Below are 57,671 nucleotides of genomic sequence, written 5' to 3'. Positions count from 1 at the left end.
TGCTGCTGTCGATGGGCGTGCTGGCGATTCTGATGCTGCTGATTGTTCAGGTAATCGGCCAGACTAGCGATGTTTGGCGTAATACCACCGCCAAAGCAGACCAGTTCAGGGAGGCGCGCGATGCTTTTGAGGCGATTTCCAGAAATTTGTCGCAGGCGACGCTCAACACTTACTATGACTACTTCGACGCTTCGGGGAATCGGCGCACGGCAGCGAATGCATCGACCTTTGTTCCGAGCCGATATGGGCGGCATTCAGAGCTTCGGTTTCAAACGGGACCTGCCAGCACTCTGATTGGAGGAGCGGCCTCGACTCGCCCCACCCACGCCATCTTCTTTCAAGCTCCCTTGGGATTTAATAGTGAACCTGAAAATGCAGGGCTGGACAATCTATTGAACACGTGGGGGTATTTTTTGGAGTTCCGTCCAGACACCGATCGACCTGCGTTCGTTCCCGGTGTTACGCGAAGCCGCTTTCGGTTGATGGAATACAGGCAGCCCAGCGAAGAATTGAACATTTACGAGAGTCCAGCCGAATGGATCGATTCAGTCGAAGGCAGCGAATGGGCGCGTGTGGTGGCGAGCAACATCGTTGCGATGGTGATTTTGCCAAAACTGCCGAGCAAAGGTGCCGTCGGCGATCCAACGGTGGATCCGGACGGAAACAAACTCGCTCCTTTGTATGCCTATGATTCGACGCTAGTCGGCCAGGGCGCTTCCAACCCCGAGCTCAACAGCCTGCACCAGTTGCCGCCGGTCGTCGAGTTCACCATGGTGGCGATTGATGAAGCATCCGCCTCTCAGCTTGATCTGGAAAATGGAAGTTCGCCTCCCAATTTTGGGTTGAGCGCCATGTTCCAAAATGCTTCCCCCGAAGCGCGTCGCGCTGATTTGGAATCGCTTGTCGGCAACCTGACGGCCAGCGGGGTGAGTTATCGAGTATTTAGCACGGAGATAAGCATACGCGGCGCGAAATGGAGTCGCGAACAGACGGTTGTAGCGTCTTCCCCATAAGACCTGCGTCACGCCATCAATTAACCAATTTAGAAAGTTAAAATATGAAAAAATCGAATCGTCGTGCCCAGATGGGTAAGCGCGAGAAGGGAGTGGCGCTCGTCATTGTGTTGAGCTGTCTGCTGCTGGTTTCAGGCTTGGTGCTCTCCTTCTTTCTGAGCATCTCCACTGAGACCAAGGCTTCGAAACTGGCTGACAGTGGTGGTCGGAGCCAGAGTTTGGTCGACACCGCCGTCAACATTGTGATGGCCCAGATCCGGGAGGCCACCTCGCAGGGAAGCCAGATAGCCTGGGCATCCCAACCTGGCATGATCAGGACATGGGGAGACTCCGCTTCCAATGTCGCATCTTCAACCCCACGCACCAATTACAAACTTTATTCTGCAGAGAGAATGACATGGACCAATACAGGAACGGCTTTTGACCCTGATGTTGATGTGCCACCTGCCTGGAGTTCAACGCCGTCTCTTTTTGCCGATATCAATCAACCGGTCTTGAACCTGCAGGGCACCAAGCAATATCCGATCGTCGATCCATCGAGTCTCGACCTGGCAGAAACGGAGCGGCCCAAGGGGTTCAGAATTGATGCCCCGCCGCTTGCCACCGTAGGACCATCGGGCGCGGAAGTGAATGAGGCTCCGATGCCGGTTCGCTGGTTGTATATGTTGCGAGATGGATCACTCACCTCTCCAACGGGTGGGGGAACTGCCGGAAACGACGGAACCGGCGGCACTGCGACCTGGGTAGGAAGTGCAAATCCTCCGACGCGAGAAAATCCTATCGTTGGAAGGCTGGCTTTCTGGACGGACGATGAAACGTCGAAAGTGAACATCAACACGGCTGCCGGTGACCGCTGGGAGCCAGAGGGAACTGGCATTTATGGACCCGAGGCGGGCTCTTATTGGGCTCCTCCCCATACCGGCACCGCGTTTGATCGCGAAGGTCTGGCAAACCGTTCGCCGGCACAGTTTGAATATCAGCGCTATTCCGGACATCCTGCCACGACTTATCTCAGTGCCGTCATTCCCAATCTAACTCGTGAGCAAATTGGACAAATCGCCCCCCGCATGCAGATGGGCGGATCAAACGGAGGCAGAGTTATCCCTACGGAAGTGGTTACTCTGGATGACGACCGTCTCTATGCCTCCGTCGATGAATTGATCTTTACCCCCGAATCGGGCGGCACGACCCGAACGATGCAGACCGGAATAACCCAGGCCCAACTCGATCGCAGCCGTTTCTTCCTGACCGCCACCAGCCGGGCCCCGGAGGTTTCGCTTTTCAACAAGCCGCGCGTATCGATGTGGCCGGTGCATCGCAATAATGATGCAACCTGGCGCACCGCTTTTGACCGGTTGATTGCATTTTGCTCTGAGACAGCCAATGGCGGAAAGTATTATTTTGCCAGGGAGCTGTCGACCAGTCCAACGAATGATTACGACAATATCCCGCGCAACGGAGAGGTTTATAACTACCTCCGGGATCTGATGGAACAGAACGTCCCGGGTTATGGAGGCAACTTTCTCAACAAATATCCGGTTCCTCCCGGTGGCAACGCATCAGACAGGGACCAGATACTTACGTCAATCATGGACTACGTGAGGTCAACCAACCTTTATGATGACAATCTGCATCCTGGGCAGTATCCAGCGACCGGACAGAACAAACAGTTTGCTGGTCGCCGCGGATCAGCTGGGGGTGTTGGAGACCCCGGATTTGGACAGGTAGCTCCCATTCACGCAGCCAACACCAACACAGCGGGATTTGGTCGGTATTACAGTTTGTCTGAAGCAGGATTGGTGTTGATTGCGACGGCGGATGGGAGTGGCGACCCTGCGGAAGACGACAACTTAAACAAGGCGAAAATTGCCAGCAATGTTACTGCGAATCGCTCACTTGGCGGCAGCCTATTGACCTCCGGCCAGAAACGGATTGAAGCCATGTTCATGATGGAATTGTTCTGTCCAAGTCGGGGGGCGAATTACATCCGCCCGTCCATGCAGATACGGGTGACAGGGTTGGAAAATCTACGGATCAACAGCACCATCCCGCTGGGTTTCCCAGCTGATGGGATCGTTTCATTGAACACCGCCGCCAGCAGCATGTTTCATGGACGCGCCTGGGGCGGAACGGCGGGGTATCGTCTGCCTTTGGTGGTTGGTGGAAGCCAGAGAAGGATACCTGCCAGAGGACCAATGGCGGCAGATACTGGGTTGAATGATCAGAACGTTTATCCTTTCATTAGCGCACCCGTTACGGTTCCCGCAACAGGCAATCTAAGGTTGACCAGTGTTGGTCCGGTAACCGTGCGTATCTACGCCGGACACACGCCAACGGTGACGGATAGTTCCATTCCTTTGCAGACGATCCAGCTTCAGTTTCCGCCAATTCTGAGCATGCCTTCGCCGGAACTGATCGCGACGGGAACGGATACGGCACCAAACAGCAGTGCGGGAACGCCCAGTGCCGAGGCAACAACCAGGGAGAACTGGTGGTCATTCTCGAATGACGGAGCTTTCTCCGGGAAACCTGGCCGCTTGCATCAGGCAAGCAGGAACCCGGGCACCAGCACGACCAATCCCTACGCGGGGTCAATTTTCCGGCAGGGTGACATCGTCAAAACCTTGATGCCTCTGCATGGAGACTACCGCCTGATTGCCGGGCGAAAAGAAGTCCCCGTGGAGGTTTTTGAACGTCACCCAAACTATGCCACTCCTGGCATTCGTATGGCGCATACCTTCACGGAGACGATTGGGTCAAATTTCGTTCAAGGTGGATTTACAACGGGCAAGTTGCTGTCTTTGCCTGGAGTCGTCTATAGCAGTAACACGGCACCTGATGTGCCAACAGAGGCGGGGTCCGAAGCGGCGACAGCCACCGGGGATTGGGATACGGGCATAGCGACTTATACCGACGGACCTTACATCAACAAACCGGATGAGGGGAACGGATCACGTAATCTGGTCAACGGCACTCCTGAAGTTCCTTATTATGACCGGACCGAACAATTTGCTGAACCCGGACCAACGTTCTTCTCGCCCAACCGCCAGGTAAGCTCGCCGGTGATGTTCGGATCGCTTCCAACCGGTATTCAGGCAAATGTGCCATGGCAGACTCTTTTGTTCAGACCGCACACGGGAACTGGTGCGACTCATAAAGGTGTGGGGACGGCAACAGATCCCCCAGACCACCTCCTGCTTGATCTGTTCTGGATGCCGGTGGTGGAGCCCTATGCGGTTAGTGAACCGTTCTCCACGGCGGGTAAGATCAACATGAACTATCAGATGATGCCCTTTACCTACATCCATCGCAGCACCGGGCTGCATGCATTGTTCAGAAGCGAGCGGGTGGTGGCCATTCCGAACGCCAATTCCACCAACTACAAGGGTTCGGCGGCAAACCTCCCAGAAACGTTCAGACAGAGGATCAATGCGGAGGAAACCCTGAGACAGTTTGAGCTGCGTTTCAACAATGGAGCGGATGTGTTTAAGTCAGCGAGTGAAATCTGTGAACTGTTTCTGGTTCCTGAAGGCCAGACGTTTAGCGCGGCAGCGATGCGGGACTTTTGGAACAACCATGCTCTTACGGGTGACAACCTTAAAGAGCGTCCTTACAGCGCCCTGTATCCTCGACTGACGACCAAGTCCAACACTTACACGGTGCATTATCGGGTCCAGACCCTGGCTCAAGCGGTGCGCAGTCGCGGCACTGATGCCACGGCGTGGGCAACTTGGAATGAGAACACCGATGTGGTCGCTTCAGAGATCCGCGGCTCGACCACTTTGGAACGTTATATCGATCCATTGGATCCAAGCCTTGTGGACTTTGCTTCGCCTAGTGTGGGTGAAGCCAGTCTCGATGACTACTACCGCTTCCGAATCATTTCGACAAAGCGCTTCACTCCATAATTTTTGCCGCAAATCCTACCCGCTTTTCCTTTTTATGATTCCCCTCCAAATCAATAGATTCACCCGCTTCATTCCCATCTTCCTGGGGGCTTGTTTGATGATGGCCACCAGTATGAGATCGTATGCATTTGAATGGATTGGACCGAGTGGCGTGCAAGCGTGGAACGTCGACGAAAATTGGAGCTTTGGCGTGCCTGGCGCGATTGGTGGCACTACGGGTGATGTTGCCATATTCTTTGAAGACAACGGTCCCACGTCAGTCACGATTGACGAAGACCGGTGGATAGGTGGAATTGGATTTTTCACCGGAGCAGGCGCATATACATTGGGCAGTGAGGGAGCCAATGGAGGTTTCGCCTTGCACATGGTGGATCAGTCACAGATCATCATGGATGCCGGGGTGACGCAAAACCTGACTATTGATGCGCCGCTGATCATTGAGCCTACCAGCGCGACGGATGCCGGGGCGTTGTCGTTGATCAACATCGCGGCCAATGGGGCGGTGGGTCCTCGCATGATTGTGAATGGCAACATCTCTTCTGGCGTCACCTCTCAAGGTGCGACCCTGGCACTTGATTCATCGGTTGGGACAAGGAATGCGGTTGGCGGAGCGAATTTGGTTTCAGGAGTGATTTCCGATGGCGGTGCAGCTCAGGGGTTGACGGTAACCCTCAGGAGCATTTCGACAAATGCTTCCGGCGGTGCAACCCCATCAGCCGAGCGTGGGGCCTGGAATCTCACCGGGCTCAGCACTTACACGGGAGATACGGTGTTGGAGAGCGGGGCGCTTTTTTTCAATACCATCGGATTGGCTGGCCAAGCCAGCGCCATTGGGGCGGGCGATACTTTCAGACTCGGAGGTGGTTCCATCGCCTTATACACTGGGGCATCGGCTACGACCGATCGGGCCATCATTAGCAACGGGGGCACGTGGTTTAACAACACCGGCAACTCCACCGTCACCATCACTGACGCAGGGAGTGTGACCCTCACCGGCTCACTTACGTTCCGGGGTAGCGGCAGCTTTAGTATTGATGCTCTCATCACCGGGTCAGGGTCACTGAGCCGAACGGATGGTGGGACGGTGTTTCTGAACAACGTTAACAACAGGTTTACTGGAGGGATTAGCATTTCGACCGGGACCTTTGAAGCTGCATCGATTGCCACGATAGCTCAGGCCGCCATTGATGGATCTGCCATTGGGGCAGGAACAACGATTGCCCTAGGACAAAATCAGGCCAATGTGCCTGTGGGACGCCTTCGAGTTAGCAGTGCAACAGGAGGAACGACCGATCGTGCGATTACTTTAAACAACGGGGCCAATTCCCCTGCCACCGGAAGTGGCGGCATTCTTGAAAGCGGTGTCGCCGGCCAAACAGTGACTTTCTCGGGAACCGTCAAAACTGCGTCCGCAACGGTAACCCATGCGAGTTATCTTGGTTTAACGGGAGTTGGAAACGGAGTGATGTCCAACATCATTGGCGGCACCAATGCGGATGCTGCGGCCAACGTGAATCTTCGGCTTGAGAAAAGCGGAGCGGGCACTTGGGAATTGCAGAGGGCGAATCAATATTATCGCGGCACCTTGGTGAGTGCGGGGACATTGTTGGCAACGAACACGACGGGTTCTGCGACAGGATCGGGGGAGATTACCGTCAATGGAACAGGCATCCTCGGCGGCACTGGAATTGTCGGAGGCGCTGCGGGGTCGACGATCACCGTTGGCAACACGGGCACGGTGATGGTGGGGAATACTCACAACATCGCCACGGGAATGATGAGCGCGGCAGGTTACACGGCTGCTGAGTCAACCTTCACCTTGGGAAGTGGCGCTGATGTGGACATGAATCTTCAGGGAACCTTCCAATTTGACCTGTTCGGTTATGGAGATGCAGGAACGACATTTGGTGATGCGGACTTATTGTCGTTCGATACCACGGGGATGATTACCATTGGCTCTGCGGCGGTGATTTCCATGGCCGATGTCAGTGGTGGCAGCAACTGGACCACCGGGACCTGGCAGTTGGTCGACTGGTCGGGAGTGGACCCGAGCATGGTGACGGGCAGTTTTACGTTTGATCTTGACACGGATTCCCTGGCATTCGGTTACGGTTGGGATGTAAGCCAATTCATGACGAACGGGACGATCTCGATCATCGATATTCCGACTCAGACCTGGATCGGTTCTGGTGTGGACCAGCCAACTCAATCTTGGGCGAACGCGGCCAACTGGGAAAACAACAACGTGCCGGGTCCAACTGATGATGTGTTCTTCGACTCAGCGGGGACAGTTTTGGGCGGGCAAACGAGGGTCATTACCGCGATCGATGAAAACAAAAGCTTCCGAAACTTGTATTTCTCCGGGGCGCAAAACTATCTGATCAACACCGGCTCCGGAGGAGTGATGTATGGCTATGGGACGGTCCTTGAGGTGCAAGGTGGCAACCAAAGTTTTGGTGCCCAGTTCCGAGTTGCCAATGGCGTGGACAATGAGTTTAACATCATCAACAACGGCACCCTAAATTTCAGCCAGCCGATCATGTATCATCGCTTGTCCGGATCGGTTGCCAACAAAACGTTGATTTTCAGCGGTAGCGGTGACACGACCGTGAATCATTTCCAACGGCGGATGAACAACTACGATTTGAGCATCGTGAAAAATGGCACAGGAACTTTGACGCTCACTGGATCGACTGCCATTGCCGCTGAGGCCAATTTGGCGGGGGCGATTACTGGCACCATGACGGTGAACGATGGGATACTGAGGATCAATCAGGAGGGGAATCTCGGAGCCAATCCCGCCGCCTTTAATCCCGGCCATCTGACGATCAATGGCGGCACCGTTTCGGCTTATGCCGACGTCACCATCGACGATGAAAATCGCGGGGTCACGTTTGGAGAAGAAGGTGCGACATTGAGGGTGGAAAATGCGGCGCAAACGTTTGCGGTGAACACGCCGGTGACGGGGGCTGGTGGATTGGTAAAGACAGGCCCGGGAACCTTGAGTCTAGGCGGAGCTAACACGTATCTAGGAGATACGGTGGTATCCAGCGGGGTGCTGCTTGCAGTCAACGAGTTGGGTTCTGCAACCGGGATCGGCAACGTTTCGGTAGCATCGGGCGCGACGCTTGGTGGCTCCGGGGCAATTTCGGGCGGCAACAGTATCTCGGTGGTCAGTGGGAGTTTCCTGCGTGTGGGGACTTCTCATGGTAGCCCGGGAGCGGCGGCGGAAGTCTTGCAGCTCGGCTTGGGAGGTGCGGCCAATGTGGCGATTCAGGGCACGATGCAGTTCGATATCCGGGGCGCAGGAAGTTTGCTGCCTTTGGATGACAATTATTATGATTCGGCCAACACCAGCAATGACTTCTTGGAAATTGAAACCTTGGGGTCGTTGAGTTTGTCTGGTGGGGTGGTGGAGGTCTCGGTGGAGAGCACGATGGACTGGGTGGATGGGCACATTTGGAAGTTGATTGACTGGTCGAACATGATGCCGTCTTCGGTGGATACGACCGGGCTCACCCTGGCAACGACGGTGTTTGATGGGTTCATGCTGGAGCAGATCATTCGGAATGATGGTTATTATGTGATGGCGATCGTGCCTGAGCCAGGACGTGCAGTTCTGTTGATGGTCGGGGCAATGGTTTTGGTCTTGCGTCGGAAACGCGATTGAAGCAAAAATGGAACCGGGAACTTTAGATGATTAAGGTCCATGGTAAGAATGTTGGACCCCCTCTGAGGGTTGTCGACCGCGTGCAGATTGGTTTTTTGTTATGAACGTGACTTCCCTTTTCTTCCAATCCCCTGTGAATCGTTGCAGGCGGGGATCTTTTCATGTTTGGCTGGCATTGGTGTGCAGCCTGCTGCCAGTGACGCTGCTTCAGGCTCAACTGACGCGTGTGTGGGTTGGCGACGGTGCGACCGCGGCGTGGGAGGATGTGCTGAATTGGGATGGGGCGGTGCCGGGGTCGACGGATGGCACGTTGAGTCTCGACACGGCCACGTTTAACAGCGACGAGGGCCCGACAGCGGTGGTGGTGGATCAGAATCGGAGCATTCAATCGATGGTGTTTGCTGCTGGAGCGGGGGCCTATACCGTTGGCGGCGAAGGTGCTGGTCTGGGCAATGGATTGAACCTCACGTCCGGTGGATCCATCACGGTGAATTCGGGGGTGACCAGCGTGACGACCTTTCATGCGCCGCTGGTGATTCAACCGCTGACCAGTGATGCTGCGGGGACTTATACGTTTACCAACAATGCGACCAATGTTGGGAGCGATGCCAACCCGTATAAATTGAATTTTGAGGGTGCCATTTCCGGTGGTGTGACGAGCTCCTCGGTGACGTTGAATCTGACCGGCACCGCTGGCAGTCGTCAGAACAATGCCTCTGGAAACAACATCAGCGGATTGATTTCCAATGGCGGAGCCGCAGGGGGATTGTCCGTGGTGGTGACGGGTGCCGGCGGGGGAAACAACGGTGCGTGGGCCTTGACCAACAATGCCAACAGCTACACCGGCAACACAACGGTGGGGGCCGGGACCCTGTTGTTTTCGAGTTTTGGGAATGTCGGCGAAAACAGCGCGATTGGAGCCGGTGACGCTTTGATCATCAATTCTGGTGCGCATGCCAAATACACGGGCGGCACGGCGACGACCAACCGGGCCATCACGGGCAACGGCGGGTTGCTTTACAACAATGGAGCAGGGGTGTTGACGCTGGATGGAAACATTTCCATGACAGGCTCGATCATTTTTCGCGGGACATCGACCTCCAACATTGTAGTGAACGGTTCAATCTCTGGTGCGAATGTTGGGGTTGGTCGCACTGACGGTGGCACCAACGGAACGCTGTTCCTCAACAACAATGCGAATAGTTTCGCAGGAAATGCGTTTGCCCAAGACGGGATCATCAGTGTGGCGACGATCGGGATGAAGAACCAGGCGTCGGCGCTCGGTGCGGGAACGATATTCACCTTTGGACAAAACAGCGCCACGGTTGGCCGGCTTTTTTACACAGGCGCGACGACAACGACCGATCGTGACATCCGGCTGCAAAACGGCAACGCGGTGAGCAGCGGCAATGGGCGGTTGGAAAACCATGGCACGGGCATTCTCACCTGGACGGGTTCCGTGCTTGCCACCAGTTCCACGGCTGAGCATGCATCGAGTTTCGAGTTGGGCGGAAGTGCCAATGGGGTGATGAGCGGGGTCATCGGCGGCACGGTGGCGGCTCCAGGCAATACAACGGCAACTCGGTTCAGCAAGTTTGGTGCAGGCCTCTGGGAGCTGCAGGCGGCGAACAACTACTCTGGCAATACGGCGATCAATGAGGGCACCTTGCTTGTGACCAATGTCACCGGTTCGGGAACGGGGACGAGCAATGTCGCGACGAGCGGTTCGGCCACGCTGGGCGGGACCGGGTTTGTCACCGGGGCGGCGGGAAAGAGCCTGGTGATCGCGGCGGGGTCTGGCTTGATGGTGGGCAATACGCATGGAACGGCGGTGGGCGAGGTGGGTGCAGGAGGTTACGTTGGTGCGGTGTCGGAGTTCACCTTGGGCTCGGCGGTGGATGTGGGCATCACGCTTGCGGGTGAGCTGCGCTTTGATTTGTTTGGTGCCTCCGATGGCGTGACGGCGGGTGCGTCAGATCGTTTGAGATTGTTGACGACGGCGACTGAGTTGACTTTGGGTGGCAGTGTTGCAGTGGCCAATGCAACGGGGGAGGCGAACTGGCGTGCAGTGGGGGGAACTGGCTGGACGACTGGGTTGTGGCAGTTGGTCGATTGGAGCGGAGTGGGTGCGGCGGCGAAGAATGGGACCTTCAGTTATGGGATCGACAGTTCCGCATTGGCGATTGGTTATGAGTGGGACACCAGCAATTTTCTTACGGACGGCACCATCTCGGTGCAGCAGATCGATGCAGCCGATATTCATATCTGGAGCGGTGCGGAGAGCAACGCATGGAATGAGGCGCTGAACTGGACGGCGGGCACCACGCCGACAGCCTCCAACGATGTGATCTTTGATGCGGCGGGACCGACGGCGACGGTTACCAACGGGGATGCCAATGTGCGAAATGTGGTGTTTACCGGGGCTGCGGATTATTCGATCTCGCCTGGCTCAGGCGGGGTGCTTTATGTGCGCGGAAACGCGGTTGATGGTGCCACCATTGAGGTCAGGGGCGGCATCCAGACAATCAATTCGAACCTGCGTTTTGGAGATAACAGCTCCGAGTTGTTTATCATCAACAACGGTGTGGCGGCTAATGATGGCAACTCGCTGTTGTTCACCGACGGCATCACGGCGAATGATTTTGATCAAGGCGCGGCTGCTACGGACAAGTTGCTGACCATCAGCGGATCGGGCAACACGCTCATTTCTCGATTTGAACGGCGTCACAACACCTATGACCTGACGATCGTCAAGGAGGGCAGTGGAACGGTCACCATCAGCGGCTTCAACGGGAGTGATGCTGGTGTCAATGCAACTGGCACGATCACGGGCAGCATGACCATCAATGAAGGGAAGGTGCGCATCAACAATGAGCGCAATCTTGGAGGCAATCCGGAGGTTTACGATGCGGGGCATCTGACCTTGAACGGCGGTGTGCTGGGGGCATTTGGCAACGTCCTGATTGATGATGAGAATCGCGGCGTGAGCTTGGGTGAAAATGGTGGTGAATTTGAGGTTGAGGGGACTTTCACCATGGGAATTGCCAACGTCATTTCAGGTTCTGGCTCATTGACGAAGAGCAACACCGGAACGTTGAGTCTGTTGGCGGCGAATCTTTACACCGGAGATACTTTTGTTCAGGGCGGAACGCTGAACGTGGGAAACATCAGCGGCTCGGCCACGGGCTTTGGCAGTGTTTTTGTGGAGGGGGCATCGATGCTGAGCGGGTTTGGATTGGTCGCGGGGAAAGAGGGTGGCCAGATCGCGATTGGTGCCGATGCCTTTTTGCGGGTGGGCAACAATCACAACAACAGCAGCGGCGTTCCTGGTTTGCTGACGTTGGGCAGTGTGGCGGATGTGGGGATCACACTGGCAGGGGACATGCAGTTTGATTTGTTCGGCAACGAGGCGGGGCTGACCTTGTCGGAGTCGGATCGTTTGCAGTTGTTCACCACGGCGGAGGTGTTGACTCTGGGCGGGACAGTGGTGGTGGCGAATGCCAGTGGTCAGTCGGGGTGGACCAGTGGAACCTGGCAGTTGATCGACTGGAGCGGGGTGGACTTTGACGAGACTTCGCTGGACGGTGGCTTGGATTTTGATTTCACGGCGACGATGGGCAGTCTGGCGACTGGATTTGACTGGGACGTGAGCCAGTTTCTTGTGGACGGCACGATTTCGGTGGTGGCCACGGCGGGGGCTTTCGTCTGGGAGGGGGATGATGCGGTGGACCCGGCGTCCTGGAAGGTCGGGGGCAACTGGCTGTCCGGTGTTGCTCCGGGGGCGGGCGATGATGTCGTTTTTGCGGGAGGAACTGGAGTAACAGCGACGCAGCATCGCGGCGATCAAAGCTTCCGCAATCTCATCTTCACCGGAGAGCGCGACTACCAGATTGCTGCAGGAACCGGCGGCGGTGTGCTCTTCGCTTTTGGAGATTCATTGGAGGTTCGCGGTGGAACGCAGCAGATCAATGCGGAGCTGAGGCCACGCAATGGCGGAACTTATAACATCATCAACGATGGCAGCTTGAGCATCACCAGCTTCATGACCAACAGCAGCGCTGCCGTGGATATTGTCTTTAGTGGATCCGGCAACACCAGCGTGCCGTTTGTCAAACGCCGCTCCAGCCAGGTGGTGAACCTGATCAAAAACGGTTCGGGCACCGTTACTTTCAACGGGGGCACGGACCTTGACGGGGACAATGGAGACACCGGCTTTACGGCCTCTGGATCTTATATTACGGGAACGACCACCATCAACGAAGGAGTGGTGCGGACCAATGATGAGCGCAACCTGGGTGGTAATCCGCTGGCGTTCAATGCAGCCCATCTGACCATCAACGGCGGGACCTTGTCGGCTTATGCAAACGTGACCATTGATGATGCAAATCGTGGGGTGACCTTTGGGGCAAACGGTGCGACTTTGGGGGTTGAGCAGGCAGCCGATCTTTTCACGGTGGCGAATGTGGTTACCGGGGCCGGAGGGTTGGAGAAGATCGGTCCGGGCATCCTGGAGTTCACCGCAGCCAATACCTATTCCGGAGACACGTTGATTCGTTCGGGAAGCTTTTTGGCGAACAACACGGCTGGTTCCGCGACGGGTTCCGGTAGTGTGAGCACCTTGTTGGACAGTGGTGCGACGCTTGGTGGATCGGGCAGTATTTCTGGTGGCGACAGCGGCAGCATCACACTGAGTGCCGGCACCCAGCTGATGGTGGGGTCGACGCATGGAGTGGGCGGTGCGCCGCAGACACTGACGTTGGGTTCGGCAGATGTGTTGGATCTGGACGTTTCGTTGTCGGGGACCTTGCAGTTTGATCTGATGAGCGGTGTGGATATGAATGATCTGTTGGTGATTGAGGCATCGGGCGAGTTAATTTTTGATGATGCGATGGTGTTGATTGCGGCGGTTGATTCTTCTTTGTGGATGGAGGGGCAGACGTGGAAGTTGATTGACTGGTCGGGTGGTGAGGCGCCGGTTGGGGAAGAAGGTCTGCAACTTGCCAATTCGGTGTTTGGTGAATACTTTTTGACCTCGTCGTTTGAGCCGGACGGTTTTTACGTGACGGCTTCTGCCGTGCCGGAGCCAGGAAGGGCGTTGCTGCTGTTGCTTGGACTGTTGGGATGGAGCCTCCGTCGCCGCCGGTAGCCATTTGAACCGAACCCATTAAATTATTGTTTTGATCATGAAAGAAGAACCACGAATCGAACATCTCCGGCCTCGGCACAGTTTGCCATATCCGCTGCTTGCTCTGTCGGCGGTGCTTTTAATTTTGGGGAGGGGAATGGCCGTGGATTATTACTGGACGGGCGATGGGGATCTCACGCCGCATGGGAATCGTGATTGGGCGACGGGAGCGAATTGGGAGACGGGTGGTGTGGATAGTGGGGTGGTCCCGACGGAAGGTCCGGCGGCAACGGACAATGTATTTTTGATCAATTCGTCGGGTTATCTCGGAGATTATTATGTCTCTCCAGATCCGGCTCCCATCACGACGCAAATCATCAACAATTTGACGGTGGTTTCGGGGTTCAACAACATTGGATCTAGATACACGCCGGGGGCGGTCGACTTGATCGTTAACGGTAACTTTGAGATTCTCGCGGGGAGCTTCTATGGGGGCCCGTATTCGCCCAACTGGATGCAGTTCAAGGGTGGTTTCACGGCGGCGAGTGGGACCACGTTGGGAAACAACAACAGCACCTCGGATGGCGGGTATTGGGATTTGAGCGGGGCGACTTCGATTGCCTTGAATGGCACGACGCTCAACCAGATGACCAACAACTGGCAGTTCGGACCGCAGTTATGGAACTTCGGTGCGTCTGGGACGACGACGGCGATTCAACTGACCAACAACAACACCTTCAATCTGGTGCAGGATGTGGTGAATGCACCGCGAATGGACGTGGGCAATCGTGGAGCACAGATGTTGACGATATATAACCCGATCACGGGAGCGGGGGGATTCACGAAGACGGGTGACGCGACGTTGGTGTTGGAGCAGGCAGGCAGTTCGTATCTGGGGGCAACGAACATCAATGGAGGCATTTTGGTGATCAGGGGAGGCAATGCGATTGGCGATTCATCGGCGGTGACGTTGAGCAATTTTCAAGGGGGTGTCAATGGAGGATCGGTGAAGGCGACGTTGTCGCTGGAGTCGAATGAGACGATCGGTTCGCTGGCAGGTGGTGGAGTTAGTGGCGGCAATGTGATCTTGAATGGAAACACGCTCACGATGGGCGGCAACAATTCGTCCACGACTTTCGCGGGAGTCATTGCGGGAAGTGCGACGGGGGCAACGCAGGGGGAGCGCCTTAATCAGGCCGGGCCACCTTCTTATGCTCCGTATGCGCCGGTGGGATATTTGTATTCGCCGCTGCCGGCTTTGGGGGCGGGGAATCTGGTCAAAACGGGCACGGGTGCATTGACTTTGACGGGTGAAAATTTGTATGCCGGGACGACGACCTTGCAGCAGGGAACGATCATCGTTACGGATGAGGTGAAGGAGGGAGAAGCGGGGCCGCTGGGGCAGTCGTCTTCAGCCATTGTGTGGGGGGATGCGACCACGCCGAGCTCGGCCAATGCAGATACGGGGAATGTAACGTTGATCGTGGAAAATCGCACGGGTTCAACGGTTGACTGGACCTTTGATCGTGATTTGGATGGGTCGGCCCTGAGCAGCACCATTGTGGGCAGACCGCGATTTGTGTTTAATTCGACCAACGCTGCGGACACCTCGGTGCTGACGATGAGTGGGGATATTTCTTTTGCCGTGGGGAGCACCACGGGCCGCTATGAGATGGCGGTTCAACGTGCGGGAATGTTGATGAACATCACCGGGCAAATCACCGGCAGTGGCAGTGTGATGTTGTGGAATGGTTCGAACCAGGGGGTGGGGACCATTCGGTTGGGCAATTCCACGAATAGTTACGCGTTGTTGAACAAGGTGCTGCGTGGCACGCTGGTGGTGGCCGGAAGTGTGGGAGCGCTGGGAGAGGCGAGTGCGATTGGAACAGGTGCCCTGGATCTGGGGGCGGATGGGGCACCGCTGGCGGTGAATGTGGCGGGTGGGATCAACACCACACCGGGGTTCTTTATGGAGACGCCGGGAGCAACCTTTGCGCGAACGGTGAACTTGGGGACGGTGGCGACTTACATGACGAATGGGGTGGCCAACAACGGGATTGTCAATGGTTATCGGGTAGGTGGTGTTAACACAACGGGGTTGGTCACGTTCAGCGGCAACATCACTTCGCCGAATGCTCCGAATGGATTGACGAATCTTGCGCTGTTCGCAGAAGGCGGCGGTGCGGTGGAATTTTCAGGAGTGATCAATGACAACGGTAGCGCCACGCAAGTGACGAGGGTGACGGTCAATCAACTGGTGAATCATCCGGACCTGAATGCGACCGACGGCGGGGCGAATCAAGCGGTGGGAACGGCGACAACGGGAACGGTGATTTTGTCGGGTGCCAATACCTATGCGGGTGGAACGGAGGTTAGGGGTGGGACCTTGTTGGCGAACAACACCACTGGCTCCGCAACGGGCACAGGGGATGTGACGGTGTTGGCGGACGCGAGGTTGGGCGGCACGGGGAGCATCACGGGCGGGGCGGCGGGGAGCATTACTTTGGGAGTTGGCAGTCAGTTGATGGTGGGTGCGACCCATGGAACGGGTGGGACGGCGCAGGATCTGGTATTGGGGAACAGTCTGGCAGTGACCAATGTGGGCATCAATTTGAACGGATCGTTGCAGTTTGACCTGACGGGTGCAGGAAGTCTGGCGGCGTTGGGGAGCAGTTCCTACAACTCGCTGGGGTTGGGCAATGATTTGTTGGAGATCTTTACGACAGGGAACATCAATCTGGACGATGGCGTGGTCGAGTTGGTGGCGGTGGATACTTCCATGTGGATTGACGGACATACGTGGAAGTTGATCGACTGGTCGAATGCGGCTTATTCCGATTTGAGCACGGACGGGCTAACTTTGGGGACCACTTCGATCAATGGATTTGTGCTCAGCCAGACGATTACGACGGATGGATATTATGTGACGGCGACGGTGATTCCGGAGCCGGGGAGGGCGATGCTGCTGATGTTGGGGTTGGGGGTTCTGCTGGTCAATCGCCGTCGCCGACGTGATTGACTTCCGGGGACTGGATCAGGGTCGGGTTTCCACGATGGACTTCATTGATGCGAGGCCCTGGTTGAACTGGTCGCCACACATTTTTTCCATGTTCATGATCAGGTTGAAACCTTTGGCCATGAAGTTGTTGGTGCCGGTCATGTCCCAAGTGACAAGGGTTTGATCGCCCTCGGGTTTGAAGGTGAATTGCACCTCGTTGGTGGCGACGAAAGGTTTCAAGAATTGCAGTTTGAGACCAACCAGTTCGTTTGGGCGGCTTTCGGTGATGGTCATGCTTCCTTCACCCACTTGAGCGTTCCCGGTCCAGCGCGAGATGGCTCCAACGCCGGTGGCGGGGCCCTCATAGGTTTGTTTCATGGTGGCATCCATTTTGGCCCAAGGGGACCAGGCTTCCCATTTTTTCAGGTCGTCGACCTGCTCGAAGACTCCTTCTGGTGGAGCCGCCATGGTGGCGCTGCGGGTGACCCGGAAATCGGCAGGCTGAAGGGCGATGACGATGGCCAGAATGACCAGGACGATGACGAGGCCGATGAGTATTTTGATGATCATGGTGATGATGTGTTGTTATTGTTGATAGTAAGTTGGGTGAGATAGGTTTCGAGTTGGTCCCAGGATTTCTGAAAGGCCGATTTCATGTTGAGGCGGGCCTGATTGAAAGTTTGATGTTCCTGTTCACTGGCGTTCCAGGGGGCGAGGGTGTGGGTGATGATGGTGTGATGTAGCGGTGGACTGGCTTCGAAGGTGATGGTGCCATACATTTCCATGGGCCACTTGGGGTTCTCGGGGGAGCGGATGGTTTTGCCATGGGCATCGGTGAATGACTGGAAGTAGGTCAATAGCTTCATTGGTTGGATGTCGAGGTAGATCCATTTGGACCATGGCGTTTGTCGTTCAGGAGATTGCCTTTCGAATCGGAAAGCGCCGCTGCGGTGGAGATCGAGTTCGACAATGGTGGTCTTCTCATTCTTCGGACTCCACCAGTGAGCGAGGTGATCGGCTTCCGTGTAAAGCTTCCACAAAAGTTGTTTGGGGGCGGCGAACTCACGCGTGAGGGTGAAGTGGAGTCCGCCGGGAAGCAGTTGCTGGCTGAGTTGCGCGGTGCTCAATGGCATGGGGAGAGGGGTTCTTGGTTTGGAAGTGGGTGGAGTGGTGGAGTATGGCGTTGGATATCTTTTGGATGAGTCCATTGCTCTCTATCTGCGGAGACGACGAACGGGTTTGATAACAAAGGACAAGCCGGAAGGATTTTTTGGAAATGGTCGACGATAAAAAAAGCGACCAACCCGGTTGGGGGCTGGTCGCTGAATGCAACAAAGATGAAGTGGGGAAGGCGAGTCAATCCCGATCAGCTTTCGACGATGGTTTGAAAGCCGCCGTAGGCCATTTTGGAACAATCGAAGGGCATCTTTTCCGGATCGCAGGATTCTTTGATGCGTGGGTCGGCCATGACTTTGGCGTTAACTTCGTCGCGGTGTTCGCGGGAATTATAAACGATGTAGGCAAAGACCACCACTTCATCCTCCTTGAGATTGGTGAGGGTGGGGAAGGGCAGCACGCCTTCGGGCGTCATGTCTTCGCCGACACATTCACGATATTCGAGGGCGCCGTGGTCTTTCCACACGACGCTGGCCTTGGTGGCCATGATTTTATAACCTTCGAGATTTTTCTTGGGAACAGTGAGCACGAATCCGTCGACGTATTTGGACATATGAGTAGGTGGGTTAAGTTTGAATGGGGACTTACCTAGACATGACGAATGAAGTGGAGTGTTGAGGACACGGGCTGGACTTTTTTTGTGATTTGGACAGGCAGTCGCGCGTAGGGGCTGTGGTTCCTATCGAGCGGGCACCATGACGCCACGTTGCCCGGCAACGTCTTCGGCAGTTGGCAGAGAGAACTACTGAGCGAACTACACCCGGATCATGTCCTTGACCATCTGCAGCCACAAGAACACGCAACCGCGCCATGAGTAGCGGAAGTGGTGTTCGTCGAGCCGGACAATCACGCCGGTGAGAAGGTTGTGGTCGATTTGCTGACTAAGTTCCTGCGAAACGGTGGTGGGAAGCAGTTCGGGATCCTGGACGCTGATGCGCTCGGAATTGATGGCGAGTGAGTCGAGAAATTCATCGTGGGAGGAGAGCATTTCCTCAAAGCTGTCGGCATCTTCCGAACGATTGATCTGCTGCAAGGGAGCAGTCTTCATCGTGAAGCTGAACGGATAGTTGGTAGTCACGAAGCTATGACCATCAGCGGTGCGGGTGGTGAGGCTGGCGTAGGAGAACACGAATCCGTCCTGCTGCGAGACACTGATGTTGGCCTGCAGTTTTTTGTCGGCGTGATAAAAGAGACGCACAAAGTGGTCGGCAGACTCCCATTTCCAGCCGGCATCATCGGTTTTTTCGAAACCGGCTTCTTCGACTTCGTCGGTGATTTCGTCGAGGTCTGGAAAAATGTCTTTGGGCGGTGGGAACCGGTGTTTCAGCTCATGGCGAATTGGAAAACGAAGTTTGCGGACCCGGGTCACGATACCCAGCCAGGGAAAGATCAACCACATGGCAAGGGCGGTGGCACCACCGATGTGGCTATTGCTGAAGAAATAGCCGCCCAGATAAGTGGCCGCCAGAAGAGCGAGCCAACCGGCTTTGTTGACGTAACGGTTTTGGAAACTGCGGCATCCCCAGGAGAATACCAATATTCCGATGATCAGAAGAATGGATGACATTTAGATATAGATACGATCTTCAAGATAGCCCAGGTGGGGCTTTTCGTAAAGCGCTCGCTTCATTCGCGGCGGAGTGGCTCAGGAATTTCGCCAGCCGTAGTGGGGAATGGAAACGATTTCGACCCAATGGTGTTTTTTGTTGGTCTTCCAGGCAAGTTCCACGATGACGGGCATGTCCATCCCCCAACCAAGTTGGGTGCCGAGCTTGGTGCTGAGCGGGGTGTCTTTTTGGACAAAAACGTGGCCCTCGTATTTGTTGACCAGGTTGGGCTGGGTGATTTGATAGCTTTCTTTGCTGTCGATGCCGGGAACGTCCTTGTCGAAGTAATGTTTGCGGCGCAGCATGACGCGGAATTGCTGATTGGGAGCACCCTGGGTTTCGAGGAATTTGAGGAGGTAATCATGGCGAAATTCCATGAATGCTTCCCAGTCGACGAGGACGGGACCGTCATCCGGTTGGATGACCAGGGCGAGCACGCGGTGGGGGAGTTTGCTGCCTTGCAGCTCAAACATGCAGTAGGGGGTGGAACCGGGGGTTTTGGTGTGACGCTCGACGAATTCGATGCGATCAACTGCGATGGGTCCGTCGCCATATTCCTGCGCATGTTTGGCCATGGCAGCGGTCAGCTTGTCGGCTTGCATGCTGAACTTGGCGCGGGTTTTCCAGTCGGGTGCGTTGAGGAAAGAGCTGATGGCATCGAAAGCGCTTTTGGCCTCAGGCGGGATGCGGTTGGTGCCGGGGGAGGAGACATTGGCGAAAGAGGTTGCAGCAGGAGCCGGCTGAGGGGCTGGAGTGGGCGACCCGGGGAGTGGACCGTTGGGAAGGGCCATGTCCGGTGGAGGCGGAGGCAGCCCGCCGATGGGGGCGTCGGCCTCGAGCGGGAGAGGTTTTTCTGGGTTTGCGACCGCTGGTGTTGTTGTTGTTGTGGTGGTGGCAGCAGAGGCTGGTGGACCAAACACCCACGCATCGGAGACGGCAAACGGAGCGTCGGCGCTGGATGGGGCTGGGGCTGGGGCGGGAACTGGAGGTGGTGCGGAAGTTGGTGCCGGGCTGGCTGGCGGGATGCCGATGCTGGAACCGGGCAATTTTGCCAGTTGTTCTTCGGTGATGGGAATGGCCTGGGGAACGGGGGCGGCTTCGGCGGTTGGATTTGGAGTTGTGGCTGGTTCTTCCGCAGATGGCTCCGGTGATTCAGCCGGTGGTGGGGCTGATTCGGGGGATGTCGGGGGCGGAACCGGTGGAGTGGTTTGAGGGAGAGCCGCTGGTGAGGTGTGTCTGGTGCGCGCAATGTTGTCGTGCCAGAACTCGACGACCTGTTTGCGGAAGATGACCAGCATGATGAGGTCAAAGGCCAGGAAGTAGAGGATGGCGATGAACAGTTTTCCCGGTCCGCTGCGGCGTTTGGGTCGGGATTGGCTGATTTCCGGTCCGCTCAAAAACGGGGTGGAGCGGTAGGTGCGGTTTTCCCGTTCGGGAGTGGCGCTGACGGCGGCGAGAATCTCGCCCATGCCGGGCGCGTGGGGAGATTGATAGGGGGCGTCTGTGTCCGTTGAGTCAGACTCTTCGGAGGCGTCATCAACGGGCTCTTCAGCGGTGTCGTCGGAAGATGAGTCGACACGCGGAGAAGCCAATGCTGGATCGGGAGCTGTCGGTGCGAGGGGAGACTGACGGAGTGAAATGGGGGAGAGGGTTTTCTCGCTGACTTTGGGACCACTCAACATGCGGCTTAGCAAAGAGGGATCGCCTGAAGTTAGCCCGTCAGGTTCCTGCTCAGGAATTGATGCCTCTTCTGCTTCAACCGGAGTGGGAACTGGTGCTGGTGCTGATGGTGGATGCGAAGCTGGTGCCGGTGCTGGCGCTGGTGGGTTAAGGGCGTCGGCGAGTTCGGCGGCGCTCCATGCAGCGGCAGGCTTACTGGTGGCGTCTGGTGGCGGCAAAGCCGGAGCTGGATCTGGGGCTGGCTTTTGGGCGGCGGCAAGGGATGCCTGCCACACTTCCAGGGTGGGGGAGGTGACGATTTCTCCGCACTTGGGGCAGTTGTCGCTGACGCCCGCCATTTGTTGCGGCACCGCGAGCTTGGTGCCGCAATTAAGGCAGGTGAACTTGATCTGTCGGGGCATCAGGGAAGTGAATGCGGGTCTTTAATTTGTGGTGAGAGTAGTGCGAATCAACGGTGGAAGCAAGCACGGGGAACTTAAGGTGGAAATCAGGGATTTTCGTTGGCGGATTTATACTTCCATTGTTCATCGAAGAAGCCTGCATCGACAATCTTGCCGGGCTTGGTGGCATCGGGTTTTTCGCTGAGATTGACGACGGCCCAATCGGGGAGTTTTGGCACCTGGCGGGCGTTGTTAAGATAGTCTTCTTCCCGGTAGGTGAAGCTGCTGTTGAGCACCACATAACGAGCAGGGTTGAGCGGGTTGGGGAAGATGACGACGGGGACGTGCTGATCTTTGGCGTAGGTTTTGCCGTTGAGGACGATGCCTTTCTCGGTCCATTTGACGGGCAGTTTGTCCGCGATTTTTTTGATGATGGCGTTGCTGGAAGGATCACCCCAGAGGATGAGGTTGCTGTTGACGATGTGTTCGTCCTTGAGGTCGGTGTCTGCAATCTGCGGGGCATCGCCACGGAACTGTTTGCGCCATTCGCGGATGGCGCGCTGGAGTTCGCTGGTGACCCATTCGCCGGGGGCGGGATGGGTGGGCTGGCCGGTGGGGGTGACGAAGACGAACGAGCTCCAGAAGGCGTCATCGATGGGACCTTGCAGGCCGTGGTTTTTGCTGAGGGTGGGGGTGGTGTCGGGCGAGGTGATGTCGGCTTTTTGCCAGACGCCGTCGCGCTGCTGGAGGCTCACTTTGAAGGAGCGGTCGGATTTGATGCGACCGGCTTTGAGGGAGGTGCCGTCGATGATGATGGTGGGCGCGACGAAGAGGTCGAGCGGGCACTGGCCTGGGGCGAAGTCAATGGTTAGGGCAGTGATGTTTTCGGTTTTGATGTCGATGCCGGTGTTGAGGTTGTGCGGGATCTGGGCGTCGACGCGGGCGCGTTGCCAGTGTTCCTTGAGGCCGTCGAGAGTGATCCAGTGGGATTGATGGTAACGGAGGGAGAAGGTGGTGAAGCTGAGATTGCGTGGGGCGCGGTCGCGACCTTTGGCGGTGATGTCGGTGAGGCGGCTTTCGATTTCAGCGAGGCTGTCGGGATGGATTTTGTGGGCGGTTTTTGGTCCGATGAGGTGAAGGAGATCGAGATTTTCCTTCTGCATTTCGCGCGACATGACGTCGGCGGCCTGCTTTTGTCCGTCGATTTCTCCGCTGTAGGCGATGGTGGGGACGTTGGAGAGGTTGAGGGCGTAGTCGCTGGCGTTGTAGAGGTGCCAGAGTTTTTTCTGATACGAAGGGGTGGCGGCGAGTTGTTCAGGGGTGAGTTTGAGGAACTCGGGGGTTTCAGAAAATCCGGCTCCGGGGGTGGCGGCGCACCAGAAGGAGGGGAAGTGGGTGGCGAACTGCCAGGTGGCGGCTCCGCCCATGCTGAAGCCGCGGATGTTGAGCCGGTTTTCGTCGAAGTGGTAGAATTTTTTGGCGTGGGCGTAGGCTTCGAAGAGGTCGGTTTCGCCGGCCATTTTGTTGGCGCAGCAGTAGCGACCGTAGGGATGGAGAACGAGGACGTTGGCGGGATTGATGGGACCGGGGCGTTTGCTGCGGTCGTCGAGGAAGCCGAGCTCGGTGGCTTTTTCGGCACGGCCACGAAGCCAGAAGTCGAGTCGGGACTTGGCTCCGTTGTAGTTAGCGGGAATGCTCATGCCATACGGTTGAATGGAGCCGTCGATTTTGGATTGATAGGCGCGGACGACGAAACCTTTTTGGGTAGTCCATGGGTTTTGACCGTCTTTGAAAGCGAGGGCACGTTTTTTGCCTTCGGCGATTTGTTCGTGGGCGGCTTTGATGTCTTCGGGTTTGAAAAATTCGTTGCCGGCGAGGGCCCAGTCGACGGATTTGTGGAAGATCTGGATGTCAGGGAGCAGGTCGTTGAGCTGCGGGTGTTTGGCCTGGGCTTTGCGTGCCTGGTCGATGAGTTGCTGGAGTTCTTCGAGGCCTTTTTTAAGGGTGTCTTTGTCAGCCTGGGGGACTTCGATGCCGGGAGGGGGAATAGGACGGACGGCAGGAGCCGGAGTTGGGGAAGGAGTTTGGCCCAGCGCTGTGCCGAGCATGAGGATCAGAGAGAGGAGGGTGAGGCGCATGGTGTGGGGAATGATGATTGGGTGCGGAGATAACGACGGATTTCGAAACCGTTGCCTTGCAGAAGGATTTCGGCGGGGTGGAAGAGCGATTCGAAGGCGGGGAACCAGGCGTCGCCTTCGTAGGGTTGGTCGAGGCAGGTGAGCAGCAGTTCGTCGCACTGCGGGAGGAGGGCGTCGTAGAGTTGCGCGCCGCCGATGAGGTAGATGACAGGGGAGGTGAGTCCGGGGAGGGAAGCGAGTTCGTTGAAGGTGCGGATGATGGTGGCATCCTGGCGAGGCGGCATGGTGTGACTGAGCACGATGTTGGTGCGGCCGGGAAGCGGTTTGCCGAGACGCTGGAAGATCGATTCGAAGGTCTTGCGACCCATCAGCACGGGATGGCCCTGGGTGGTTTGTTTGAAGAATTTCAGGTCTTCAGGCAGGTGCCAGGGAAGATCTCCGTCGCGGCCAATGACGCGATTGGAGGCCATGGCGGCGATGGCGATGAGTTTGGGCATGGGAGCTTGGAGTGGCGGGCGGGTGTTCTTTGAACGCCGGGGAGTTGGTGCTTGCAACGGATTTCTGTGGGAGGAGGTGGGAATGTGTGCCGGAGTTTAGATGGTCGCGGGTGAATTTTTTCTTGCGTTTCAAGGGTTGTCTTACGAGACTTTGGGGATGCCGCGCAGCTCCGCCGAACCCAGCACTGAAAAGCCTCCTTCCGATGAACGTCGGCAGCGCAATCTGTGTGAGAAGACGCGCAAGAGTTTGATCGAAAAGCTGGACAACTGGGAGGACCAGAAGGTCTGGGACGAGTTTTATCAAACGTATTGGCGGCTGATTTTCAGTGTGGCAACGAAGGCGGGTTTGACGCGGGAGGAGGCGTTTGATGTGGTCCAGGAGACGATCATTGCGATCGCGCGACAGGTGAAGAAGGGTCAGTATGATCCGCGTGCGGGTTCTTTCAAGGCGTGGCTGTTGCAGATGACCCGCTGGCGGATTCTGGATGTGTTTCGGGCGCGCAAGCGGCAGCCGTCTTTGGGAGATCAGGGTGATGAGAATTCGGAAAATGCGAACCTGGCGATGGACCGGCTTTCGCATGAGAAAGACAACATTTTGGAAAAGGTTTGGGACAAGGAGTGGCGGGACAACATCACCTTTGCCGCGCTGGAGCGGGTGAAGACGCGGGTGTCGCCGAGGCAGTATCAGATTTTTGATTGTTATGTGATGAAGGGCTGGGGGGTGAAAAAAACGGCGGAGGTTCTGGGGATCAACGCGGCGCAGGTTTATCTGGCGAAGCATCGGGTGGGTGCCTTGGTGAAGAAAGAGGTGCAGGCGCTGGAGGCGACCATGCTGTGAGGGGTGGTGAGGGATTTTTTGGGTGTTGATGGGTGAAATGACCGGATCCGGCAGGAGCGATTGATTTATTGTAATCTGAGAGGCTTGAGTTGAGTATTTTATTGTCCATGTCGTCAGCGCCTTCCTCTCCCAACGATGGACTTTTCCGCGAAGCGGAGGAGGAGCGTGTGGAGGTTGGAGAGCCGGGGCAGGCACCGGGTCAGCCTGGGGGTCAAGAGCAGGGGCAAGTGGTGGAAAAGGAACTGGAGAAAGACAAAGCGGCGGATCCGCCCTCGATTCGTGATGACATCCCGATTGCAGATTTGAAGTTGATCCGCAGGATTGGCTCGGGGGCTTATGGGGAGGTGTGGCTGGCGCAGACGATCACGGGGGCGATGCGGGCGGTAAAGGTGGTTTGGCGGGAGGATTTTGAGTTTGAAAAAACGTTTCAGCGCGAGTTTGAGGGGATCAAGCAGTTCGAGCCGATTTCACGCGGGCATCGCGGCTTGGTGAACATTTTGCACGTGGGCTGGAATGAGAAGGCGGGGTTTTATTACTGCGTGATGGAGCTGGCGGATGACGTGGAGAATGGTCAGCGGATTGATATTGGAAGTTATGTGCCGCGCACTCTGACGTCAGATTTCAAGCGGGTGGGGCGGTTGAATGTCGAGCTTTGCAAGCAGACGGGGATTCATCTGGCGGATGCGCTGGGGTATATGCACAGCTACGGGCTGACGCATCGAGACATCAAACCCTCCAACATCATTTATGTGGATGGCGCGTGCAAGCTGGCGGACATCGGGTTGGTGGCGGCGCATGGGGAGCGGACGTTTGTGGGGACGGAAGGGTTTGTGCCGCCGGAGGGACCGGGGACGTTTTCGGCGGATATTTATAGTCTCGGCAAGGTGCTGTATGAGATCAGTTCCGGTAAGGATCGCATGGAGTTTCCCGAGGTGCCGGATGATCTGGGGTCGACGGACTGGAAGTTGTGGCGGGAGTGGAATGCGGTGATCTGCAAGGCTTGTGCGCCGCAGGTGAAGGATCGGTTTGCGACGGCGGCGGATTTTGCCGAGGCGTTGCGGGAGGTGGGGGTGCCAAAGCCGGTGACGTGGGGTCAGAGGTTGAGGAGCGGACTGCCGAAACTGGTGCTGGGATCGCTGTTGTGCGGGACGGGATTGTCGTTGGTGAAGTCTCACCTGCAGCCGCCCTATGTGGTGGCGGCACCGGTGGAGCGGAAGTTGACGCCGGAGGAAAGAGCGAAAGCGAAGCTGCCGAATCCGGGGCGCATGTGGTTGAATCATGAGGACATGAAGTTCAGCTGGCGTGGGGATCGGCATGTGGCGGACAAGCCGGTGCATCTGACGTTGTTCACGCGATTTTTGGAGGACTCTTTGAGGCCTTTTGAAGGGGAGGTGGTGGCCAATTTTCCGAAGGGTGGCAAGCCGGATTATGCGGTGATTGTTCCAAAGGCGGATGCCGAGGAATTTTGTCGCTGGCTGACGCGTCAGGATCGGGAGGCGGGGGCGTTGAGCGGGGATTTTGAGTATCGCTGGAAGCCGGATAATGCGGTGAAAAGCAAGCCAGGCACGCGGGAAGGTTGGTCGGCGGTGCGACTGGAGGTAACGAAGGTGCTTTATGGTCAGGTGGTGGTGGCGAGTTCGCCGTCGGATGCCGAAGTGTCGTTGAATGATGAGGTTTTGGGACGGACGCCGTTGACGCTGCTGAGGGTGCGGGAGGGGCAGGTGAGCTATGTGCTGAATCTGCCGGGCTTTTTGAGGGAGACGGTGAAGGGGCAGGTGAAGGCGAACGGGCAGTTGAAACTGGAGGCGAAGTTGCGTCCGACGGATGCGGTGTCGTTTGGCAAGGAGTGGAAAAACACGTTGGGCATGGATTTTGTGCCGCTCGGGTCGGTGCTGATGTCGGCGAAAGAGGTGCGCCGGGCGGATTTCGGGGCATTTTTGAGGCGCATTCCGATTTCGAATCCGCCCATGGTGGAATTCGGCAGGGAGACCAATCTGCCGATGACGCAGGTTTCGCGCAGGGATGCGGAGGCGTTTTGCCGCTGGCTGACGTCGGTGGAGCGGTCGCGTGGATTGATTGACGAGGGTCAGTCCTACCGATTGCCGACGGATGACGAGTGGAGCATGGCGGCGAATTTGCCGAGGGAGCGTGGGGAGTCTCCTGCGGAGCGGAGCAATCGGGTGGAGGGAATTTATCCTTGGGGTTTCAGCTGGCCGCCGCCAAGGGCGGAGGGGAATGTTTGGGATTTGACGGCGGCGCGGAAGGCGAACTCGAAGGATGCGTTGGAGAATTTGCAGGACAATTTTGCGGGACTGGCTCCGGCGGGGTCGTTTCCGAGCAATTTGTATGGGTTCTTTGATTTGTCGGGCAATGTGGCGGAGTGGGTGACTGGTGAATTTGGCGGCACGGACGAGAAGTTGCGGACGCAGGGAGTGGTGAGGGGTGGGAGTTGGAAGAGTCGGAAGCGCGAGGAATTGCTGTCGTCGCATCGTCGGGCGGTGCCGCAAGGGGCGAGGATGGATGAGGTGGGATTTCGTGTGGTGCTGAGTCAGGATGGGGTGTTTTCGCGTCCTGAGGAGCAGTAGAGGGGGAAGGTGGAGGTAATCGTCCTCGTTCTCGTTCTCCTACTCGTCCTCGAGCAGTGGACGTGGCTGGGTTTGGGGGCTTCGAATGACGAATGATGATCGGCTGGTGGAGATTTTTTGGGTTTGAAGACGTGTCGGCTGGCGATGCGTGGCTATCGAGGACGAGTAGGAGAACGAGGACGAGGACGAGTCTGAAGAGGTATCACCGAATCGTTTGGTGATTCTTAGAAGAGATGATGGTTTTAGTGGGGAGTAGGAGGAAGAGTAGGAGTAAGGGGAGGAGAAAAAGGTGCGATTGCAGAGAGGTGGCGCAGTTTGTCATTCCTTATTTTTGCGATGGGCGGTAAATTCGTGGGGCGAAATCCTCTATTTTTCACCGATGGCATCTGCCCAACAGCCGGATTCTTTTGAACCGCCCTCGCTTGCCGAGCTGGCGGCGATGCTGCCGCGCTATGAGGTCTGCGATTTTATCGCGCAAGGAGGAATGGGGGCGGTGTATCTGGCGCGACAGGCTTCGTTGGAACGACATGTGGCGGTGAAGGTGCTGCCGCCGATGCCGGAGGGGGAGGTGGATTTTGCGGGTCACATGACGCGGGAAGCGCGGTCGATGGCGCGGTTGACGCACAACAACATTGCGGCAGTGCACGATTTTGGGGTGACGGATGATGGATGGTTCTATTTGGTGATGGAATTCGTGGATGGGGACACGTTGCACAACATCATCCGACTGAACCGGTTGACGGTGCCGAAGGTGAAGTCGATTGCGTTGCAGCTTTGTGACGCGCTGATTTTTGCGCATGAGCATGGGATTCTGCATCGGGACATCAAGCCTTCGAACATCTTGATCAATCAGGAAGGTCGGGTGAAGGTGGTGGATTTTGGGTTGTCGAGGCCGATGGCAGCGCAGGAGGATGAGGTGGCATTGGGCACGCCGGATTATGTCGCGCCGGAGATCATGGACGGGGGCAGGGTGGATCACCGGGCGGATGTGTATGCGCTGGGGATTGTGATTTTTGAAATGCTGACGGGTCGGGTGCCGTGGCATGACGGACGCAAGACCTGTGCGTTGTTGCCGGATGGAGGGGCCTGGAACGAGGTGGTGCAGAAGGCGACTCATGAGAATCCGGATCAGCGGTTTCGCGATGTCCGGGAGATGCGGGCCGCGATTTTGAAGGCGACTTCGCCGAGGCGGGAGGCGCATTTGCCGAGGACGGCGAGTGGGAGATTGATGGACATGGGGCCGCCGCCGGTGGTGAAGAGATCAAGTGGGTTTGGGTTGCTGGTGTTGAGTTCGATCGTGATGCTGGCGGGATTGGCGGCGTGGTTGTGGTGGCAGCAGGAGCAGGCGAAGCAACCCAAGCCGGTGCCGGGAATCATGGCGGTGGAGAAAATGCTGTCGACGGGGGGGGGCGTGCGGGACATGGTGGATTCGATTTCAACCAAACTGGGTGAGGTGCTGGAAGGGGATCAGGTCGCGACAGGGACGGTGGTTGCGGAGGTGGTGCCTGAGGAGACGCTTGAGCTGGCGAAGGTGCCAGCCGGACATGTTTCGCAGATGCAGGAAGGTCATGAGGATGTGATCACCGGAGTGGCGATTTTTCCGGATCAGCGTCGGGCGGCGACGTCGAGTTCGGATGGCACGGTGCGGATTTGGGATGTGGTGAGGGGGGTGACGATTTTGAAGTTTGGTCCATTTGAAAATGGCATGCAGCGGGTGGCGGTGTCGCCGGATGGGAAGTTTGTGGCGGCAGGGAGCGGTCACCAGATGTTGAGGGTTTGGGATGCGACGTCGGGGGAGCTGGTGAATCAGACGGCGTCATCGGGTCGGGAGGTGACGGGTCTGGCGTTTTCGGAGGATGGCCGGTGGTTGCTGAGTGCCTGCACGGAAATGGGGGCTTCGTTGCGGGCGTGGCCGTGGCAGGACGGGGGAAAGCGGCGGGCGGTGTTGGACAAGTGGGGCAAGATTGTGAATGCGCTGGCATTGGCTCCGGGTGGCGGCAAGGCGCAGAGATTTTTTACGGTGGGGGGCGGAAGGGATCAGCAGGGGATCAGCATGGAATTGTGGATGGGCGATTTGCAGGAGGCGGCTCCGTTGAAGCGCTTGCAGGCGCGGCCGATGGTGCCGTCGCGGGTGGCGGTTTCGAAGGATGGGGCTTTGGTGGCTTTCACGCAGGGGAACCGGCTGTTGGTGGTGGATGTGGAGTCAGACCGGGATGTGGCTTCGTGCGTGGGACACGAGGGGATGGTGGAGTCGATGCAATTTCTTGAAGGGGGGCGGTTTTTGCTGAGCAGTGCGCAGGACAAGACGATCCGGATTTGGGAGGTGATGACGGGCAAAGAGGTGTTCCGGATGGAGTCGGAGACATTTTGCACGTCGCATGTGGCGGTGAGTGCGGACGAGCAGTGGCTGCTGTCGGGCGGGGGCATGCGCTGGGGATCGCCGCCGCAGAAGGATGGGGATTTTGCATTGCATGTGTGGCGGTTGCCGAAGTTGGGGGATTTGGAGTCAGAGGCAGGTCGGTTGGTGCGGGCGCGGCGCGAATTTGAAAAGTTGGAGGTGTTTGATCCTGATTTGGCGTCGTTGCGGAGTTCGCTGGCGGGCGAGTGGGCGTCTGCTTTGGCGAAGGCGGGGTCGGCAAATCCGGCGCTGGCGCTGGCGGATCTGGAGGCGAAATACCTGGCGGCGCTGCAGCGGGCGGTGCCGAGTTTGCGCGGGACGGCACGTGAGGCTTACTTGGGCGAAATCTCGCGGGTGACGAACAAATTGCGGGCACCTGCACAGGCGGCGGTGGGCTGGCCGGAAAGCTTGAAGGGGCTTTTTGGGATTTATCTGACGCAATCTGCAAAACTGCGCGAGGAACCAGGGAAAATTCTGGCGGCGGAGCGGAATCGGCAACTGGCCGTGATCGGTGAAATGGTGAGGACCCGCGAAGCTGGGGAGCCGATGGCCTTGGCTCGTGCGCGATTGGTGCAGGAGGAGGTGGTGCGGCGTGGTTCGATGAGCGGCGGTGTTGGCCAGAATTGAATTGAACCGAACTAAGGTTGGGGAGTTGCCGGTGAAGACTGGCTTGTGGTCCAGCTTTTCCAGCCGCCTTTGAGGAGATAGATGTCGGCGGTGGGAAGGCGTTCGCGGAGGTAGTCTTTCATTTTGCGACTGGCCTGACAGGCTTCGGAACCGCAGTAGATGACGATGGGTTTGGTGTTGTCCTGGAGGGTTTCAAAGTAGTCGAAGAGGAGGTCATTGGCTTCCTGTTCATTGAGCAGGAGGGCACCGGGAATGTGGGCGGTTTCGTAGTCGCTGCGGGGACGGGCGTCGATCCACAGGACGTCGTTGTTCCATTGTTGGGTGATGGAGGCGAGGGTGACTTCGTCGTCGAGAAGCGGTTCGTCGATGAGGTGCCACGCCGGGGCGCGGGGGTGGAAGTGGTGGGTGGCGGTGGCGGCGACCAGGGTGAGAAGGACGATGAGTGTGGCTTCAGCAATGGTGCGCATGGGGGAGGGATTTATGATTGATGATTTGGGATTTATGATTGGGTCTTGGGTGAGGGGTTCACTTTTTAGAGGTTTGTGAGGGGCGGACGATGTTGAAGAAGGCGAGCTGGCGGGTGTGGCGTTTGTATTGGCTGTCGGTTTCAATGCGCAGGGCGCCGATGGTGACGGTTTCGGTGTCTTTGGGCTGCAGGTTGATGCGGTATTTGCGGCCGGGTTCGACTTCTTCGAGGGTGAAGGTGACGTTGTCGCGGGTGGCGGTGACGTTTTTGATGTGGACGGGATCGGGTCCGGCAATGGTGATGTCGACCGATTTGGCGGTGGGGGCTTCGCCGAGGACCCACTGGAGGGTTTTGGGCTGGACGTCGACGATGACGGGAATGTCGATGATGGTGGTGAGGGTTTGTTCGGGCTCTTTGGGGTCGTTGGTGCTGATGCGCAGAGATTTTTCGTGTTTGCCGACGAAGGTGCTGACTTTGAAGGTGGCGGTGCCGGAGCCTTTTTCGCCGGGCTGGTAGGTGGCTTTGTCCATGTTGGCTTCGAGGCAGGAGCAGTTGCTGTCGAGACCGGTGATGGTGATGGGTTTGTCGCCGCCGTTGTGAAAGGTGAATTTGGCTTCGACCACTTCGTCAGCGGGACCGGGTTTGAGTTCGAGGGGATTTTGGTCGAAGACGAGTCCGGCGTGGAGCGGGATGGAGAGGAAAAGGGTGATGAGGGTAGGGAGGAGGTGCCGCATGGGGTGATTATCTGGGATTGGGGGTTGGGGGTCAAGGTTGGGAAATCTTAATCGTCCTCCTACTCTTCCTCTTACTCCCCACTCGAAGGATCTTGGACTCTTGAGGGGGCCGAATGTTTGATCGGGGTGTTGGCGGGAATCGTCCTCGTCCTCGTTCTCCTACTCGTCCTCGAAAGCCGCGCATGACCAGAGGTGTGCGCTTTGGACCGCTGCCTCGTTTGGCAGCGAGTCAGTTTCCGATCCGTTGGGCGGGGAGTAGGAGGAAGAGTAGGAGTAGGAGGAAGATCCGGCTCAGGGGGTGTGTGCTGACTTGGGAATTTATCGTTTCAGCGGAGCGGCGGGTGTCGAGGACGAGTTCGAGTAGGAGGACGAGGACGAAACACTGAGGCGTGGGGTCGGAGAGATCTTTTAGGCGATGATTTCTTTGACCACATGACCATGCACATCGGTGAGCCGGAAGTCGCGTCCAGCGTAACGATAGGTGAGTTTTTCGTGATCAAGACCCAGCAGATGCAGAATGGTGGCATGGAGATCATGGACATGCATTTTGTTGTCGATGGCTTCATAACCATAATCATCGGTCATGCCGTGCGCGAAGCCGCCTTTGACACCACCTCCGGCCATCCACATGGTGAAGGCTTTGTTGTTGTGATCGCGGCCATCACCACCCTGCGCGTGGGGGGTTCGGCCAAACTCGCCACCCCAGATGACCAGGGTATCTTTGAGCAACCCGCGCTCCTTGAGATCCGTGAGCAGCGCGGCAATGGGTTGATCCACGGAACGACAGTTGGCTCCGAGCGCGCTGGTGAGATTAAAATGTTGATCCCAGTCTCCGTGGGAAATTTCCACAAAACGGACGCCTGCTTCGACAAAACGGCGCGCCAGCAGGCATTTGCGCCCGAAGTCAGCGGTGCTGGTGTTTTCGAGACCGTAGAGTTTTTTCGTCGCGGCGCTCTCGCCTTCGATATCCATCACCTGCGGCATCTCCTTCTGCATGCGGAACGCCAGTTCATAGCTCTCGATCACGCCTTCGACGGCAGGATTGAATTGGTCCCGTCGCAAGGATTCGCGATTCAGTGTCTGCACCAAGTCGAGTTCAGCCCTTTGAACTTCGCTGTTGAGCGGTGATTTGAGGTTGCGGATTTGAGCGCCAGCGATGGGACGGGTATCGGTTCCGAGGCGGGTGCCTTGATAGATCGCAGGAAGAAATGAGGAGCCGTAGTTTTGCGCCCCGCCAGAAGCACCTGGTGGAGTGAGGGTCACAAAGCCGGGAAGATTTTCGTTTTCAGTGCCGAGACCATAAAGCGTCCATGCGCCGAGAGATGGTCGCACGAACTGAAAGGAGCCGGTGTGCATTTGAAGAAAAGCCTGCGGATGAGAAGGCAGATCGGTTTGCATGGAGCGCAACACACAAAGATCATCGGCATGATTTGCGACATTGGGGAAGAGTTCGGAAATCCATAGCCCGCTTTGCCCGTGCTGGGCGAAGTTCCATTTTGAACCCAGCAGCTTGGTTCCAGGTCGTTGCCCCGCAGCGCCACTGTCGGCGCTGAGTTTCGGTTTGTAATCGAACGTGTCCACATGGGATGGACCACCGCGCATGCAGAGGAAAATCACGTGTTTCGCACGCGCCGGGAAGTGCGACGCTTTGGGTGCAAGCGGGCCTTCGCGTGGTGGAGCGGCGGCTTGCGAAGCTTGGGTGGCAAGACCTGCAAAGGCCAGATAACCAAAGCCGCTGGAAAGGGATTTTAACATTTCACGACGACCAAAGTGGGGCGAGCGAGGATCAGGGGAGGCGGAGAAATTCATATCAATAAAGAAAGTGGTTTAGTTAAGGTAGCGGAATTCGGCACTCGCAAAGAGGGCACGGCAGAAGGAAGTCCAGGCGGCTGCGCTGCCTTCGGTGATGGTAGTTGATCCCTGATGCCCATCCTCCGAGGAGGCAGTGGGAAACTTGGCGAAGAAGTTGAAAGCAGCTTGGCGTTCTGCTTCGCTGGGAACTCGAGCAAAGACGAGACCGTAGGCATGCTGGACGCGCTGAGCGAGGGTGGCAGGCGCATCAATGGTTGCGCTGGTCGGATAGGCAGTTAGCACCCGTTCCGAAAGCTTTTGAGCGGCGGTTGCGAGAGTGGGAGAATTCAGCATGTAGAGTGCTTGTTCCGGCACATTGGTGACCTCGCGGCTGCCATTCACAAAACCAGGCTCGGCAAAGTCGAACACGGCAAGCGCATCAGGCAGCATGTCCCGGGCGATTGGAAGATAGACGGAACGGGCATTGGTGCGGGTGCCTGCTTCGACAAGTAACTCCTCGGCAATTCCCGCGTTGGGAAACTGCCTAAATTCGCCAATGGGACCGTTGCCGCGCATGGCAATGGGAGAGCCGATTGGTGGGCGAAGGTCCAGTTGTCCAGAAATGGCCAGGGTGGCGTCACGGATGGATTCGGCATCGAGCCGTCGCTTGTTCATTCGCCAGATTTGGGAGTTTTCCGGATCGGCGGCAAAGTTCGTTTCGTCATAGGTCGAGGAGAGTTGATAAGCGCGGCTGTTGACGATCCCTCGGATAAGATTTTTTACCGACCAGCCACCTTCGCGAAACTTGATGGCCAGGGTGTCGAGCAGTGCCAAATTGCTGGGCTGGCTGCCCGTGGTTCCAAAATTATCAGGCGTGTTGACGAGGCCTTGTCCAAACAGGTGTTGCCAGACACGATTGGCCATGACACGTGCGGTCAATGGATGGCTTTCTGCCAGCATCCATTCCGCCAGTTCGCGTCGTCCACTGCTGGTTGCGGGAATCACGGGCGGAGTCTGGTGCGTGAGCGCCGACAGAAATCCCCGAGGAACTTTCTCTCCTGGCTGGCTCACCTCGCCGCGGGCATAGATTGGCGAATCCGTAATGATCTTGAACTCAGGTGGCCTGGAAAAACGCCCATCTCTTTCCAGAAAGCGTGAGGCAATGGCCTGCTCTGGCGTGCTGGAGGCATAGCGGGGTGTTTCTCGCGTGCGCGTGCCGGTTTCCTCGCGTCGGACTGGCTGATCCAGCACACCCATGGCGAGAGGACGCATCTTGCCGCTTTCATCGAAGGATTTTAATTCGGTCTCCAGCAGGCCGATTTGATTCATGCGCAGCAACAGCAGCATTTGCTGATTTCGCGGCTGGCGACTGGATCGGGAACTGCGCGAAGACTGACCAAAAGTCGCGGAAGCCATGTCATTGGCCTGCTGAAGATAGCCTTCGAGATCGGCCTGCTTTTTCTCTCGCTCCTGCGGGGACAGGACAAGTGGGAACACGGGTGCATCGGCCCCTTTCGGCAGTTCGATCAGATCAGCAGCGCTGCGATTTTGAGCGGCGAAAAAGGTTCCATAACGGGTATCGGTCGAGAGGAAAATGCCCGCCATGGCAGAATATTCCTTCTGCGAAATCGGATCGAATTTGTGGTCATGGCAGCGCGCGCAGGCAGCAGTGACGCCGAGGATGGCCTGCGAAACGGTATCGATTTGTTCATCGGCCAAGTCCAGCGCAAACTGGCGGGGATTGGCTTCATTGACACTCTTGGTGCCCATGGCCAGAAAGCCTGTGGCAACCAGCTGTTCGGCGCGCTTCTTGTCGTCTTTTGCTGGCAGGAGATCGCCAGCGAGTTGTTCGCGCAGGAACTGATCATAAGGCTTGTCGCTGTTGAAGGCAGCAATGACATAATCGCGGTATCTCCATGCATGCGGATAGGCAAGATTGATGTCCTTGCCTGTGCTTTCCGCGTAGCGGCTGACATCGAGCCAGTGACGGCCCCATCTTTCGCCGAAGTGATGGGAATCGAGCAGACGGTCGACCACTTTTTTAAACGCATCGGGAGATGTGTCTTTGAAAAATGCGGTGACTTCCTGCGGTGTTGGCGGCAATCCGGTGAGGTCGAAGGTAACCCGCCTCAATAGCGTCAGTCTGTCGGCATCATTAACCGGTTTGAGATTCTTTTCTTCAAGTGATGAGAGAAGATAACGGTCGATGTCATTCCTTGGCCAGGCGGTGTCTTTGACTGTGGGCACAGGCCAGATCTTTGGAGGTTGCCATGCCCACCATTCCTTTGCTGCTTCGGGATTCGATTTTTTCGTAAGGTTCAGGGCTCCGTCGCGTGGATCTGGTGCGCCAAGTTGCACCCATTTTTCAAAGTCCTTGATGACATTGTCCGGCAGTTTTCCACCCGACTTTTCCGGCGGCATGGCCGAGTCTTTGTTGTGATAGCGGATGGCTTCGATGAGCAAACTTGCCACAAGATCGCCCGGCACGACGGCGGGTCCATTTTCGCCACCATGGAGTGAACCTTCGCGGGTATCGAGAGTGAGTCCGCCTTTGTTTTTGTCGGCCTCGGCGGAATGGCATTGGTAGCATTTGTCGATGAGCACCGGGCGGATTTTACTTTCGAAGAACGCAATGCCTTCAGGGCTCGCGCCAGGTTCTGCTGCTGCTTGGGCAGCGGTCACTGCGAGGACGGTGAAGCCTGAGAAAAAGGCGGAGAACAGGTTCATGCCGCCATCTTTGCATTTCAAACATGAGCGGAAGATGAGATGGGACGATTATTTTTCGGGAAATAGCGAAATTTGGAGGGTGCCGGTCTCGAGCAGTTCTGCGTGGAGGGTGCATCCGAGAGCTTGGGCACCGCTCGATGCTATGGACAGGCCCAGGCCAGAATGGGAGCTGTCGTTGCGCGTGGCGTCTTTTCGCCAAAGGCGGTCGAACAGGCGGGGGATGTCTTCAGGGGTGAGGTCGGGGGCGAGATTTTCGATGCGCAGGATGGGATGGTCGTTGGTTGCGATGATGACAATCTCGGATCCATGCGGAGCATATTCGGTAGCGTTGGCAATTAGATTGCTGGCGATGATGCGCAACAGACTTGGATCGGTTTCTATGTCGGATGCGGCATCCAGTTGCAGGTTGAAGGTGAGGTCGCGTTGTTGGGCGCGGGGTGTGTGAAGGGAGACACATTCTTCAATCAGCGGGCGCAGAACGACGGATTGGAGGCTGACGTTGGCGGAGGCCATGTCGATGCGTGAAAGCAGCAGCAGGCTATCGACAGTTTGCTGCAAATGCGTGGCAGCCTTGGTGATGTCATGAAAGTCATCTAGTGACGACTGATCCGGCCACTTGGCGGCCACTTCACTGGTGGTTCGGATTGCGGCAAGTGGCGTGCGTAATTCGTGAGCCAGATCGCTGCTGAACCTTCGCTCGCGTTCGAAACCTTGTTCAAGTCTCGACATCAGATCATTCAATCGCGTGACAATGGGCGCGATCTCCGATGGAATGGCTTCCGTGGCAAATCGCTCATGCAGTGAATTGGCCCCCATTGCTGCAGCCTGCTCGCCAACGCGCTCCAGCGGGCGCAAGGCATAACGCAGCGCCAGTATCAGCAGCAGGCAAAGCATGGCGCAGCACACCACACCCCCAATGATCAGATCCGCCAACAACCGGGACAAGCGAGATTCCCCCTCGCTTCGGCTTAAAGCGACCGCAAAATCCAGTGGCTCATTGTTGGTGCTTTGGGGATATTGCATCGCGATGACGCGAACCCGTTCACCGTTTTCCAGTTGAGCGTCATAACGGGTGCCGTCGCGTGTCAATTCGGATGGTCGAGGCAGATCCGCTTTGCCCAGATTTAGCGACCGGCGTTCCGGCTTTCCTGCAGATGACCACAATTCAAAATACTGGCCTGGCTGTTGAAATTCTTCCTTGGCGAGGAAAGCTCTCAAAGCCGGGACACGTGCGCCGCCGAGGTCGATGGTCGTCTGATTGCGCAGGGCCAGTCGCGCTGAGCCCGCCAGTCTGCCAAGTTGGGCGTCGAGATCCGCATCCATGGCCTGCTTTGCCGAATAATACATCCCCGCGCTGGCGATGACGCACACAAAAACGATGCCGGGCAGCAGCCATTGAAGAAGTTGAGCTCGGATGCTTCTCATGGGGATTCGGGAATCACATAACCCATCCCGCGACGTGTATGGATAATCGGTTCGCTCTCATCGGAAAGCGCAATGGCGCGACGCAAAGCACATACCGCCGTGTCGACCACATTGCTCATGGGAGAAGCCAGTTCATCGTAAATGTGTTCCTCAATTTCTGTGCGTGAGACGACATGCCCCTTTCGCAAAAGCAGATACTCCAACAGTGAGAAAAGCTGCGGCGTAAGGTTCAGTTCGCGCCCAGCGCGGCGGACTTTTTTCGCTGCCTGGTCGAGCTCCAGATCGCCTGCAACAAGCAGGGGAGAACGCTTCGCATACTTTCTGCGCCCCAACGCATCAACCCGGGCAAGCAGTTCTTCGACGGCAAAAGATTTTGTTAGGTAGTCATCCGCACCAAGTCGCAAACCCGCAACGCGATCCTCGATGGCATCCTTGGCCGTAAGGAATAACACAGGGGTTTCATTTCCAGAGGTTCGAAGCCGGCGCAGAATTTCAAGTCCATCCATGCCAGGCAACATGATGTCGAGAATGATCACGTCATAATCATGATCTTGCGCCATCTGCCAGCCCTCCACGCCGTCACCGGTAGAGTCCACGGCAAATCCCGACGCTTTGAGTGCCCTTACGACTGGTTTGCGAATGGAGGCGGCGTCTTCGACGAGGAGGATGCGCATGATGGGTCAGGTTGGGGGGATGAGATAGCTTCGATGTGGGGGGGATGGGGGTCAAGGGTGGGAAATCTTACTCTTCCTCCTACTCTTCCTCCTACTCTTCCTCTTACTCTTCCTCCTACTCTTCCTCCTACTCTTACTCCGCACTCGAAAGATCTTGGACTCTTGAAGGGACCGAATGTTTGATCGGGGTGCTGGAGGGATCGTCCTCGTCCTCGTTCTCCTACTCGTCCTCGAAAGCCGCGCATGACCAGAGCTGTGCGGGTAGAAACGGTCATTTTTTGGTAGCGAGTCAGTTTCCGGTCCGCTGTGTCGGGAGTAGGAGGAAGAGTAGGAGTAGGAGGAAGATCCGGCTCAGGGGGTTTTAGCTGACTTGGAAGTTGATTGTTTCAGCGAAGTGCCTCATGTCGAGGACGAGTGACTGAGGCGTGGAGTTAGGCGATGATTTCTTTGACCACATGACCATGCACATCGGTGAGCCGGAAGTCGCGGCCATCGTAGCGGTAGGTGAGGCGCTCGTGGTCGAGGCCCATTTGATGAAGCAGGGTGGCATGGAGATCGTGCATGTGGACTTTGTCTTCGATGGCGTAATGACCAAACTCGTCGGTGTTGCCGTGGGCGTGGCCAGGTTTGAATCCGCCACCGGCAAGCCACATGGTGAAACCGCTGGGGTTGTGGTCGCGACCGGTGCCGTTGTTTTCGGCGTAGGGAGTTCGGCCGAATTCGCCGCCCCACCAGACGATGGTGTCTTCAAGGAGGCCGCGGGCTTTGAGGTCGGTGAGGAGGGCGGCGATGGGTTGGTCGACGGCGGCGGCGTGCTCGGCGTGTTTGGGCATGTCGCTGTGCTGATCCCAAGCGGGATTGCTGGAGCTGTTGGTGTTGTAGTTGACCTGCACAAAACGGACGCCGGCTTCGCTGAGTTGACGGGCCATAAGGCACTTGCGGGCAAAATCGTCGGTGGGTTTTTGATCGACGCCGTAAAGATTGAGGGTGGCTTGGGTTTCGCGGGTGAGGTCGACGACCCCGGGGGCGTTGGTTTGCATGCGCCAGGCGAGTTCGTAGCTGTTGACGAGGGCTTCGAGTTCGGGATCGCCGGGTTTGGCGCTGAGCTGGCCGAGGTTGAGGGCTTGCTGAAGTTCGAATTGCTGGCGGGCGCTGGGGAGGTCGCGAGCGGAGTGAATGTTGCGGAAGCTGAGGTCGTGGGCGCTGACGCCGGCGCGTCCGATGGGGGTGCCCTGGTGGATGGCGGGAAGAAAGGCGCTGCCGTGGTTGCGGGGTCCGCCGTTGCCGAGGGAGGGGCCGATGCTGACGAAGCCGGGGAGGTTTTGGTTTTCAGTGCCGAGTCCGTAAAGAAGCCAGGAGCCCATGGAGGGACGGACGAAGTTGGCGGCTCCGGTGTGCATGAAGAGGGTGGCGGGTCCGTGGGCGACGCCTTCGGTGTGCATGGAGCAGATGACGCAGAGGTCGTCCATGTGTTTGGAGGCAATGTTGGGGAAGAGGTCGGAGGCCCAGAGGCCGCTTTGGCCGCGTTGTTTGAATTCCCAGAGGGGTTTCATGACGCGTCGGTTGGCTCCGGTGCCGCCGCGTTTGATGGCGCGTTGATCGGCGAAGTCGAGCATCTGGCCGTCGGCTTGGTAAAGGTGGGGTTTGTGGTCGAAGCTGTCGACATGACTAACGCCGCCGGCCATGAAGAGGAAGATGATGCGTTTTGCCTTGGGCGGAAAGTGCGCGTGAGTTTGGGTGGCGGCGGAGGAGTTTTGGGAACTGGCGTTGGCGAGTCCGGCGAGGGCGAGGGAGCCGAAGCCGCAGCCGGTGCGTTGAAGGAGGGAACGACGAGTGATCATGGAAGTCGGAAGTGGGAAGTGGGAGGTGGGAAGTCGGAAGTCGGAAGTGAAATTAGTCGAGGTAGCGGAAGTCGAGGGAGCCGAAGAGGGATTGGTAGAGGGCGGCCCAAGTCTGTTCGTCGGGGAGGGTGGAGGAGTCGAGGAAGTGCTGGCAGTGGTCGCGTTCGGTGGCGGTGGGGAGCCGGCTGAGGGTGGTGAGGAAGGCGTGGTCGAGTCGTTTTTCGTCGGTGGGCGTGGACGGGTTGGTGAGGGCGTGTTGGGCGGCTTGCTGGGATTGTTGGAGGACGAAGGGGTTGTTAAGGAAGTAGAGGGCCTGGGGGGCGACGGTGCTGGTTTGTCGCTGGCCTTGGGCGGTGTTGATGTCGCCGAAGTCGAAGATCTCGAAGATCTCGAGCCGGTTGTTGCGGAAGGCGGGAGTGTAGATGCTGCGTCGGGTGTCGTTGAACTGGTAGTGGTATTCGATGTTGGAGGCGGATTCTGAGGCGGCGTCGGTTTCGGAGGCACCTTCGATGTTGGTGCCGCCGATTTTGGGGTCGAGGGTGTTGGCGGCGATGAGGATGGTGTCGCGGATGGGTTCGGCGTCGAGACGTCGGCGATGGGCGTGGGAAAGAAGGCGGTTGTCGGGATCGGAAGGTTGGGTGCCGTGGGCGAGCTGCCAGGTGCGGGTGGTGAGGATCTGGCGGATGAGGGTTTTGGTGCTCCACTGGTTTTGAACGAGCTGTTGGGCGAGGTAGTCGAGGAGTTCGGGATGGCTGGGGGCGTCGCCGGTGGTGCCGAAGTTATCGGTGGTGCGGACGAGTCCGGCTCCGAAGAGGGCGTGCCAGATGCGGTTGACGAGCACGCGGGCAGTCAGGGGGTTTTGCGGATTGGTGAGCCATTCGGCGAGTTCGAGGCGACCGCTTTGGTGGTCGGGAATGGGCGGGTTTTGTGGGGTGACGACACTTAGGAATCCACGGGGGACGGTGGGACCGGGCTGGTGGACGTCGCCGCGTATGCGGATTTGTGTGGGGGCGATGGTGTCTTCTTCGCGAACGGTCATGGCGACGGGACGAAGGGAGCGCGTGGCCTTGAGTTCCTTTAGGGCGGACTCCTGCTCTTTGATTTGTTTTTGAAGGTCGCGAAGGGCGATATTGACCTGCGATTTGCCCTTTTGTTTGTCGGTGGGTTTGGCGGCGAGTTGGTCGCTGCTGCCTTCGGGGAGAAACTGGAGGAGGTCGACGGTGACAAAACCTTCGGTGCCTTCGTTGGAGATGATCAGGTAGGCGTCGCCGTCTTTTTCGAAGGTGAAGGTGCCGAGCGAGACGAAGCGGTTTTCGATGTCGGGGGTTTGGGTTTGGTCGACGTGGATGGTCTGGTCGCCGAGGGCATGGAAGATGTGGATGGGAACGTTTTTGGCGCGGTCATGTTGGGGGGTGTAGGCGAGGCGGATTTCGTAACGGCCGGAGGCGGGGAGTTTGGGGGTGAAGGTGAGGGTTTTGCTGCCTTTGCCGGTGTTTTGGTCGTGAAGATAACCTTCGCCGAAGTAGTGGGAGGAATAGCGGGAGTGTTTCCAATCGCCGTTGGCCTGGGCTTGGGAGTCGTCGAGGACGATGCCGGGGACTTCCTTGAGGGGGATGGGCTGGTTGGTTTTGAAGGCGAGGCCGGTGGTTTGGTCTTTGAGCTTGGCGAGCTGGTTTTTGTTTTGTTTGAGAGTTTTTTCGAGGGTGGTATAGCGGGTTTCGAGATCGTGGTGGTGTTTTTCCTGGTCGGGGGCGAGGGGAAGGGGAGTGGTGACCCAGGTGGCGACGTTTGCCTTATAGTCGGCGAGGGTGCGGGTGGAGGCGAAGATACCGGCGAGGGCGTAGTAGTCGGCGTGGGTGATGGGGTCGAATTTGTGGTCGTGACAGCGGGCGCAACTGATGGTCTGGCCGAGGAAGGCTTTGCCGAGGGTGTCGAGTTGTTCGTCGATGATGTCGAAGCGGAGCTGTTGTTTGTCCTGTTCTTCGTAGATGGTGGGGCCGAGGGCGAGGAAGCCGGTGGCGATGAGGTTGCGGGTGCGGTCGTCGGGAGTGGTGGCGGGAAGAAGGTCGCCGGCGATGTGTTCGCGGATGAGCTGGTCGAGGGGGCGGTCGTGGTTGAAGGCGTGGATGATGTAGTCGCGGTAGCGCCAGGCGTCTTTGAAGAGGAGGGTGCGTCCGCCGCCGCTGGATTCGGCGAAGCGGGGGATGTCGAGCCAGTGGCGGGCCCATTTTTCGCCGAAGTGGGGGGAGGCCATCAGTTCGTCGATGAGGGCAAGGATGGCGGCGGGTCGGTCGGTGCTTGCGTGCTTGGTGAATTGATCGATTTGGGTGGGGGTGGGGGGGAGGCCGATGAGATTGTAGGCGAGGCGGCGGACGAGGACTTCGGGGGCGGCGTCGGGGGCGGGGGTGAGGTGGTTTTGTTCGAGTTTGGCGAGGATGAAGTGGTCGATGGGATGGCTTGGCCAGCTGGGGTCGGCGACTTTGGGGAGATCCGGGTTTTGGATGGGGGTGTAGGACCAGAATTGCCGGCCTTGTTCAACAGTGGTGGCCATGGTGGGCCGTGGGGTGGAGGAGGCGGAGCTTTCGCGGGGATCGTGGGCTCCATTGGCAATCCAGGTGGTGAGAATGTGGATTTCGGAGTCAGAGAGTTTCTTTTTGGGGGGCATCTGGAGGTCGAGATCGCTCCAGGTGATGGCTTGGATGAGGAGGCTTTCTTCGGGCTGGCCGGGGATGATGGCGGGGCCGGTGTCGCCGCCGGTGGTCCAGTCGTGTTTGCTGTCGAGAGCGAGTCCGCCTTTGATTTTGGCGGTGTTGGAATGGCATTCGAAGCAGCGTTCGATAAGAATGGGGCGAACTTTTTTCTCAAAGAACTCGGTGGGGTCGGGTGCAGATGCCGCCAGGTTGCTGGCAAACAAGGCAAGGACCAGTGACAGGAGAAAGCGGATGAGGGGCGGATTCATGCAGGCGTGGGTATCCAGTTTAGTCCGATTGTGGGGATTTTGGACATTCGAAAATTACCAGTGGAAGGGGATACGGTGAAAGAGGTCGGAATTTCGCGTGAGGGTTGGGGTTTGACGGGGTGGGGTGACGGGGGCTATATCGACATTGTCTATGCCGCGTAAAACTGCCCTTCTGGGATGGAAAAGTTTTGTCTTTTTGTTCGCTCTCGCGCTGGCGCTGGGCGGAATGTATCGTTTTGCGGATCTCGGCAAGAAGCCGATGCACACGGATGAGGCGATCCTGGCGCTGAAAACGCAGGAGTTTTGGCGGACGGGATTTTTTAAGTATGATCCGAAGGACTACCACGGGCCATTTTTGCATGAGGCGACGCGGGCGATGGGGGTGGTGCGGGGGATGGATGCGGATGAGATGAACGAGCGGCGGTTTCGCGCGGTGGTGGCGATTTTCGGGTTCGCGATGATTTTGCTGCCGCTGTTTTTTTTGGATGTGCTGGGCAAGACGGGGACGGCGATGGCGGCGATTTTGTTGGCGGTGTCGCCGATGATGAATTTTTACAGCCGCTATTACATCATGGAGGTGCCGATGGTGTTTTTGGGTGGTTTGATGTTGGGAGCGTTGTGGAGCTGGACGAAATGGCGGAACGTCTGGTGGCTGCTGCTGGCGGGAGCCTGCATGGGGGCAATGCATGCCACGAAAGAGACGTTTGTTTTTCCAATGGCGGCGATTTTTGCCGGGGTGGTGGCGGTGAAGATGATGGGTGGGACGTTTGAGGCGAAGTCGACGAGGCTGACGTTCTCACCGAAGCGGGGCGGGGGTCGGGTGACGTGGCGTTCGTGGTTCTGGCTGGGCTTTTCAGCGACGGTGGTTTCGGTGTGGCAGTTTTCCAATGGGTTTCGCGAATGGACGGGAGTGTTGGAGAGTGCGACGACTTACTTGAGTTATTTGCAGAGGTCGGAGGGAAGCGGGCATGAGAAGCCGTGGACGTATTATCTTGGGGTGCTGTTCTGGCACAAAGATGGGTTTTTATGGACGGAGTTGATGACGGGGGTGCTGGCGTTGATGGGGATTTTAAGTGTGTTTTTCCAGCCGAAGCTGGCGAAGAATCTGCATGCGGCGCAGGTATTTCTGGCGGTTTACACGGTGGTGTTGCTGGCGCTTTATTCGTTGATTCCCTACAAGACGCCGTGGACGATTCTTGGAGTGAATTTTGCGCTGCCTCTGCTCGCGGGGTTGGGGGTGAGGTGGGTGTTCGTGTCAACAGGGCCGTGGATTTTGAAGGCGCTGTGGTTGCTGATTTTGACGGGCGGGGTTTATCATCTGTGTCAGCAAACGAGCATGGCGACCGACTACAAGTTTCCTGGTGAGGTGAGGTATTCGGCGGACTCACGGAATCCTTATGTGTATTCGCACACGACGACCAATTTCCTCAAGCTGGTGGATTTGGTGGAGGATTTGAAGGAGCATCATCCTGATGGCAACGACATGGCGGTGTATGTGGTGCAGCGGGAATTTGGCTGGCCGCTGGCGTGGTATTTGAGGGACATGCCGCGGGTGTCTTATGTGGACCAGTTTCCGGTGAAGCTGGATGCGCCAGTGGTGGTGGTGGATCTGGATCAGGAGGGCAAAGCGTGGGAGATATTGAGTTCGACGGCGGAGGCCGGGCCGGTGCCGGATTATGTCACCAGCGTGTTTGGATTGCGTCCGGGAACGAACCTGGCGGTGTTGGTGAGGGAGGATCTTTGGAACAAACGCGAGGCTAAACGTGAGGCAATTCGACCGGGGAGACGCGATTGAATAGGGTGATGGAAGGGCGCCGATTTTTTAAATATCACCATCTGGCGATGGCCACGCAGTTTGAAGTGGTGATTGCGGAAGATGAGGGGGTTGATGAGGCTTATGCGGCGAGTTCGGCGCAGGCAGCGTTCGCGGAGATTGACCGGCTGGAGGATGAGTTGAGTCGATACTTGCCGATGAGTGACATTGCGCGGATCCAGCAGTTGAGGGCAGGAGAACATGCACCGGTGGGATTGGCGGCGATGGATTGTTTGCAACTCGCGGCGTTGGTGCAGGCGGAAACCGCTGGGGCGTTTGACATTTCCGTAGGGCCGTTGATGGGCATTTATCGCAACCAGGACGGGACACCGCGCACGCCACAGCCGGGGGAGATTGAAGAGGCGAGAACGCGGATCGGAGCGAAGGTTTATAAGGTTGAGGAAGAAGGATTTGTAAGGGCACTGGTGGATTTTCCGGCGTTGGATTTGGGGGCGATCGGCAAAGGGTATGCGTTGGATCAGGCCGCCGCGTTGTTATTGGAGTGGCAGGTGACTCGGGTGTTGTTGAATGCGGGTGACAGCACGGTTTTGGCGATGCAATCGCCCCCGGGGATGAGCGGTTGGGCGGTGAATGTGGGCAATGCGCAGCGGGTTTCGTTGAGCTTGTGTGAGCGGGCGGTGAGCGGCAGCGGATTTCAGGTGAAGGGCGGGCACATCATGAATCCGCGGACCATGGAGCCATTGCCGGTGAAGGCGGAGCGAGTTTGGGCTTTGGCACCGACGGCGGCGTTGTCCGATGCGATGTCGACGGCGTTTGCGGTGATGGAGGCGGGGGAGATTGTGAAGCTGTGCGCAAGAATTCCGGAGATTGAGGCGATTGGTGATTAGGAAATGATTTCCTCACTAAAGCCGGTCCATTTGTTGGAGAATGAAAAATGCCGTCACCTGTTGAAGATAGGCTCGATCAGATCCGCAGTGGTGGGTGTGTTTTTGTTGGGGTTATTGCGGTGGCCTTTGCGTTATTAACCATCTTCTTGTTTACGTGGGGTTGGGCCTGGGCTTTGGGGGCCAACGAGCGGACGGAAATGATCAGCACGATGGTGTGCGGATGGATTTATTTGCTGGGGTCGATGGTATTTTTTCGGATCCGCGTGAGTGCTTGCTGGCTCCTTTTCTGGGGAGTTCTTCTCAACGCGATTGGGGGTTATGTTTGGGTGCCGGGGTTGCGCTACCTCGACAAGGGCGGGGTGTTGCTCGCCTTGCCGGGACTGGCCTTGATGGCGTGTTGGATTGCTCTTGTTCGCGCGGTGTTTGCGAAGAGCAAGGTTTGACAACTGAAGCGGACAGGAATGTCCGCACTCCTTTAGACCGTGAGGAACTTTTTGACGACGTCGTCGGTCAGTTCGGTCATCGGGCCGGCGGAGGCGACGGCGCCGCGTTCGAGGATGGCGTAGGTGTCGCCGAGTTCTTTGCAGAAATCGAGGTATTGCTCGACGAGGAGAATACTCATCTTGCCTTCTTCACGAAGCATTTTGATGGCGTCGCCAATCTGGTCGATGATGTTGGGCTGGATGCCTTCGGTGGGTTCATCGAGGATGAGGAGTTTCGGCTCGGTGAGAAGGGCGCGGCCGATGGCGAGTTGCTGTTGCTGACCACCGGAGAGCTGACCACCTTTGCGAGGGAGGAACTCTTTGATGATGGGGAAAAGCGTGAAGATGCGCTCGAGTTCGGACTTGAGCTTTCTGCCACGCGCGATGGCGCCGATGTGCAGGTTTTCTTCAACGGTGAGGTGGGGGAAGATTTCGCGGCCTTGGGGGACGTAGCCGAGTCCGGTGAGGGCGCGGTTGTCGGTGGTGAGTTTGGTGAGTTCGATGCCGTCGAAGTTGATGGTGCCGTTGTTGGCGGCGAGCAGTCCGACGATGGCTTTCAAGGTGGAGGTTTTGCCGACGCCGTTACGACCCATGAGACAGAAGACGGATTTGGTCGGAACATCAAGGTTGATGCCACGCAGGATGCGACTGCCGCCGATTGAGGCTTCGAGGTTGCGGATTTCGAGGACGTTGGACATGGAAGAAGAAAGGATAAAGGCGAAAGGAAAAAGGATAAAAAAGGCTGAAGTGGGTGGTGTGGTTCGTTAATGTTTCGATTTGCGGCCGAGGTAGACTTCGATGACGCGTTCGTCGTTTTGCACGTGGTCGACGGCACCTTCGCAGAGAACGTGGCCCTGGTGGAGGACGGTGACGCGGCGGCCTTGGGAGATTTGGCGGACGAAGGTCATGTCGTGTTCGATGACGACGATGGTGTGTTTGCCGGCGAGGGAGAGGAGGAGTTCGCCGGTGCGGTAGGTTTCTTCGTCGGTCATGCCAGCGGCGGGCTCATCGACGAGCAGCAGCTTGGCATCCTGGGCGAGGAGCATGCCGATCTCGAGCCACTGCTTCTGGCCGTGGGCAAGGGCTCCGCCTTTCCAATCGGCTTTGTCCTGAAGCTTGATGGTCTTGAGGATTTCGTAGATTCGGTCCTTTTGGTCCGGGCTGACTTTGCTGAAAAGGCTTTTCCAGACGGAACGGGAACCGGCGAGACTGAGGACAAGGTTTTCGTAAACGGTGTGGTCGGTGTAGACGGTGGGAGTTTGGAATTTGCGACCGATGCCGAGACGGTAGATCTCGTATTCGTTCATGCTGATGAGGTCATGGCTGTCCTCAAAAAGCATGGTGCCGGTGTCGGGTTTGGTGCGACCGGTGATGAGGTCAAGGAAGGTGGTTTTGCCGGCACCGTTGGGTCCGATGACGGTGCGCAGTTCACCAACGTCGAGATAGAAAGAGAGGTCACGGATGGCCTGGAATCCCTGAAAGGATTTGTTAAGGCCTTCGGCGGCGAGGAGGAAAGGTGTTTGGGCGACGCTCATTTGCTGGCGATGTTGGAGGCGGGTGCGGAAGTGGAGGGGGCGTTGGTTTCAGTGACGGCGTCGCTGATGGCGAGGTCGTCCCCCGGTGGCGAGGGGCTGGGATCGGGCTCGTCCTTGGGTCGCCATTTGGCCCAGTAGGATTTCAACTGGGCAGGCAGACCGACGAGGCCTTTGGGCATGAAGAGCACGGCGAACATGAAGGTGAGGCCGAGGATGAAGAGCCAGAGGTCGGGATATTCGCGGGAGGCCCAGCTTTTGAGGCTGTTGACACCGACGGCACCAATGATGGGTCCAACGATGGTGCCGCGTCCACCAATGGCGCACCAGACGACGGCTTCGAGGGATTTGACGGTGGTCATTTCACCGGGGTTGATGATGCGCACCTGAGTGACGAACAGGGCACCCCCGATGGCGGCGATCATGGCGGACAGGACGAAGATGAAGAGCTTGTAGTGGGCAGACGCGTAGCCGGAGAAAAGCACGCGGTTTTCGCTGTCGCGAATGGCACGTTGGACGAGGCCGAATTTGGTGTTGTTGAGCCAGCGGAGACCGATGTAGGTGAGCAGCACGGTGAGGGCGGTGATGACGTAGAGCGTGCGCTGGGTTTCATCGCTGCGGATGTCATAGCCGAGAATGGTGCGGAAGTCGGTGAAGCCGTTGTCACCGCCCATGCGCAGTTCCTGACGGGAGAAGAGCAGGTAGGCACCATAAGTGAGGGCCTGGGTGAGGATGGAGAAATAAACGCCTTTGATGCGGGAGCGGAAGGCGAGGAAACCGAAGGCAAGCGCCAGCAGGCCGGGAACGATGAGCACCATGGCCACCGCAAAAGGGAAGCTGGAGAAGGGTTGCCAGATGGCGGGGAGGCTGTCTTTGAATCCGAGGAATCCGAGGAAGGGAGGGATGCCGTTGAAGTCGATGGCCCGCATCAGATACATTCCGAGCATGTAACCACCGAGACTGAAGAAGAGGGCCTGGCCGAGACTTAGGAGACCCATGTAACCCCATAACATGTCGACGGAGATGGCGAGCAGCGCGAAGGAGAAGTATTTGCCCCAGATGCTGAGGGTGAAGTTACTGATCACCCCGTTGGAGTTGAGAATCGGGAACACGACGATCATCAGAATGGCGATGATGCCGACGATGATGATCTCGGCCTTGCGCCTGTTGTTGAAGAAGGTGCTGGTGGTTAGGGACATGTTGAAAGGATAAAGGCTAAGGGATAAAGGCTAAAGAATGAGACTGAAGCTGACGCTTTAGTCGAGGCTGCGGCTGCGGGTGACGAAGATGCCGGCGGGGCGCCATTGCAGGAAGAGGATGATGGCGAGCAGCACGAGCACTTTGCCCATGACTGGGTTGAGCAGGATTTGCTGGATCGATTGATCGGCGAGGCCGATGCCAACGGCGCTGACGACGGTGCCGACGAGGTTGCCGACGCCGCCAACAACCACCGTCATGAAGCAGTCGACAATGTAAGTCTGGCCGAGGGACGGGCCGACGTTGCCGATTTGGCTGAGGAAGGCACCGGCGAGTCCGGCGAGTCCGGAGCCGAGGCCGAAGGTCATCATGTTAACGCGGTTGGTGCGGACGCCCATGCAGGCGGCCATGTTGCGGTTTTGCATGACCGCGCGGATGAGGAGGCCGAGCGGCGTTTTGGTGAGGATAAGCCAGACGCCGAAGACGATGAGGATGGCAAAACCAATGACGAAGACGCGGTTCCAGTTGAACACGATGTCGTTGATGGTCCAGTTGCCGCTGAGATAAACGGGGCTGCTGACTTGCACGTTATTGGCACCGAAGGTGAGACGGAACAGCTGTTGCAGAACGAGGGAAACACCCCAGGTGGCGAGAAGACTTTCGAGTGGACGGCTGTAGAGGAATTGAATGACCCCGCGTTCGAGGAGGATGCCGACACCGGCGGCAACGATGAAGCTAAGAGGCAACGCGAACAGGAAGTAAGTTTGATACCAAGCTCCGGTGGCGTGCATGCCGGGGATCATGATGGAGAAGCCGAAAGGAGAGAGGGCGAGACCGGCCCCGAACACGTTTTGAACGACATAAGTGGTGTAGGCACCAACGGCGATCATTTCCCCGTGGGCCATGTTGATGACACCCATGAGACCGAAGGTGATGGCAAGGCCGAGGGAGGCAATGAGAAGAATGCTGCCAAGGCTGGTGCCGCGGAAGATGGTGCCGAAGAAGTTTACGAAGGAACGGTGGCTATCTACGGATTTGAGGGCGGCGGTGGCAGCGGCGACAAGCTCGGGGTTGTTGGCGGTTTCCGCTTGTTTCAACCCGGCGGTGATGAGGTCGTAGCTGCCAAGGGTTTGAAGTTCTTGAAGGAGTTGAAAGCCTTCCAGTTTAACTTTGTCATCGGGTGATTTGATTTTGACGAGTCCGACGGCTTCTTTCACGCCCTTGAGAACTTCGGGATCGGTCTCTGCTTCAAGTCGTTTTTCCAGAAGAGGAAGTTTTTCTAGGGCTTGTGAGTAACCGACTGTTTTGGCGGCTTGCAGGCGTTTGACCGGATCGGTGGCACCGAGTTCAAGAACGTCGAGAACGCCTTTGATGGCGCGGCGGATGCCGATGTTGGTTTTGACGGAGGTTAGCTGATCGGCCTTGAGTCGAACGGGTTGGCCAGCGGGGTCGACCAGCGGCTGACCATCGGAAATCTTCGTGACGGCAGCCGTGCCTGCCGCGTCTTTTTCGGCCCCTAGCTCGATGGCGATCGGGGCTCCTTCTGGTGGGGTGTAGAGAAAATATTGACCATCGCTCCAGGCGCTGAGCAAACCTGGAATGGTATCGTCGGCCTGCAGGCTGAGGCTGCCGATCAGGTCACGTTTTTTGGCCTGATCTTCTTCAACGATGGCGTCGTTGATGATTTGTCGGGCGGGAGCTTGGCCTTGCGCAGTGGTAAGAGCGTGGGCGAGGAAGAGAAGACATGACAAGGCAACGGCTGACAATTTCATCAGTGGGCCTGATAAGCGTGAACTGTTCCAACTTTGGAAAGAATGATGATGGAATTTTTTCTATCACAGACCCTCAATGACGCACGATGTCCCTTTGTTAGCGGTTGGTGCGGTCGCTCGACGCGCGGTGGAGGAAATTACGCGAGGAGGTCTTTGATGATGTGGCCGTGGACGTCGGTGAGGCGGAAGTCACGACCGGCGTGGCGGTAAGTGAGCTTTTCGTGGTCCATGCCGAGTTGATGGAGGATGGTGGCGTGAAGGTCGTGGACTTCAACGGGATTGGATTCGGTGTAACGTCCGATATCGTCGGTGCTGCCGTGGATGTGACCGGGTTTGAAACCGCCACCGGCGAGCCAGATGCTGAAGCAGTCGCGGTGGTGACCTCGTCCGTTTTTGCCTTCCTTGGCCGGGGTGCGGCCGAATTCGGTGGCCCAAAGGATGATGGTGTCGTCGAGCATGCCGCGTTGTTTGAGGTCGGTGATGAGGGCGGCGGTGGGCTGGTCGACGTTGTAGGCGAGGTCGGCGTGTTCTTTCATGTCGCCGTGGGAGTCCCAGTTGGGGCGGGAGCCGGTGTCGATGAGTTCGATGAAACGAACGCCGCGTTCGGCGAGGCGGCGGGCGACGAGGCATTGCCAGGCGAAGTCGGCACCGGGGCCTTTGGTTTTGCGGTCGAGGCCGTAGAGGTTGCGGATGTGGGCGGGTTCCTGGGTGAGGTCGAAGGCTTCGGGTGCGGCCTGTTGCATGTGGGCGGCGGTTTCGAAGGACTTGATGCGGGCGGCGAGCGCGCTGTCGTGGCGACGGGCGTCGAAGTGTTTTTGGTTGAGGGTGTGGACGAGGTCGAGTTCGGTGGACTGAAGGTGGCGTGTGGCGGCGGGGGCGGTGAGGTTGGCGATGGGGTTGTCGCCGGGGATGACGCGGGTGCCTTGGTGGATGGCGGGGAGGAAGTCGCTGGCGTAAACTTGCGTGCCGCCATAGGGGAGGTGCGGGGCGATGACAACGAAGCTGGGGAGGTTTTGATTGAAGGTGCCGAGGCCGTAGCTGACCCAAGAGCCGATGCTGGGGCGGGCGAAGGTGGGGGAGCCGGTGTGCATGCCGAGGGTGGCTTCGCTGTGGTCGAAGTGGGAGGCTTTCATGCTGCGGACGAGGCAGACTTCGTCCATGACATCGCGCAGGTGGGGGAAGATGTCGCTGACCTGGGTGCCGCAACGGGAATTGGGTTGGGCGCCGAAGAGGTTGCCCATGAGTTTGTCGGAGCCGCTGCCGTCGCGTTTGGAAGTGAGGGGTTTGGGATCGAAGGTATCGATGTGGGAGACGCCGCCAGTGGCGTAGATCATGATGAGGCGTTTCGCCTTGGCTTTTTGGTGGGAGCCGCGCGGGGCGATCGGGTTGGGATTGTCGCTTGCGAGAAGTTCGGAGAGCAGGCCGGGCATGAGCAGCGAGCTGCTGAACATGGAGCGGAGGACCTGGCGGCGGGTGTGGGAGTGCATGGGCGGCTTGATCGGTTAATCGATGTAGATGAACTCGTTGGTGCGGAGGAGGGAGCGGATGAGGCTGGACCAGGCGGCGGTGGGATCGTGATCGGTTTTGTGGAGGAGGGTTTCGAGGTGCGAAAGGAGGAGTTGGGTTTCGTCGTTGGTGGGAGGGCGGGCGAGGAGGGTGAGATAGGTGTGGTGGAGGCGTTGGGAGTCGCTGAGTTTTAGAGAAGTGAGGTTGCTGGCGAGGTGGGTGGCTTGTTGGTGGAGGAAGTCGTTATTGACGAAGAAGAGGGCCTGGAGGGAGGTGACGGACTGGTCGCGGGTGGTGGTGCAGACGTTGGGATCGGGTCCGTCGAAGGTTTGGGTGTAGGGCTGGGCGGTGAGGCGTTTGGTGAGTTGGTAAAGGCTGCGTTTGTTGCTGGGGTAGTCGTCTTTGAAGGGGTGATGCTGGGTGTATTTCCAGTTTTTGCTTGGAGGGATTGGGTAGGGTTTGGTTTGTGGGGTGGGGTCGAGCTGACCACTGACAAGCAGGAGGGTGTCGCGGATGGATTCGGCGTCGAGACGCTGGCGGTTGAATTTCCAGAGGAGCTGGTTGGTGGGGTCGCGGGTGAGGTTGGATTCGTGATCCTGGTCGTGGCTGGAAAGCTGGTAAGTGCGGGAAGTCATGATGAGGCGGTGGAGGTGTTTGATGGAGCCGCCGTTGTTGAGGAATTCTTGAGCGAGCCAGTCGAGCAGTTCAGGATGGGTGGGCGGGGTGCCGCGCAGGCCGAAGTCGCTGGGGGTGGGGACGAGGCCGGTGCCGAAGTGGCGTTGCCAGATCCGGTTGACGATGACGCGGGCGGTGAGGGGGTTGTCGGGATGGGTGATCCATTGGGCGAGCTGGAGCCGACCACTGGTAGTATTGGCGAGGGCGGGCGGGAGTTGCTGGCCGCCGAGAATGTCGGGAAATTTGCGTGGGACTTCGGCGCCGGGGCGTTCGGGTTCGCCTTTGATTTGGATGCGGGCGTTGACGGGTTTGGCTTCGCGGACGGCGTAAGCAGCGGGGATGGGGGGGAGTTGTTTGAGATGGGCGGCGAGGTTTTCACCTGCTTTGCGGGTTTGGAGGTAGAGGGACTGGAGCTCGCGTTGGGCTTTGCGTTGTTGGTCGATGGTGGTTTGGGTTTCGAGGGCGGCGTTGGCGATGGCTCTTTGTTCGGATTTGGCGAGCAAGTCTTCGAGGGCGCGGGTGAGTTGATCGGTTTTTTTCTGGTGGGGCGCGAGGGTTTTGTCGACGTCGGAAGCGGGGATGAGGGGGATAAGATCGCGCTGGGTTTGGAAGAGTTCGATGCCGGGGAAGGGGTAGCGGGTGCTGGCGAAGATGCCGTAGAGACCGTAGTAGTCGCGGGCGCTGATGGGGTCGAATTTGTGGTCGTGACAGCGGGCGCAACTGATCGTGAGGCCGAGCATGGTGCGGCCGAGGTTGTCGAGGGTGTCTTCGATGGTGAGGTGTTGGGGGTAACCTTCGACGAGGGAGCCGAAGCGGCGCGCCATGGCGAGGTAGCCGGTGGCGATGGTGAGGCGGTTGCGTTCCTCCTGGTTGGCGGCAGGGAGGAGGTCGCCGGCGAGTTGTTCGGTGATAAACTGGGCGTAGGGGAGGTCCTGGTTGAAGGCGTCGATGAGGTAGTTGCGATAGAGGTAGGCCTGGGGGATGGGGAAGTCGGAGTTGTCGCCTGCCGTGTCGGCGTAACGGATCCAATCCATCCAGTGGCGGCCCCAGCGTTCGCCGTAGGTGGGTCGGTTGAGGAGGCGGTCGATGAGGGCGGCGTAGGCGGTTTGGGGGTTGGCGAGGGGGTCGCAGGCCTTGACGAAGGCGGTGACTTCATCGACGGTGGGTGGGAGACCGGTGAGGTCGTAGGTGGCGCGGCGGATGAGGGCGGCGGGTGCGGCGTCGGAAACGGGAGTGAGGTTGACGGATTCGCGTTTGGCCTGGATGAATTGGTCTAGCGGAGAGCGGGGCCAGGAGGGGTCTTTGACGGCAGGGGGAGGAGTGGGGATAAGGGGTTGAAAGGACCAGTGGTTTTTGCCGGGTTCTGAATCAGCGTTGGCGGTAATGGCATCGGCGCTTTCGGGCCAGGAGGCACCAGATTGGATCCATCGGGTAAGGAGGTTGATTTCGGTCTGGCTAAGGCGGTCACCTTTTGGGGGCATCTGGTCCTTGGGATGGGTGGAGGAAATGCGGGCGAGAAGCTGGCTTTTTGTCGGATCGCCGGGAACGATGGCGTGGTGGCCGGAGTCGGCTTGGGAGAAGGCGGCGACCTTGCTGTCGTAGCGCAAGGCGCCGTTTTGTTCATCGGGGCCGTGGCATTTGACACAGTGTTGATTGAAAATGGGTTGGATGTCGCGGGTGAAGTCAACTCGATTTTCGGCGCGGAGGGTGGTGCTGAGTAACAGCCACAGCAGGAGAACGCTGGCAGGGAGGCCAGTCGCGCGAAATAGGGCGGGCGAGAAGGGCATGGAAGTTTCAGTTAGTGCCATCTGGCGCATGCACGGAACGGTGATACGCAAGGATATATTGCGCATGTTCGGTGATTTCGTGCAATGGCAAAGAACTCGTGTTGCGAAGTGATGTTGATCGAGTGCAAAAATCGCTACTCTTTTGAAAAATGAAAAAGGCGGGCTCCTTTGGGGAGCCCGCCTTGAGGTAGACGATGGTTGAAGTAAACTAACGGGAGGTTAGATCACTTGAATTTGCCTTTGAGCCATGGCTCGCCGAACACGTCTTTGAATTCTTTGAGGATGTCGAACTGACCTTCGGTGGTGGTTTCGCCGATGAAGACGTTTTTGGTCAAGTGCATGTTAGGCTGGGTGGTGACTTTGCCGCCAGGGCCTTCAAAGCTGATGCCGCTTTTCCAAGCTTCACGAACTTTGTCGACTTCAAAGCTGCCGGCTTTTTCGACGGCGGCTTTCCAAAGGTAAACACCGACATAGCTGAGCACCATTGGGGAGCAGGTCACGCGACCTTCTTTAACAATGCCAGGAACGGTGGACTTGGCGAGCCAGGCTTGGAAGTCGGCAACGAACTTTTTGTTGGCAGGGGTGTCGATGGACATGAAGTAGGTCCAGCAACCGAGCTGACCGGCGAGGTCCTTGGCAGGGAGGCCGCGGAATTCGTCTTCGGAGATCGAGAAGGAAACCACAGGAGCGGTTTCAGCGGTCAGACCGGCGGCGGCGTATTCCTTGAAGAAAGGAACGTTGGTGTCGCCGTTGAGGGTGCTGATGACGGCGGCTTCTCCACCGGCGGCAAACTGCTTGATTTCAGCAATGATTTGCTGGTAGTCGGTGTGGCCGAATCCGGTGTATTTCCCTGCGGAAATGATTTTGCCGCTGGCGTCTTTGGTGAAACCGCCGCCGATGTTTTCGATCGGCACGCCTTTGCTGAGGAGATACTCAAGAAGGACGAGGTTGGTGGTTTGTGGGTAGACGTAGTCGGTGCCGATGAGATAGAATTTTTTGTAACCTTGCTCGAGGAGGTAGTCGACGGCAGGGGTGGCCTGCTGGTTGACGGCCTCGGCGGTGTAGGCAACGTTTTTGCTTTCTTCTTCACCTTCGTATTGCACGGGGTAGAAAAGAAGGCCGTTGTTGGTCTCATAAACGGGAAGAACGGATTTTCGGCTCACGGAAGTCCAGCAACCGAAGGTGACGGCGACTTTTTCGACTTCGAGGAGTTCTTTGGCTTTTTCGGCGAAGAGCGGCCAGTCGGAAGCTCCGTCGACGACAACAGGCTCAATTTTTTTGCCGAGGACGCCACCAGCGGCGTTGATTTCGTCAAAAGCAAACATGAGGATGTCGCGCAGGGACGTCTCGCTGATGGCCATGGTGCCACTCAAGGAGTGAAGCACACCGACTTTGACGGTTTCCTGAGCGGAGACATTGGTGGTGGCAAGGGCACCCGTGGCGAGTGAAGCTGCAAGCAGGGAGTTGAAAAATCGTCTATTCATGGATGTTGGGGATATAGTTATTTGACGTTATTTTGGCGGAGAAAAGGGAGGGCAAGGATTGGCCTCACCCTCCCTAAAGAACCGGTCGGAACCGGGAAGAATTAGAAGGTGACGACGATGCCCGCGAAACCGGTGATGAACGCGTCATCAGGGTTGGTTGGGATCACGCTGTCATTGGTGTAGTAGCCGGTAACTCCGAGGGAGAGGTTGACGTGCTCAACGAGGGGGATGCTGGCGGCAACACCTGCGGAGGCGTAAGCGAAGCCGGCGTCTCCACCGTGGAAGTCTTCCGTAGCGGCTGCTGCGGTGATTGGGAACGAGATGGTCACAGGACCGGCTTCGATGCTAGGAGCGATGCCGAGGACACCGACGACGCCGTTGTCAAGGCCGAGGCCGTTGTCAACGCGACCGTGCACCAAGATGCTTGGGGCAAGGAAGTGATCGAAGGCGACTTTGAAGTCGACGATGCGCTCGGCGTCACCAGCATAGATCCACTCCTGATAAAGGAGGGTGAAGGTGACCGGGCCGGTTGCGTAGGACAGACCTGCCCACACGTCGATTTCCTGGACGTTGCTGCCAATGCTGGACTCAGCCTTGTCATTCACATCCCACCAGGTTCCGATGATGGCGGAGAGGCCACCACCAAGATTGAAAACGAGTTCCAATGATGGGTGGAAAAGCACGTCGTCAAAATCGTTACCACCACCCCAGACGTCAAAGCCGTAGGAGATGAAGTGAGTGTCGGCGATGAACGAGAGGGTTCCGGTGACGAAGGGATCTTCTTCAACGGGAGCCACTGGCTCAACGGTTTTGCTGGTCATGGTGCCAGCAAATGCTGCCGGGGAGAGCAGAGCGGCGGCCGCGAGGACGCAGCTCGTTTTGACGAGTTTGTTGTTCCACTTATTAATCAATGATTTCATGCAGTGTTCCTTTCTTGGTTGTTGTTGTTGTCTTGCGACCTGCCAGATCGCAAAGACTTGCAAAGCATCCGCAATGCCAGCCAAAGATGTTTTTTGAATAATTGTTATTTGGTCGTGGAGATTAGAATAATTGTCGCGATGGGATGATTGAGTTAGTGGGGTGATGTTGGGTTCGGTTGAGGTCTGCAGTGGGCAGTGGGCAGTGGGCAGTGGGCAGTGGGCAGTGGGCAGTGGGCAGTGGGCAGTGGGCAGTGGGCAGTGGGCTGGGGGCTGTTGGCAGTGGGGGGATGGTGGTGGGGGGTGCAGGGGGGGCGGTGGGCGGTGGGGGGTGGGGAGTCGGCGGTGAGGGCTGCGGAGTGGGGGGTGGACTCTTGTGGGGGTGTTGTGTGCTGTTTGGG

General features: G+C 57.6%; 34 protein-coding genes and 1 pseudogene (1 of these 35 running past the window's edge). 12 read left to right on the top strand and 23 right to left on the bottom strand.

Going from position 1 to position 57,671, the window contains the following annotated elements:
* The 5 genes from vccC to FEM03_RS08545 form a co-directional block, all read left to right on the top strand.
* Nucleotides 1–1,013 carry the 3' portion of a Verru_Chthon cassette protein C gene (gene vccC / locus FEM03_RS08565; protein ID WP_138085795.1) on the top strand. The gene continues 67 nt to the left of window position 1, outside the view, so 1,013 of the gene's 1,080 nt are visible here — the last part of the coding sequence; the start codon falls outside the window, past its left edge; the stop codon is at nt 1,011–1,013.
* A gap of 44 nt (nt 1,014–1,057) precedes the next feature.
* Entirely contained in the window at nt 1,058–4,921 is a 3,864-nt protein-coding gene (gene vccA / locus FEM03_RS08560; protein WP_138085794.1) for a Verru_Chthon cassette protein A, read from the top strand.
* Between the two features lie 34 nt (nt 4,922–4,955).
* Nucleotides 4,956–8,591, top strand: coding sequence for an autotransporter-associated beta strand repeat-containing protein (locus FEM03_RS08555; RefSeq protein WP_166442733.1), 3,636 nt, complete (start codon nt 4,956–4,958; stop codon nt 8,589–8,591).
* 100 nt (nt 8,592–8,691) lie between these two features.
* The gene (locus FEM03_RS08550; protein ID WP_138085792.1) at nt 8,692–13,737 is read left to right on the top strand and encodes a beta strand repeat-containing protein; all 5,046 of its coding nucleotides are present in this window, start codon (nt 8,692–8,694) and stop codon (nt 13,735–13,737) included.
* 37 nt (nt 13,738–13,774) lie between these two features.
* Nucleotides 13,775–16,735: a beta strand repeat-containing protein gene (locus FEM03_RS08545; protein ID WP_138085791.1), complete on the top strand. Its 2,961-nt coding sequence runs from the start codon at nt 13,775–13,777 to the stop codon at nt 16,733–16,735.
* 15 nt (nt 16,736–16,750) lie between these two features.
* Here the strand turns inward: FEM03_RS08545 and FEM03_RS08540 are convergent, their stop codons facing one another.
* The 7 genes from FEM03_RS08540 to FEM03_RS08510 form a co-directional block, all read right to left on the bottom strand.
* Nucleotides 16,751–17,284, bottom strand: coding sequence for an SRPBCC family protein (locus tag FEM03_RS08540; RefSeq protein ID WP_138085790.1), 534 nt, complete (start codon nt 17,282–17,284; stop codon nt 16,751–16,753).
* Complete coding sequence (locus FEM03_RS08535; protein ID WP_166442732.1) at nt 17,281–17,847, bottom strand: SRPBCC family protein; 567 nt, start codon at nt 17,845–17,847, stop codon at nt 17,281–17,283. Before FEM03_RS08535 ends, FEM03_RS08540 begins: the two co-directional genes overlap by 4 nt.
* 233 nt (nt 17,848–18,080) lie before the next feature.
* The gene (locus tag FEM03_RS08530) at nt 18,081–18,443 is read right to left on the bottom strand and encodes a DUF1428 domain-containing protein (protein ID WP_138085788.1); all 363 of its coding nucleotides are present in this window, start codon (nt 18,441–18,443) and stop codon (nt 18,081–18,083) included.
* A 201-nt stretch (nt 18,444–18,644) separates the two neighbouring features.
* On the bottom strand, nt 18,645–19,457 hold the full coding sequence (locus FEM03_RS08525) for a hypothetical protein (protein ID WP_138085787.1): 813 nt from the start codon (nt 19,455–19,457) through the stop codon (nt 18,645–18,647).
* 78 nt (nt 19,458–19,535) lie between these two features.
* The gene (locus FEM03_RS25550; RefSeq protein WP_138085786.1) at nt 19,536–21,578 is read right to left on the bottom strand and encodes a TFIIB-type zinc ribbon-containing protein; all 2,043 of its coding nucleotides are present in this window, start codon (nt 21,576–21,578) and stop codon (nt 19,536–19,538) included.
* 86 nt (nt 21,579–21,664) lie between these two features.
* Complete coding sequence (locus FEM03_RS08515) at nt 21,665–23,695, bottom strand: prolyl oligopeptidase family serine peptidase (RefSeq protein ID WP_138085785.1); 2,031 nt, start codon at nt 23,693–23,695, stop codon at nt 21,665–21,667.
* Complete coding sequence (locus FEM03_RS08510; protein ID WP_138085784.1) at nt 23,671–24,192, bottom strand: dihydrofolate reductase; 522 nt, start codon at nt 24,190–24,192, stop codon at nt 23,671–23,673. Before FEM03_RS08510 ends, FEM03_RS08515 begins: the two co-directional genes overlap by 25 nt.
* Nucleotides 24,193–24,349: 157 nt before the next feature.
* Between FEM03_RS08510 and FEM03_RS08505 the strand changes: the two genes are divergently transcribed.
* The 3 genes from FEM03_RS08505 (at nt 24,350) to FEM03_RS08495 (ending at nt 30,640) form a co-directional block, all read left to right on the top strand.
* A complete protein-coding gene (locus FEM03_RS08505) occupies nt 24,350–25,030 on the top strand; it encodes an RNA polymerase sigma factor (protein WP_240772715.1) in 681 nt (226 codons plus the stop codon).
* 107 nt (nt 25,031–25,137) lie between these two features.
* Nucleotides 25,138–27,615 carry a bifunctional serine/threonine-protein kinase/formylglycine-generating enzyme family protein gene (locus FEM03_RS08500; RefSeq protein WP_138085782.1) on the top strand — a complete coding sequence of 826 codons (2,478 nt, stop codon included), beginning with the start codon at nt 25,138–25,140 and terminating at the stop codon, nt 27,613–27,615.
* A 379-nt stretch (nt 27,616–27,994) separates the two neighbouring features.
* Nucleotides 27,995–30,640, top strand: a complete 2,646-nt coding sequence (locus tag FEM03_RS08495; RefSeq protein ID WP_138085781.1) for a WD40 repeat domain-containing serine/threonine protein kinase — start codon at nt 27,995–27,997, stop codon at nt 30,638–30,640.
* An 11-nt stretch (nt 30,641–30,651) separates the two neighbouring features.
* Here the strand turns inward: FEM03_RS08495 and FEM03_RS08490 are convergent, their stop codons facing one another.
* From FEM03_RS08490 to FEM03_RS08455, 8 genes are all read right to left on the bottom strand, one after another.
* Entirely contained in the window at nt 30,652–31,107 is a 456-nt protein-coding gene (locus FEM03_RS08490) for a rhodanese-like domain-containing protein (RefSeq protein ID WP_138085780.1), read from the bottom strand.
* Nucleotides 31,108–31,165: 58 nt separating this feature from the next.
* A complete protein-coding gene (locus FEM03_RS08485; RefSeq protein ID WP_138085779.1) occupies nt 31,166–31,840 on the bottom strand; it encodes a DUF1573 domain-containing protein in 675 nt (224 codons plus the stop codon).
* A gap of 408 nt (nt 31,841–32,248) precedes the next feature.
* Nucleotides 32,249–33,649, bottom strand: coding sequence for a DUF1501 domain-containing protein (locus FEM03_RS08480; protein ID WP_138085778.1), 1,401 nt, complete (start codon nt 33,647–33,649; stop codon nt 32,249–32,251).
* 18 nt (nt 33,650–33,667) lie between these two features.
* Nucleotides 33,668–36,358: a PSD1 and planctomycete cytochrome C domain-containing protein gene (locus tag FEM03_RS08475; RefSeq protein WP_138085777.1), complete on the bottom strand. Its 2,691-nt coding sequence runs from the start codon at nt 36,356–36,358 to the stop codon at nt 33,668–33,670.
* A gap of 48 nt (nt 36,359–36,406) precedes the next feature.
* A complete protein-coding gene (locus tag FEM03_RS08470) occupies nt 36,407–37,783 on the bottom strand; it encodes a sensor histidine kinase (protein ID WP_138085776.1) in 1,377 nt (458 codons plus the stop codon).
* Nucleotides 37,780–38,457 (bottom strand): response regulator transcription factor, encoded by a 678-nt coding sequence (locus FEM03_RS08465; protein WP_138085775.1) that lies wholly within the window; start codon nt 38,455–38,457, stop codon nt 37,780–37,782. Before FEM03_RS08465 ends, FEM03_RS08470 begins: the two co-directional genes overlap by 4 nt.
* Nucleotides 38,458–38,888: 431 nt before the next feature.
* A complete protein-coding gene (locus FEM03_RS08460; protein ID WP_138085774.1) occupies nt 38,889–40,298 on the bottom strand; it encodes a DUF1501 domain-containing protein in 1,410 nt (469 codons plus the stop codon).
* A gap of 52 nt (nt 40,299–40,350) precedes the next feature.
* Nucleotides 40,351–43,257 (bottom strand): DUF1553 domain-containing protein, encoded by a 2,907-nt coding sequence (locus FEM03_RS08455; protein WP_138085773.1) that lies wholly within the window; start codon nt 43,255–43,257, stop codon nt 40,351–40,353.
* A 151-nt stretch (nt 43,258–43,408) separates the two neighbouring features.
* Here FEM03_RS08455 and FEM03_RS08450 point away from each other — a divergent pair, with 151 nt between their 5' ends.
* The 3 genes from FEM03_RS08450 to FEM03_RS08440 are packed head-to-tail and all read left to right on the top strand — an operon-like array spanning nt 43,409 to nt 46,361.
* Nucleotides 43,409–45,052 carry a flippase activity-associated protein Agl23 gene (locus FEM03_RS08450; protein ID WP_138085772.1) on the top strand — a complete coding sequence of 548 codons (1,644 nt, stop codon included), beginning with the start codon at nt 43,409–43,411 and terminating at the stop codon, nt 45,050–45,052.
* Between the two features lie 47 nt (nt 45,053–45,099).
* Nucleotides 45,100–45,918, top strand: a complete 819-nt coding sequence (locus tag FEM03_RS08445; protein ID WP_166442731.1) for an FAD:protein FMN transferase — start codon at nt 45,100–45,102, stop codon at nt 45,916–45,918.
* 47 nt (nt 45,919–45,965) lie between these two features.
* The gene (locus tag FEM03_RS08440) at nt 45,966–46,361 is read left to right on the top strand and encodes a hypothetical protein (protein ID WP_138085770.1); all 396 of its coding nucleotides are present in this window, start codon (nt 45,966–45,968) and stop codon (nt 46,359–46,361) included.
* A 32-nt stretch (nt 46,362–46,393) separates the two neighbouring features.
* Here the strand turns inward: FEM03_RS08440 and urtE are convergent, their stop codons facing one another.
* The 8 genes from urtE to FEM03_RS24365 all read right to left on the bottom strand — a co-directional run bounded on the left by urtE (nt 46,394) and on the right by FEM03_RS24365 (nt 57,273).
* Nucleotides 46,394–47,098, bottom strand: coding sequence for an urea ABC transporter ATP-binding subunit UrtE (gene urtE / locus FEM03_RS08435; protein ID WP_138085769.1), 705 nt, complete (start codon nt 47,096–47,098; stop codon nt 46,394–46,396).
* 66 nt (nt 47,099–47,164) lie between these two features.
* A complete protein-coding gene (gene urtD, locus FEM03_RS08430) occupies nt 47,165–47,935 on the bottom strand; it encodes an urea ABC transporter ATP-binding protein UrtD (RefSeq protein ID WP_138085768.1) in 771 nt (256 codons plus the stop codon).
* On the bottom strand, nt 47,932–49,131 hold the full coding sequence (gene urtC / locus FEM03_RS08425) for an urea ABC transporter permease subunit UrtC (protein WP_138085767.1): 1,200 nt from the start codon (nt 49,129–49,131) through the stop codon (nt 47,932–47,934). Before urtC ends, urtD begins: the two co-directional genes overlap by 4 nt.
* A 57-nt stretch (nt 49,132–49,188) precedes the next feature.
* Nucleotides 49,189–50,901, bottom strand: a complete 1,713-nt coding sequence (gene urtB, locus FEM03_RS08420) for an urea ABC transporter permease subunit UrtB (protein ID WP_138085766.1) — start codon at nt 50,899–50,901, stop codon at nt 49,189–49,191.
* Between the two features lie 137 nt (nt 50,902–51,038).
* Nucleotides 51,039–52,388 carry a DUF1501 domain-containing protein gene (locus FEM03_RS08415; RefSeq protein ID WP_138085765.1) on the bottom strand — a complete coding sequence of 450 codons (1,350 nt, stop codon included), beginning with the start codon at nt 52,386–52,388 and terminating at the stop codon, nt 51,039–51,041.
* Between the two features lie 15 nt (nt 52,389–52,403).
* Nucleotides 52,404–54,869: a PSD1 and planctomycete cytochrome C domain-containing protein gene (locus FEM03_RS08410; protein ID WP_166442730.1), complete on the bottom strand. Its 2,466-nt coding sequence runs from the start codon at nt 54,867–54,869 to the stop codon at nt 52,404–52,406.
* Between the two features lie 224 nt (nt 54,870–55,093).
* A complete protein-coding gene (locus tag FEM03_RS08405) occupies nt 55,094–56,353 on the bottom strand; it encodes a transporter substrate-binding protein (protein ID WP_138085763.1) in 1,260 nt (419 codons plus the stop codon).
* Nucleotides 56,354–56,454: 101 nt separating this feature from the next.
* Nucleotides 56,455–57,273 carry a hypothetical protein gene (locus tag FEM03_RS24365; protein ID WP_166442729.1) on the bottom strand — a complete coding sequence of 273 codons (819 nt, stop codon included), beginning with the start codon at nt 57,271–57,273 and terminating at the stop codon, nt 56,455–56,457.
* Between the two features lie 176 nt (nt 57,274–57,449).
* Here FEM03_RS24365 and FEM03_RS24730 point away from each other — a divergent pair.
* Nucleotides 57,450–57,671 (top strand): annotated as a pseudogene (locus FEM03_RS24730) (hypothetical protein); the annotation flags it as partial.

Source organism: Phragmitibacter flavus, assembly GCF_005780165.1.
In the GTDB taxonomy this organism is placed as follows: domain Bacteria; phylum Verrucomicrobiota; class Verrucomicrobiia; order Verrucomicrobiales; family Verrucomicrobiaceae; genus Phragmitibacter; species Phragmitibacter flavus.
Note: the sequence above shows the minus strand (reverse complement) of the source record. Positions and strands in the feature narration are given on the sequence as shown.

Bases quoted from the DNA above. Each gene is read 5' to 3' on its own strand.
- vccA (WP_138085794.1), top strand. From the start codon at position 1,058: ATGAAAAAATCGAATCGTCGTGCCCAGATGGGTAAGCGCGAGAAGGGA.
- FEM03_RS08555 (WP_166442733.1), top strand. From the start codon at position 4,956: ATGATTCCCCTCCAAATCAATAGATTCACCCGCTTCATTCCCATCTTC.
- FEM03_RS08550 (WP_138085792.1), top strand. From the start codon at position 8,692: ATGAACGTGACTTCCCTTTTCTTCCAATCCCCTGTGAATCGTTGCAGG.
- FEM03_RS08545 (WP_138085791.1), top strand. From the start codon at position 13,775: ATGAAAGAAGAACCACGAATCGAACATCTCCGGCCTCGGCACAGTTTG.
- FEM03_RS08540 (WP_138085790.1), bottom strand. From the start codon at position 17,284: ATGATCATCAAAATACTCATCGGCCTCGTCATCGTCCTGGTCATTCTG.
- FEM03_RS08535 (WP_166442732.1), bottom strand. From the start codon at position 17,847: ATGCCATTGAGCACCGCGCAACTCAGCCAGCAACTGCTTCCCGGCGGA.
- FEM03_RS08530 (WP_138085788.1), bottom strand. From the start codon at position 18,443: ATGTCCAAATACGTCGACGGATTCGTGCTCACTGTTCCCAAGAAAAAT.
- FEM03_RS08525 (WP_138085787.1), bottom strand. From the start codon at position 19,457: ATGTCATCCATTCTTCTGATCATCGGAATATTGGTATTCTCCTGGGGA.
- FEM03_RS25550 (WP_138085786.1), bottom strand. From the start codon at position 21,578: ATGCCCCGACAGATCAAGTTCACCTGCCTTAATTGCGGCACCAAGCTC.
- FEM03_RS08515 (WP_138085785.1), bottom strand. From the start codon at position 23,695: ATGCGCCTCACCCTCCTCTCTCTGATCCTCATGCTCGGCACAGCGCTG.
- FEM03_RS08510 (WP_138085784.1), bottom strand. From the start codon at position 24,192: ATGCCCAAACTCATCGCCATCGCCGCCATGGCCTCCAATCGCGTCATT.
- FEM03_RS08505 (WP_240772715.1), top strand. From the start codon at position 24,350: ATGCCGCGCAGCTCCGCCGAACCCAGCACTGAAAAGCCTCCTTCCGAT.
- FEM03_RS08500 (WP_138085782.1), top strand. From the start codon at position 25,138: ATGTCGTCAGCGCCTTCCTCTCCCAACGATGGACTTTTCCGCGAAGCG.
- FEM03_RS08495 (WP_138085781.1), top strand. From the start codon at position 27,995: ATGGCATCTGCCCAACAGCCGGATTCTTTTGAACCGCCCTCGCTTGCC.
- FEM03_RS08490 (WP_138085780.1), bottom strand. From the start codon at position 31,107: ATGCGCACCATTGCTGAAGCCACACTCATCGTCCTTCTCACCCTGGTC.
- FEM03_RS08485 (WP_138085779.1), bottom strand. From the start codon at position 31,840: ATGCGGCACCTCCTCCCTACCCTCATCACCCTTTTCCTCTCCATCCCG.
- FEM03_RS08480 (WP_138085778.1), bottom strand. From the start codon at position 33,649: ATGAATTTCTCCGCCTCCCCTGATCCTCGCTCGCCCCACTTTGGTCGT.
- FEM03_RS08475 (WP_138085777.1), bottom strand. From the start codon at position 36,358: ATGAACCTGTTCTCCGCCTTTTTCTCAGGCTTCACCGTCCTCGCAGTG.
- FEM03_RS08470 (WP_138085776.1), bottom strand. From the start codon at position 37,783: ATGAGAAGCATCCGAGCTCAACTTCTTCAATGGCTGCTGCCCGGCATC.
- FEM03_RS08465 (WP_138085775.1), bottom strand. From the start codon at position 38,457: ATGCGCATCCTCCTCGTCGAAGACGCCGCCTCCATTCGCAAACCAGTC.
- FEM03_RS08460 (WP_138085774.1), bottom strand. From the start codon at position 40,298: ATGATCACTCGTCGTTCCCTCCTTCAACGCACCGGCTGCGGCTTCGGC.
- FEM03_RS08455 (WP_138085773.1), bottom strand. From the start codon at position 43,257: ATGAATCCGCCCCTCATCCGCTTTCTCCTGTCACTGGTCCTTGCCTTG.
- FEM03_RS08450 (WP_138085772.1), top strand. From the start codon at position 43,409: ATGCCGCGTAAAACTGCCCTTCTGGGATGGAAAAGTTTTGTCTTTTTG.
- FEM03_RS08445 (WP_166442731.1), top strand. From the start codon at position 45,100: ATGGCCACGCAGTTTGAAGTGGTGATTGCGGAAGATGAGGGGGTTGAT.
- FEM03_RS08440 (WP_138085770.1), top strand. From the start codon at position 45,966: ATGCCGTCACCTGTTGAAGATAGGCTCGATCAGATCCGCAGTGGTGGG.
- urtE (WP_138085769.1), bottom strand. From the start codon at position 47,098: ATGTCCAACGTCCTCGAAATCCGCAACCTCGAAGCCTCAATCGGCGGC.
- urtD (WP_138085768.1), bottom strand. From the start codon at position 47,935: ATGAGCGTCGCCCAAACACCTTTCCTCCTCGCCGCCGAAGGCCTTAAC.
- urtC (WP_138085767.1), bottom strand. From the start codon at position 49,131: ATGTCCCTAACCACCAGCACCTTCTTCAACAACAGGCGCAAGGCCGAG.
- urtB (WP_138085766.1), bottom strand. From the start codon at position 50,901: ATGAAATTGTCAGCCGTTGCCTTGTCATGTCTTCTCTTCCTCGCCCAC.
- FEM03_RS08415 (WP_138085765.1), bottom strand. From the start codon at position 52,388: ATGCACTCCCACACCCGCCGCCAGGTCCTCCGCTCCATGTTCAGCAGC.
- FEM03_RS08410 (WP_166442730.1), bottom strand. From the start codon at position 54,869: ATGCCCTTCTCGCCCGCCCTATTTCGCGCGACTGGCCTCCCTGCCAGC.
- FEM03_RS08405 (WP_138085763.1), bottom strand. From the start codon at position 56,353: ATGAATAGACGATTTTTCAACTCCCTGCTTGCAGCTTCACTCGCCACG.
- FEM03_RS24365 (WP_166442729.1), bottom strand. From the start codon at position 57,273: ATGAAATCATTGATTAATAAGTGGAACAACAAACTCGTCAAAACGAGC.